The organism is Bradyrhizobium australiense (assembly GCF_013114825.1).
In the GTDB taxonomy this organism is placed as follows: Bacteria; Pseudomonadota; Alphaproteobacteria; order Rhizobiales; family Xanthobacteraceae; genus Bradyrhizobium; species Bradyrhizobium australiense.
The window spans coordinates 113,290-168,536 of sequence record NZ_JAAVLX010000007.1; the positions used below are offsets into that span (position 1 = coordinate 113,290).

The 55,247-nt window shown below is 62.3% G+C and carries 54 protein-coding genes, 2 pseudogenes and 1 riboswitch (1 of these 57 running past the window's edge); of the genes and pseudogenes, 21 read left to right on the forward strand and 35 right to left on the reverse strand.

The features are described from left to right. Positions 1-660, forward strand: partial view of an aminotransferase class III-fold pyridoxal phosphate-dependent enzyme gene (locus HCN58_RS21025; protein WP_171581310.1) — the final stretch only. The gene continues 1,005 nt to the left of window position 1, outside the view; only the last 660 of its 1,665 coding nucleotides appear in the window; its start codon lies off the left edge, out of view; it ends in the stop codon at positions 658-660. A 255-nt stretch (positions 661-915) separates the two neighbouring features. Here the strand turns inward: HCN58_RS21025 and HCN58_RS21030 are convergent, their stop codons facing one another. From HCN58_RS21030 to HCN58_RS21040, 3 genes are all read right to left on the reverse strand, one after another. Continuing rightward, on the reverse strand, positions 916-1,533 hold the full coding sequence (locus tag HCN58_RS21030; protein ID WP_171581311.1) for a hypothetical protein: 618 nt from the start codon (positions 1,531-1,533) through the stop codon (positions 916-918). Between the two features lie 120 nt (positions 1,534-1,653). Beyond that, on the reverse strand, positions 1,654-2,343 hold the full coding sequence (locus HCN58_RS21035) for a class I SAM-dependent methyltransferase (RefSeq protein ID WP_171581312.1): 690 nt from the start codon (positions 2,341-2,343) through the stop codon (positions 1,654-1,656). Between the two features lie 56 nt (positions 2,344-2,399). Beyond that, positions 2,400-3,455 (reverse strand): glycosyltransferase family 4 protein, encoded by a 1,056-nt coding sequence (locus HCN58_RS21040; RefSeq protein ID WP_171581313.1) that lies wholly within the window; start codon positions 3,453-3,455, stop codon positions 2,400-2,402. 129 nt (positions 3,456-3,584) lie between these two features. Between HCN58_RS21040 and HCN58_RS21045 the strand changes: the two genes are divergently transcribed. The 3 genes from HCN58_RS21045 (at position 3,585) to HCN58_RS21055 (ending at position 7,646) form a co-directional block, all read left to right on the forward strand. After that, a complete protein-coding gene (locus HCN58_RS21045) occupies positions 3,585-4,982 on the forward strand; it encodes a TAXI family TRAP transporter solute-binding subunit (RefSeq protein ID WP_171581314.1) in 1,398 nt (465 codons plus the stop codon). 278 nt (positions 4,983-5,260) lie between these two features. Beyond that, positions 5,261-5,935, forward strand: a complete 675-nt coding sequence (locus tag HCN58_RS21050; RefSeq protein ID WP_171581315.1) for a L,D-transpeptidase — start codon at positions 5,261-5,263, stop codon at positions 5,933-5,935. 148 nt (positions 5,936-6,083) lie between these two features. Continuing rightward, positions 6,084-7,646 (forward strand): DUF4403 family protein, encoded by a 1,563-nt coding sequence (locus tag HCN58_RS21055; protein WP_171581316.1) that lies wholly within the window; start codon positions 6,084-6,086, stop codon positions 7,644-7,646. A gap of 173 nt (positions 7,647-7,819) precedes the next feature. Here HCN58_RS21055 and HCN58_RS21060 read toward each other — a convergent pair whose 3' ends face one another. From HCN58_RS21060 to HCN58_RS35985, 4 genes are all read right to left on the reverse strand, one after another. After that, positions 7,820-8,035 (reverse strand): dodecin family protein, encoded by a 216-nt coding sequence (locus HCN58_RS21060; protein ID WP_065731203.1) that lies wholly within the window; start codon positions 8,033-8,035, stop codon positions 7,820-7,822. A gap of 197 nt (positions 8,036-8,232) precedes the next feature. After that, the gene (locus HCN58_RS21065; RefSeq protein ID WP_171581317.1) at positions 8,233-8,766 is read right to left on the reverse strand and encodes a PRC-barrel domain-containing protein; all 534 of its coding nucleotides are present in this window, start codon (positions 8,764-8,766) and stop codon (positions 8,233-8,235) included. Between the two features lie 96 nt (positions 8,767-8,862). Then, positions 8,863-9,240 carry a PRC-barrel domain-containing protein gene (locus HCN58_RS21070; protein ID WP_171581318.1) on the reverse strand — a complete coding sequence of 126 codons (378 nt, stop codon included), beginning with the start codon at positions 9,238-9,240 and terminating at the stop codon, positions 8,863-8,865. Between the two features lie 135 nt (positions 9,241-9,375). Continuing rightward, positions 9,376-9,651, reverse strand: coding sequence for a hypothetical protein (locus HCN58_RS35985; RefSeq protein WP_311966846.1), 276 nt, complete (start codon positions 9,649-9,651; stop codon positions 9,376-9,378). Here HCN58_RS35985 and HCN58_RS21075 point away from each other — a divergent pair. Next, positions 9,650-10,291 (forward strand): annotated as a pseudogene (locus HCN58_RS21075) (ATP-binding protein); the annotation flags it as partial. The gene HCN58_RS35985 and the pseudogene HCN58_RS21075 overlap by 2 nt on opposite strands. Positions 10,292-10,313: 22 nt before the next feature. Here the strand turns inward: HCN58_RS21075 and HCN58_RS21080 are convergent. Then, the gene (locus HCN58_RS21080) at positions 10,314-10,508 is read right to left on the reverse strand and encodes a hypothetical protein (RefSeq protein WP_171581319.1); all 195 of its coding nucleotides are present in this window, start codon (positions 10,506-10,508) and stop codon (positions 10,314-10,316) included. A 415-nt stretch (positions 10,509-10,923) separates the two neighbouring features. On the opposite strand from HCN58_RS21080, the gene HCN58_RS21085 reads away from it, so the two are divergent. From HCN58_RS21085 to HCN58_RS21115, 7 genes are all read left to right on the forward strand, one after another. Beyond that, positions 10,924-11,403 carry a transglycosylase SLT domain-containing protein gene (locus HCN58_RS21085; RefSeq protein WP_235983806.1) on the forward strand — a complete coding sequence of 160 codons (480 nt, stop codon included), beginning with the start codon at positions 10,924-10,926 and terminating at the stop codon, positions 11,401-11,403. A gap of 181 nt (positions 11,404-11,584) precedes the next feature. Continuing rightward, positions 11,585-11,726: riboswitch (TPP riboswitch) on the forward strand. Then, positions 11,714-12,727, forward strand: a complete 1,014-nt coding sequence (locus tag HCN58_RS21090; protein WP_171581321.1) for an FAD-dependent oxidoreductase — start codon at positions 11,714-11,716, stop codon at positions 12,725-12,727. Its footprint overlaps the riboswitch before it by 13 nt. Beyond that, positions 12,718-12,915, forward strand: a complete 198-nt coding sequence (thiS, locus tag HCN58_RS21095; RefSeq protein ID WP_171581322.1) for a sulfur carrier protein ThiS — start codon at positions 12,718-12,720, stop codon at positions 12,913-12,915. The genes HCN58_RS21090 and thiS overlap by 10 nt, the downstream gene beginning before the upstream one ends. A gap of 174 nt (positions 12,916-13,089) precedes the next feature. Continuing rightward, the gene (locus HCN58_RS21100) at positions 13,090-13,872 is read left to right on the forward strand and encodes a thiazole synthase (protein WP_171581323.1); all 783 of its coding nucleotides are present in this window, start codon (positions 13,090-13,092) and stop codon (positions 13,870-13,872) included. After that, the gene (locus HCN58_RS21105; protein ID WP_171581324.1) at positions 13,859-14,467 is read left to right on the forward strand and encodes a thiamine phosphate synthase; all 609 of its coding nucleotides are present in this window, start codon (positions 13,859-13,861) and stop codon (positions 14,465-14,467) included. The genes HCN58_RS21100 and HCN58_RS21105 overlap by 14 nt, the downstream gene beginning before the upstream one ends. A 233-nt stretch (positions 14,468-14,700) precedes the next feature. Then, a complete protein-coding gene (gene thiC / locus HCN58_RS21110) occupies positions 14,701-16,599 on the forward strand; it encodes a phosphomethylpyrimidine synthase ThiC (protein WP_171581325.1) in 1,899 nt (632 codons plus the stop codon). Positions 16,600-16,624: 25 nt separating this feature from the next. Next, positions 16,625-17,023, forward strand: a complete 399-nt coding sequence (locus HCN58_RS21115) for a hypothetical protein (RefSeq protein ID WP_171581326.1) — start codon at positions 16,625-16,627, stop codon at positions 17,021-17,023. Positions 17,024-17,783: 760 nt separating this feature from the next. Here the strand turns inward: HCN58_RS21115 and HCN58_RS21120 are convergent. Further along, complete coding sequence (locus HCN58_RS21120) at positions 17,784-17,969, reverse strand: hypothetical protein (protein WP_171581327.1); 186 nt, start codon at positions 17,967-17,969, stop codon at positions 17,784-17,786. Here HCN58_RS21120 and HCN58_RS21125 point away from each other — a divergent pair. Further along, positions 17,968-18,471 carry an SPFH domain-containing protein gene (locus tag HCN58_RS21125; protein ID WP_171581328.1) on the forward strand — a complete coding sequence of 168 codons (504 nt, stop codon included), beginning with the start codon at positions 17,968-17,970 and terminating at the stop codon, positions 18,469-18,471. The two genes, HCN58_RS21120 and HCN58_RS21125, sit on opposite strands and share 2 nt — an antisense overlap. 251 nt (positions 18,472-18,722) lie before the next feature. Further along, positions 18,723-19,823, forward strand: a complete 1,101-nt coding sequence (locus HCN58_RS21130) for an alkene reductase (RefSeq protein WP_171581329.1) — start codon at positions 18,723-18,725, stop codon at positions 19,821-19,823. A gap of 275 nt (positions 19,824-20,098) precedes the next feature. Here HCN58_RS21130 and HCN58_RS21135 read toward each other — a convergent pair whose 3' ends face one another. The 8 genes from HCN58_RS21135 to HCN58_RS21170 all read right to left on the reverse strand — a co-directional run bounded on the left by HCN58_RS21135 (position 20,099) and on the right by HCN58_RS21170 (position 28,347). Then, positions 20,099-21,841, reverse strand: a complete 1,743-nt coding sequence (locus HCN58_RS21135; protein WP_171581827.1) for an ABC transporter substrate-binding protein — start codon at positions 21,839-21,841, stop codon at positions 20,099-20,101. Positions 21,842-21,969: 128 nt separating this feature from the next. Then, positions 21,970-22,296 carry a DUF2160 domain-containing protein gene (locus HCN58_RS21140; protein WP_171581330.1) on the reverse strand — a complete coding sequence of 109 codons (327 nt, stop codon included), beginning with the start codon at positions 22,294-22,296 and terminating at the stop codon, positions 21,970-21,972. A 2-nt stretch (positions 22,297-22,298) separates the two neighbouring features. Then, positions 22,299-23,105 (reverse strand): carbohydrate ABC transporter permease, encoded by an 807-nt coding sequence (locus HCN58_RS21145; protein WP_171581331.1) that lies wholly within the window; start codon positions 23,103-23,105, stop codon positions 22,299-22,301. Then, a complete protein-coding gene (locus HCN58_RS21150; RefSeq protein ID WP_171581332.1) occupies positions 23,105-24,007 on the reverse strand; it encodes a carbohydrate ABC transporter permease in 903 nt (300 codons plus the stop codon). Before HCN58_RS21150 ends, HCN58_RS21145 begins: the two co-directional genes overlap by 1 nt. Then, positions 24,007-25,092 (reverse strand): ABC transporter ATP-binding protein, encoded by a 1,086-nt coding sequence (locus tag HCN58_RS21155; RefSeq protein ID WP_171581333.1) that lies wholly within the window; start codon positions 25,090-25,092, stop codon positions 24,007-24,009. The genes HCN58_RS21150 and HCN58_RS21155 overlap by 1 nt, the downstream gene beginning before the upstream one ends. A gap of 12 nt (positions 25,093-25,104) precedes the next feature. Beyond that, positions 25,105-26,244 carry an ABC transporter ATP-binding protein gene (locus HCN58_RS21160; RefSeq protein WP_171581334.1) on the reverse strand — a complete coding sequence of 380 codons (1,140 nt, stop codon included), beginning with the start codon at positions 26,242-26,244 and terminating at the stop codon, positions 25,105-25,107. Next, positions 26,241-27,785 (reverse strand): glycerol-3-phosphate dehydrogenase, encoded by a 1,545-nt coding sequence (glpD, locus tag HCN58_RS21165; RefSeq protein WP_171581335.1) that lies wholly within the window; start codon positions 27,783-27,785, stop codon positions 26,241-26,243. The genes HCN58_RS21160 and glpD overlap by 4 nt, the downstream gene beginning before the upstream one ends. Before the next feature lie 178 nt (positions 27,786-27,963). After that, positions 27,964-28,347, reverse strand: coding sequence for a RidA family protein (locus HCN58_RS21170; RefSeq protein WP_171581336.1), 384 nt, complete (start codon positions 28,345-28,347; stop codon positions 27,964-27,966). A gap of 126 nt (positions 28,348-28,473) precedes the next feature. Here HCN58_RS21170 and HCN58_RS36785 point away from each other — a divergent pair, with 126 nt between their 5' ends. After that, entirely contained in the window at positions 28,474-29,067 is a 594-nt protein-coding gene (locus HCN58_RS36785) for a LysR family transcriptional regulator (protein ID WP_171581337.1), read from the forward strand. Between the two features lie 8 nt (positions 29,068-29,075). Here HCN58_RS36785 and HCN58_RS21180 read toward each other — a convergent pair whose 3' ends face one another. Continuing rightward, a complete protein-coding gene (locus HCN58_RS21180; protein WP_171581338.1) occupies positions 29,076-29,906 on the reverse strand; it encodes a DeoR/GlpR family DNA-binding transcription regulator in 831 nt (276 codons plus the stop codon). Positions 29,907-30,136: 230 nt separating this feature from the next. Here HCN58_RS21180 and HCN58_RS21185 point away from each other — a divergent pair, with 230 nt between their 5' ends. Further along, on the forward strand, positions 30,137-30,580 hold the full coding sequence (locus tag HCN58_RS21185) for a nuclear transport factor 2 family protein (RefSeq protein ID WP_171581339.1): 444 nt from the start codon (positions 30,137-30,139) through the stop codon (positions 30,578-30,580). A 24-nt stretch (positions 30,581-30,604) separates the two neighbouring features. Here the strand turns inward: HCN58_RS21185 and HCN58_RS21190 are convergent, their stop codons facing one another. Beyond that, a complete protein-coding gene (locus HCN58_RS21190; protein ID WP_171581340.1) occupies positions 30,605-30,793 on the reverse strand; it encodes a hypothetical protein in 189 nt (62 codons plus the stop codon). A 141-nt stretch (positions 30,794-30,934) separates the two neighbouring features. On the opposite strand from HCN58_RS21190, the pseudogene HCN58_RS21195 reads away from it, so the two are divergent. Then, positions 30,935-31,234: pseudogene (locus HCN58_RS21195) on the forward strand (YMGG-like glycine zipper-containing protein); the annotation flags it as partial. Between the two features lie 138 nt (positions 31,235-31,372). Here HCN58_RS21195 and HCN58_RS21200 read toward each other — a convergent pair. From HCN58_RS21200 to HCN58_RS21225, 6 genes are all read right to left on the reverse strand, one after another. After that, on the reverse strand, positions 31,373-31,801 hold the full coding sequence (locus HCN58_RS21200) for an acyl-CoA thioesterase (RefSeq protein ID WP_171581342.1): 429 nt from the start codon (positions 31,799-31,801) through the stop codon (positions 31,373-31,375). Further along, positions 31,798-33,894 (reverse strand): 3-hydroxyacyl-CoA dehydrogenase NAD-binding domain-containing protein, encoded by a 2,097-nt coding sequence (locus HCN58_RS21205; protein WP_171581343.1) that lies wholly within the window; start codon positions 33,892-33,894, stop codon positions 31,798-31,800. Before HCN58_RS21205 ends, HCN58_RS21200 begins: the two co-directional genes overlap by 4 nt. A 2-nt stretch (positions 33,895-33,896) precedes the next feature. Further along, positions 33,897-35,180, reverse strand: coding sequence for an acetyl-CoA C-acetyltransferase (locus tag HCN58_RS21210; RefSeq protein WP_171581344.1), 1,284 nt, complete (start codon positions 35,178-35,180; stop codon positions 33,897-33,899). Continuing rightward, on the reverse strand, positions 35,180-37,447 hold the full coding sequence (locus HCN58_RS21215; protein ID WP_171581345.1) for an acyl-CoA dehydrogenase: 2,268 nt from the start codon (positions 37,445-37,447) through the stop codon (positions 35,180-35,182). The genes HCN58_RS21210 and HCN58_RS21215 overlap by 1 nt, the downstream gene beginning before the upstream one ends. 254 nt (positions 37,448-37,701) lie before the next feature. Next, positions 37,702-37,968 (reverse strand): hypothetical protein, encoded by a 267-nt coding sequence (locus HCN58_RS21220; protein ID WP_171581346.1) that lies wholly within the window; start codon positions 37,966-37,968, stop codon positions 37,702-37,704. Between the two features lie 194 nt (positions 37,969-38,162). Beyond that, a complete protein-coding gene (locus HCN58_RS21225) occupies positions 38,163-39,401 on the reverse strand; it encodes an SMP-30/gluconolactonase/LRE family protein (protein WP_171581347.1) in 1,239 nt (412 codons plus the stop codon). Positions 39,402-39,774: 373 nt separating this feature from the next. Here HCN58_RS21225 and HCN58_RS21230 point away from each other — a divergent pair, with 373 nt between their 5' ends. Next, a complete protein-coding gene (locus HCN58_RS21230; RefSeq protein ID WP_235983807.1) occupies positions 39,775-40,989 on the forward strand; it encodes a serine hydrolase domain-containing protein in 1,215 nt (404 codons plus the stop codon). Between the two features lie 26 nt (positions 40,990-41,015). On the opposite strand, the gene HCN58_RS21235 is transcribed toward HCN58_RS21230, so the two are convergent. Both HCN58_RS21235 and HCN58_RS21240 read right to left on the reverse strand, forming a co-directional pair. Then, positions 41,016-42,008: a L,D-transpeptidase family protein gene (locus HCN58_RS21235; RefSeq protein ID WP_171581348.1), complete on the reverse strand. Its 993-nt coding sequence runs from the start codon at positions 42,006-42,008 to the stop codon at positions 41,016-41,018. A gap of 135 nt (positions 42,009-42,143) precedes the next feature. Further along, positions 42,144-42,659 (reverse strand): SRPBCC family protein, encoded by a 516-nt coding sequence (locus tag HCN58_RS21240; protein ID WP_171581349.1) that lies wholly within the window; start codon positions 42,657-42,659, stop codon positions 42,144-42,146. A gap of 198 nt (positions 42,660-42,857) precedes the next feature. Here HCN58_RS21240 and HCN58_RS21245 point away from each other — a divergent pair, with 198 nt between their 5' ends. Beyond that, positions 42,858-43,556 (forward strand): winged helix-turn-helix transcriptional regulator, encoded by a 699-nt coding sequence (locus HCN58_RS21245; RefSeq protein ID WP_171581350.1) that lies wholly within the window; start codon positions 42,858-42,860, stop codon positions 43,554-43,556. Between the two features lie 85 nt (positions 43,557-43,641). Beyond that, on the forward strand, positions 43,642-44,064 hold the full coding sequence (locus tag HCN58_RS21250; RefSeq protein ID WP_171581351.1) for a GFA family protein: 423 nt from the start codon (positions 43,642-43,644) through the stop codon (positions 44,062-44,064). 157 nt (positions 44,065-44,221) lie between these two features. Here HCN58_RS21250 and HCN58_RS21255 read toward each other — a convergent pair whose 3' ends face one another. From HCN58_RS21255 to HCN58_RS21285, 7 genes are all read right to left on the reverse strand, one after another. Beyond that, entirely contained in the window at positions 44,222-44,845 is a 624-nt protein-coding gene (locus HCN58_RS21255; protein WP_171581352.1) for a flavin reductase family protein, read from the reverse strand. Between the two features lie 127 nt (positions 44,846-44,972). Then, the gene (locus tag HCN58_RS21260) at positions 44,973-45,581 is read right to left on the reverse strand and encodes a TetR/AcrR family transcriptional regulator (protein ID WP_171581353.1); all 609 of its coding nucleotides are present in this window, start codon (positions 45,579-45,581) and stop codon (positions 44,973-44,975) included. A 19-nt stretch (positions 45,582-45,600) separates the two neighbouring features. Continuing rightward, the gene (locus HCN58_RS21265) at positions 45,601-48,753 is read right to left on the reverse strand and encodes an efflux RND transporter permease subunit (protein WP_171581354.1); all 3,153 of its coding nucleotides are present in this window, start codon (positions 48,751-48,753) and stop codon (positions 45,601-45,603) included. A gap of 141 nt (positions 48,754-48,894) precedes the next feature. Continuing rightward, positions 48,895-49,998, reverse strand: coding sequence for an efflux RND transporter periplasmic adaptor subunit (locus HCN58_RS21270; protein WP_171581355.1), 1,104 nt, complete (start codon positions 49,996-49,998; stop codon positions 48,895-48,897). A gap of 265 nt (positions 49,999-50,263) precedes the next feature. Beyond that, positions 50,264-50,788, reverse strand: a complete 525-nt coding sequence (locus HCN58_RS21275; RefSeq protein ID WP_171581356.1) for a hypothetical protein — start codon at positions 50,786-50,788, stop codon at positions 50,264-50,266. A 68-nt stretch (positions 50,789-50,856) separates the two neighbouring features. Beyond that, positions 50,857-52,029 (reverse strand): winged helix-turn-helix domain-containing protein, encoded by a 1,173-nt coding sequence (locus HCN58_RS21280; RefSeq protein ID WP_171581357.1) that lies wholly within the window; start codon positions 52,027-52,029, stop codon positions 50,857-50,859. Between the two features lie 78 nt (positions 52,030-52,107). Then, positions 52,108-52,338, reverse strand: coding sequence for a hypothetical protein (locus tag HCN58_RS21285; RefSeq protein WP_171581358.1), 231 nt, complete (start codon positions 52,336-52,338; stop codon positions 52,108-52,110). A 708-nt stretch (positions 52,339-53,046) separates the two neighbouring features. On the opposite strand from HCN58_RS21285, the gene HCN58_RS21290 reads away from it, so the two are divergent. Further along, entirely contained in the window at positions 53,047-53,679 is a 633-nt protein-coding gene (locus HCN58_RS21290) for an OmpA family protein (RefSeq protein ID WP_171581359.1), read from the forward strand. A gap of 115 nt (positions 53,680-53,794) precedes the next feature. Here the strand turns inward: HCN58_RS21290 and HCN58_RS21295 are convergent, their stop codons facing one another. Next, positions 53,795-55,054, reverse strand: coding sequence for a phospholipid carrier-dependent glycosyltransferase (locus HCN58_RS21295; protein ID WP_376701200.1), 1,260 nt, complete (start codon positions 55,052-55,054; stop codon positions 53,795-53,797). Between the last annotated feature and the right edge of the window lie 193 nt (positions 55,055-55,247).

Genomic DNA, 55,247 nt, shown 5'->3' on the forward strand with positions numbered 1-55,247 from the left:
GTTCTGATCTTCGACGAAGTCTTCGTCGGTTTCCGCCTCGCCGCCGGCGGCGCGCAGGAATATTTCGGCGTGCGCGCCGACATGGTCACCTACGGCAAGAGCATTGCCGGCGGCTTGCCGGTCGGCGTGGTCTGCGGCCGCAAGGATCTGATGCGGCGCTTCCGCGACGATCGCCCCGCCGACGTGTGCTTTGCCCGCGGCACTTTCAATTCGCATCCCTACGTGATGACGGCGATGGATGAGTTTTTGAGCCGCCTCGCCAGCCCGAACTTCAATGCGGTCTATCAGGGACTCGACGAGACCTGGAACGGGCGCGCCAAGGCATTGAACGAGCGGCTGGCCGCGAACGACCTGCCCGTCCGCGTCCGCAATCTCTCCTCGATCTGGATGGTTCAATATACCGAGCCGTCCCGTTACAACTGGATGCTGCAATATTATCTGCGCGCCGAGGGGCTGGCGCTGAGCTGGGTCGGCACCGGCCGGCTGATCTTCTGCCTCAACTACACGGATGCCGATTTCGCTGGGGTGGCCGACCGCTTTGTCACGGCGGCCGACAAGATGAAGCGCGACGGCTGGTGGTGGCACGATGCTTCGCTGACCAACAAGAACATCAAGCGGCGGATCCTGAAAGAGATGCTCGCCAAGAGGTTCGGGAACTAAGGCTATATCGCCTGTCGCAATAGCCGGGCAAAAGCGCGAAGCGCGTCTTGGCGCAGATGTCCCGGCCATCCACGTCTTTCCTGTTTCTGCCATCGCTGTCTCTGTTCCCTCGTCATTCCGGGGCGATGCGAAGCATCGAGCCCGGAATCTCGAAATTCCGGGTCCGGTCCTTCGGACCATTCCGGAATGACCATGCAAAAAACGTGGATGCCCGGCACAAGGCCGGGCACGACGGCTTCTTCGCTTGCGCAACCCTCACGCGTGCCTGACGTGCTTCTCCAGACCCGGGTCGATCAGCTCGCCCTTCATCAGAGCCAGCGGCGCCTTGTAGTACAGCTTGAGGTCACTGAAGGGGTCGGTGAGAATCTTGGTCATCCAGACCAGGCCGGTCTCGACGTCGCGGATGAAGAACAGGTGGACGGTGCGAAACAGCAGCCCGCCGATACCGACCGCAAGCCAGATTTTCGCGACCTGCCGCATGAAGTCCGCCGACGACGTCCATGGCGTGAACAAGCCGAACAGTGTCGGGTCGAGATACAGCACCATCGGTGACAGCGCCCAGATCGTCATCAGCACGATCTTGCGCTGCAGATTGTAGCCGACCTTGATCTCTTCCTTGTGCTCGTGGGTCGCCTGGTTGACGTGGTCGTAGCCGCGCGGCTCGAAGAAGAAGTGACCGGCCTGCCGCGTCGTCATCGAGACCAGCCAGCCGACCAGCGCCGATACCATCGGATCGAAGAACAGCATGGCGTAAGCAAACAGAAAGCTCGCCGCGCTGACGAAGTGAAGCGACTGGTTGATGCGGCTGTGGTGATAGTAGCGATGGTCGTCCCAGCGCTGGGTTCGCAGTTCCTCCAGAAAGTTCTTGATCATGTTCTCCCCCAAATTCCGATGGGATCGGTCTACTGAGATTCGATGTCCGGCATGTGACATCATGATAATGACATGTGACTGTTCGCAGTGGCGCGATGACGCAACGGCGATCAGGACTTGTCAGGCAGCCGCGGCGACGTCGATTTTCCGAAAACGCACCAGCGAGAAATGGCCGAGCGGCGGCACCAGGCGGCGCTCCGCCAGCTCCATGCCGCGTGCGCCCGCCAGCCATTGCGCGTAGCGCGACCAGGCGAACTCGGCGGTGCGGAAGCCGAGCGGGCGCACCACCGGCTGCAGCCGCCGCTCGATGAAGCGGCGCATGCCGGCATCGGCGCTGACGCGGGTGAGAATGATGAGTTCGCCGCCCGGCCGCAGCACCCGGGCGAATTCATCGAGCGCCTTTTCGGGGTTCGGCACCGCGGTGACAACATATTGCGCCATCACCACGTCGAAGCAATCGTCGGAGAATTCAAGGTTTTCGGCATCCATCACCGCAAGGCCTTCGACGTTCTTCAGGCCGAGCGCGTCGACGCGCTTCCTCGCCTTCTGCAGCATCGCTTCCGAAATATCGGTGCCGAAGATGCGCAGATGCGGCGCATATAGGGGCAGCGAAATGCCGGTGCCGACGCCGACCTCGAGCACCCGGCCGCCGATCCTGTTGGTGGCGGCAATCGCCGCCTTGCGGCCTTTGCTGAACACGCCGCCGAATACGAGATCGTAAACCGGCGCCCAGCGGTCATAGGCCTGCTCGACCATCTCGCGGTCGAAATCGAGCGGCCTCGTGCCGTCAAGCTTGATGATGTCTGCCATGGTTGGTTTGCCTTTTCGTCTCACGCATATGGCTGGTTTGTCGTTGAACTTCGCGCTCAGCCCTGCACGGCGCTCGCGGCTGGCGCCCGGCGCACCGGCCTAAGCGCGCGGCTCGGCTGCAGCGCGGTCAGATTGCCGATGAACTGCCGCGCGCTGTTTTCCCAGGAACGCGCCAGCGCGAAATTACGGCAGGCCTCGCGCGACATCGTCAGCGCGCGCAGGCAGGCACTACGCAGATCGGTGTCGATTGCGCCGATCGGATGATCGGCGATGACATCCTTCGGGCCGGTGACCGGAAATGCCGCGACCGGCGTGCCGCACGCCAATGCCTCGAGCTGCACGACGCCGAACGTATCGGTAAGGCTCGGAAACACGAAGACGTCGGCAGCAGCGAGGTGCGCGGTCAACTCCGCGCCTTTCTTCTCGCCTAGAAAGATCACGTCAGGATATTGTTTCGCGAGCTGCGCCTTTTGCGGTCCATTGCCGACCACGATTTTCGATCCCGGCAAATCAAGCGACAGGAACGCATCGAGATTCTTTTCCACCGCGACGCGGCCCATCGTCATGAAGATCGGCCGCGGCAGGTCGAGCGTCGCAGGCGTATGCGGGTGGAACAATTCGGTGTCGACGCCGCGCGTCCAGAAGCCGAGTTTCCGGAAACCCCGCGCGCCGAGTTCCTGCCGCAGGGAATCCGTTGCGACCATGACCGTGGAAGACGCGGCATGAAAGTGCCGCAGCACCGCATAGCCGACGGCGGCCGGGAGCCCGGTGCGGACGGCGATATATTCGGGAAACCGCGTCGTATAGGATGTGGTGAACGAAAGCTTGCGGCGACGGCAGTAGGCGCGCACCATCCAGCCGATCGGCCCCTCGGTTGCGATATGGATGGCGTCGGGCGCCGCCTCTTCGATCCGCCGCCCGATCTCGCGCCGGTTTGGCAGCGCGACGCGCAAGCCGGGATAGGTCGGCACGCCGAGGGACGGAAACCCGTCCGGGGTCAGGAAGCTGATATCGGCGTCGAGCACAGAGGCGCAGCGCGCCAGCGACGTCAGCGTGCGGACGACGCCGTTCACCTGCGGATGCCACGCATCGGTCGCAATCAATATCTTCATGTCCGGACCCGAGATTAATGATTCTCAAATCCGACGTTCAGCCATGGATATTTCAGGCGTATGACGTCATCGATATGTAAGGATGTTTTTAAGCCCCCTCCACGCATTTTCGTGTAACGTGACAGCGAGATGACAGACCATAACGACAATACTGCGCGATCCCGCCGGCGACGGAAGCGGAAGAGTTATGCGCTTTTGATCCTTGCGGCCGGCATGCTCGCGTTCGGCGTGGCTGCGGGCACGCTGTATTACGTGCTGCGGCCGACGACGCTGCGGATTGCGGTTGGCCCGGCCGGCAGCGATGACCAGAAGCTGGTCCAGTTGATGGCGCAGACCTTTGCGCGCGAGGGCGGCTCAGTGCGGCTATCGCTGGTCACGACGGAAGGAACGGCGGAGAGCATTGCGCTGTTCACGGCCGGCAAGGCCGATCTGGCTGTCGCCCGCGGCGACCTGAACCTTCCGGCGAACGCAGAGTCGGTTGCAATCCTGCGCAAGAATGTCGTCGTGCTGTGGGCGCCTTCCGGTCTCTCCGCCAAAGGTTCGAAGAAGCACCCCACGGCCAAGATCAAGAGTCTCGATGAACTGGCCGGCCATCGCGTCGGCGTGATCGGGCGGACGCAGGCCAATGTCACGCTGCTGCGCGTGATCCTGAAAGAGTCGGGCATCAATCCCGACAAGGTCACCATCAGCCAGTTCGCCACCAATCAGATCGGCGAAATGGCGAAAGATCAGTCGGTCGACGCCTTCATGGCGGTCGGCCCGCTCAAGAGCAAGATCACGGTGGACGCGATCGCTGCAACCGCGACCGCCCGCGGCGAGCCGAAATTCCTGCCGATCGATGTTGCAGATGCCATTGCGAAGAAAAACCCGATCTACGAATCCGAGGAGATTCCTGCCAGCATCTTCGGCTCTTCGCCGCAGCGGCCGGAAGACAAGGTCGACACCGTTGCCATCAACCACCTGATCATCGCGCCGAAGTCACTGTCTGATACGGCGGTCGCCGCCTTCGCCCGCCAACTCTTCACCAACCGCCAGCAATTGGCGCGTGAATTGCCGACCGCCTCGCAGATCGAGAAGCCCGACACCGACAAGGATGCTGCGCTGCCGGCACATGCGGGAGCGGCGGCCTATATCGACGGCAACGAGCGAACGTTCCTCGAAAAATACACCGATTACATCTGGTTCGCAGTGCTGATTTTGTCGGGCCTGGGCTCGGCCGGCGCCTGGTTCAGGCACTACTGGAACAAGGACGAGCGCGAGCAATACATCGCCCATCGCGATCAACTCCTTGAGTTGGTTTCCAGGGCGAGGAAGGCCGAAACGCCGGAAGAGCTGGTGGAAATGCAAGCTGCGGCGGATGGCATGTTGCGCGAGGCGTTCGATTGCTATGACGACGGCACCGTCGAGGAAGGCGACCTCTCTGTGATCGCCCTCGCGCTCGAACAATTCCATCACGCCGTCGCAGACCGCCGCGCGGTGCTCGCCGGCGCCGGCGCTGCCGACACGCCTCGGATGCGCGCGGGTTAGGCCTGATTGGCTAGGCTGGTTTTCCCTCTTCGGTTAGATTTGCCTGCGCCAACGCAATTCGGCGCGCTTACTTCTTCCCTTCTTGTGGGACAAGGTGGCGCGAAGCGCCGGATGAGGGTTGCCTCCCAGGGCGAGCGGAAGGCAGCGAAACCTTAACGAAACAATTCCTTAACGCCACGAAACCATTTTGGCGATTTCTTGCAAATGTCCTGAAACGGTTCATCTGTAGAGGTTTCCCCAACGACGCGCCGACTGGTGCGACAAACAGGGGGACCACCATGTCCAATTCATCGACACTGAGCCGATTCGCGGCCGCCGCTTTTGGCGCCCTGGCGATCGGCGCAACGGCATTTTCCGCACCCGCCACTGCGGCCCCGCTGCCGCTGTTTCCGTTTTTCCTGCCGCAGATCGAAGCGGCCCCGCCGCCGGCTGCGGCTGTGCCCCAGGAAGAAGAGCGCTTCGAACTGCCGGCCCGTCTGCGCCGCCAGGTCGTGAACTACTATACCCGCGAGGCGCCGGGCACGATCATCATCGATACCCCGAACACCTATCTCTATCTGGTGCTCGGCAATGGTCAGGCGCTGCGCTACGGCATCGGCATCGGCCGCGACGGCTTCACCTGGTCCGGCACCCAGACGATCACCCGCAAGGCCGAATGGCCGGCCTGGACCCCGCCCCCGGAAATGATCGCCCGCCAGCCCTATTTGCCGCGCCACATGACCGGCGGTCCGGGTAACCCGCTCGGCGCCCGCGCGATGTATCTCGGCGGCACCATCTATCGCATCCACGGCACCAACGCGCCGGAGACGATCGGCACCCGGGTTTCCTCGGGCTGCCTGCGCCTCACCAACGAAGACGTCATTGATCTGTATTCCCGGGTCAGCGTCGGAACTAAGGTCATCGTGCTGCCGATGGCGGATCGCCGCGCCGATCTCGGCCGGACCATCCGCTGAGGCATTAAGCGTTCCTTAATGCGAGAAACGGCCCTGGCGTTCGCCGGGGCCGTTTGCGTTGACCTGAGGTCGCGGCAATGTGCAGTGGCGTCCCCCTTCCAGCCCCTGTAAAACACTGCGGGGCGATTCATTTGGGGTCCGGGGGACGATGCGTCTGCCGATGCGGGTCAAGACGATTGCGATCGCGCTTGCGGTCCTCGTCATCTCGTTTGCCGTCAGCCTGAGGGTGATGGACTTCGTCGCGCCGCGCGCCACGAACAGCCACCCCGCGCTCGCCGAATTACCGCCGCTGCCGCCGGCCACGCGCGCATCCACGGTGATGGCGCCGATTGCGGTTGCGCTCTCGGCGATCCGCGATGCCGCCGATCGCGGCGCGCCGCGCAATTTCTCCGGCAAGGCCGACAATCCGATTTCGCAGATCCTGCAGAACGCCGACATCGGCTGGACCGCCTCGCGCGGACCGATCAGCGCGACCGGCGCACAGGATGTGCTGTCGCTGGCAACGCCGTTGACGGGCACATTGAACGTAACCGGCTCGCTGTCGGCCAAGGCGACCGGGGCGGTTGGCGAAGCGCTCGGAGGCCTGCTCGGCGGCAACGTCGCCAAGCAGATCGGCAGCGTGAATATTAAGAACCTCAACGCCAGCGCCGAGATCAAGGGCAACGTCGTCATATCAGCGCGACCACAGATCGCCGCGAACTGGCGCATCGAGCCGAATCTGGCGGCCCAGGTCAATCTCGGCGACACCAGCCTCACGGTGGCCGGCGCGCGCGTCAACGTGCCTGCACAGCTGAAGCCATTGATTGACCAGAACGTCGCCGAGCAAATTGCGCTGGTGCAGGCGCGCATGCGCAACGATCCGACCTTCGAACGGAATGCGCGGGTGCAATGGGCCAAGGCCTGCCGCTCGATTCCGCTGCAGGGCACGACGGCCGGTTCTACGATGCCGGCGCTTTGGCTGGAATTGCGCCCGACACGGGCGATTGCCGCTCAGCCGCGCGTCGATGCTGCGAACCTGACGCTGACGCTCGGCATCGAGGCCGAGACGCGGATCACACCGAGCGAAACCAAGCCATCCTGCCCGTTCCCCGCTACGATCGCCATTGTGCCGGCGACGCCGGGGCGGGTCGCGATCGGCGTTCCCATCGACATGCCGTTTACCGAGATCAACAAGATCGTCGAGGCGCAGTTTGCCGGAAAGACCTTTCCGGAAGACGGTTCGGGCGCGGTCGACGTCACCGTAAAGCGCGCCACCGTGGCCGCTTCCGGCAACCGCCTGCTGATTTCACTTGTGGTCAGCGCCAGGGAAAAGAAGAGCTTCTTGAGCCTCGGCGGTGAGGCCGATGTGCACATCTGGGGCAAGCCGGTGCTCGATCAGGCCGAGCAGACGCTGCGGCTGAATGATATCGAGCTCGCCGTCGAGTCGGAGGCTGCCTTCGGGCTGTTGGGCACTGCTGCGCGCGCGGCCATCCCGCATTTGCAGAAGACACTGTCGGAAAAGACCGTCGTCGACCTCAAGCCGTTCGCGAGCAACGCGCGGAAAAAGATTGCGGCCGTGATCGCCGATTTCCAGAAGAACGAGGACGGCCTGCGGGTCTCGGCCGAGATCAGCAAGCTGCGGCTCGCCGGCATCGCCTTCGATTCCAAAACGCTGCGCGTGATCGCAGAAGCCGAAGGCGCGATCAATGTTTACGTGAGCGCCCTGCGGTGATGTCCTATTGAACCCTCATGGCGAGGAGGCGCGTAAGCGCCGTCTCGAACCATGTGGGCCCCGCTGGTGTCATTCATCCTTCGAAACGCGCGATGCGCGCTCCTCAGGATGAGGTCTGACACAGGTAGAGCGGGCACGGCGCGTGCGCGCCTTTGCCCACCCTACGCAGCCCGCTATGACCCCTCAAACTTGAACGAGACCTTCAGCTTGGCGCGGTAAGCTTCGACCTTGCCTTGGGCGTCAAGCTGCAGGTCAAGCTGGACCACTTCGGCAACACGAAGATCCCGCAGGGTTTCTCCGGCGCGGCTGACCGCGCCAGCGGCGGCCTTTTCCCAGGATTCGCTGCTGGTGCCGATCAGCTCGATGACCTTGTAGACGCTCTCCGCCATGTCGTCCTCCCGTTGATGCAGGATCTATGCAAGGCAGGAGGCAGGTGCTCCTGCCGCAACACAACCTATCATCGGAAAATGCGCCCAGATAGGATGCGCTGCACCATTGCGCGAATGGACATCTCCAAAATCAAATGGCCGGGCGGCACACGCCGCCCGGCCATTTTGAGGAAGCCTGGCCGCTAATGACCGCGGCCTCAATCGGTCGAGTATTTGAACTCCGGCATCGCCTTCAGCTGATCCTTCGTCGCGCTGAACACGGCGTGGTCCGGATACCACGGATTCTTCTTCGGCGCGGCGGCAGGCGCCGTCGCAGCACCGGTCGTCGTTGTATTCGTCGAAGGCCTTGCGCCGCCGGTCGCGGGCGCGCTTGCGGTGCCGCTGTAGGCAACCGGCTCATCGACGAACTTCACCTTATCGAGGGGTACCGCAACCAGGTGCTCACCGACGCCGAGGAAGCCGCCGACACCGATCACGGCTGCTTTGATGTTGCCACTCTTGTCGGTCAAGAGATCGTTGATCGATCCGAGGCTTTCGTTGCTATCGTTGTACACGTTCAGGCCGACCAGCTTCGAGGCCCGCCAGTTACCCTTGAACGACGAGGTGTCGGATGCCGCCGCAGGCGCGGCGGTGGTGGCGCGGTCAGTCGTTGCCGAAGGACTTTGCGCAAACGCGACACTCGCCAGCAACGCGGAGGCCGCGAGGCCGGCAACGGCAGTTTTGGTTAACATATCGGTTCTCCTCAGTTCAGAAACGCTCTGAGAAAACCCGGCACTTCAACAAGTGTTCCACCCGTTTCGCATGGAACACGTCGGTGCGACACTGCATCAGAAGCCGCCCCAGTAAGGCGGCATGCCGTAATAGCGATGCAGCTCGGCTTCCTTTGCGCGATCGCCCCAGTCGAAATCCTTGTCCGCACGGAATGACGGCGCGCGCTTCAGCTCTTCATCGTCGACATCGAGTTCGTAGGCTTCGAATTTCGTGTTGTAGCGAAGCCGTCCCCAAGGCAACGGGATCAGGTTGGCTCCGATGCCCAGAAATCCGCCGAAGCTTAGGATTGCATAAGATACTTTACCGGTGACCTTGTCGATCATCAGCCGTTCGACGTGGCCGATCATGTCCCCGTTCGGCCGGCGTACCGCGGTCCCCTCGACGCGGTCGCTCGCGATCAACTGATGCGGCTTGGCCATGACATCGCTTGCCATCGGACCCTCCACACATCTGTGTGGGAACCAACGCTGCACTGCGTGACCGGTTCCGCCCCGAAATGAGACAACCATCCTTTCCTATCCGGGAAAGATGGTTGCAACCCGCGGCCCGAGAAACGTCAGCTCTGGTAGTCAATCAACAGCGCCGAGAAGGAGGCGGTGGTCGATGCCGAGCCGGTCGCGCCGTACCGCCGCGACCGGAGGCGGGCCGCCTGCTCCGCCGGGAGCGCCGGCGCCGCCGGGACCGTTGGCGAGGGCGGCCTTGAAGAGGCCTTGCAATTCGGTGCCCTGGTCGCTGGTCAGCTTGCCGCTCGCGACTTCGCCGCTGATCAGATCGTCAATCTTCGCCTTGAGATCGGCGGGCGAAGGGCGCGTGCCGCCGACCTGGTCGCTGGCGCGGCTGGCCACCAAAATGCACGCGGCCATCAGCCGCGATTTGCGCACGCCGATCATGCGGACGCGGCTGCGCGCGGAATTCATCGAGGACGAGACGCATCGCCAGCGCATGCTCGGCGATCTCGACCAGATGCGCGCGATGCTGGAGCCGGTGCTGTCGTTCCTGCGCAACGACCGCGGGCTGGAAATGATGACGCTGGTCGATCTCGCCAGCACGCTGCAGCTCGTCACCGGCCAGTTCGCCGACATCGGACACAAGGTTGCCTATGACGGCCCCGCGCATGCGATGGCGGCGTGCGGCCCGACGGCCTGCACCGCAGCGTCACCAATCTGGTCGAGAATGCCGTCCGCTTCGGCACCGAGGCGACCGTTCGCCTTCGCATGTCGGCGGACGTATCACCAGATTTGGCGATCATCGAAATCGAGGACGACGGCCCCGGCATTTCCGATGCGCGCAAAAAGGATGTGCAGGAGCCGTTCGTGCGCGACGACGCCCGCAACGTGGACGGCCGCAGGTTTCGGATTGGGAGTTTCGATCGCCAACGCCATCGTGCTGGCGCATGGCGGCGCGCTGTCGCTGCACGACCGGCAGCCGCACGGACTGCTGGTCCGGATTCAATTGCCGGTCCAACAGCGCAGCCGGCGGCCCGCCGCGCAACGATTACATGAGCCGATCAGGCCGCGAGCGCGTCGGGGTCCGCTTCCTCGTAGATCGCGATCGCCTCGAAGCGATAGTCGCAGGCGCGGCAGAACCAGAGGAAGGACGTGCGGCCCGGGCTGCTTTCGACCCAATCGGGTCTCGGAATCGGCTTGCCGCATTGGGCACAGGGATTTCCGCGGGGCAAATTGCCGGAATCGAGTCGAGCCATGGCGCATCTCCCTTTGACCTCGGACGTCGTGCGACGTCTCGCTTTTTTGCAATGTCGTTGAATTGGACAGGTTTGCTGTCAAATGAATTGGCTTTTGCCGCAAAATTCTTTTTACACCTTGACTGCGTCATTTGCACGACATTCGTGCGCGTCCGCGTGACGCAGGTTCGCCTCGCTCGACGCGATGCATTGCAAGCACAACGTTAGCGTCACGCTGGCCGCATTCGTAAACACTGCACGAGCCGCAAACATCTCGCCGCGATGTCGTCCGTTTTCCGCCACATCTTGGCCCGGCCGCCACAATATTCGAGAAGACGAAAATCGTTAACGCGCCCGTCCCGCCGAGATTGTTTTTATGAAAAATTTATCGAAGTTCGCGCCGAAGTTTGCCTGGCTCGCCGCCATAGCCGCGCTCATGGTTTCGCCCTCCGCAATGGCGCAGAGCCGCGCGCATTATGAAAGCATGGTCGCCGCCCATGCCTCCGCCAACAACGTACCGGAAGCGCTGGTGCACCGGGTGATCGTGCGCGAGAGCAAGTATCACCCGAACCTGGTTGGGCGCGGCGGCACCATCGGGTTGATGCAGATCAAGCTGCCGACCGCGCGCGGCCTCGGCTACACCGGCGACGCCGCGGGCCTGCGCGATCCCGACACCAATCTCGCCTGGGGCATCAAATACCTCGCCGGCGCATATCGCGCCGCGGGCGGCGATCACGGCCGCGCTATGCGTTATTATGCGAGCGGCTATTATTACGCCGCAAAGCGCCAGCGGCCGGAAAGGCCGCTGCAAATCGCGCCCGTGCTGGCGAGTGGTGCGACGCCGAAAATCGTCGCCGCGCCGGTTGACGCGGCAAGAATGCCCGCCGACGCTAACGCGCTGCAAACCGCCAAATAATTCGCCGTGTCCTAGACGCGGTGCAGCGCGCTTGCGCTGCTCCGCAGAGCCGGGACCTATACCAGCCGTCTGGGCCCCGGCTCTGCAGCGCACCGCCGTGCGGTGCGCTGCGTCCGGGGCAGGAGAGCGGTGCAAGTTCCCGCAAAGCGCGTTGACACCTCCGCCCAACTGCCTACATTAGACCTGTTCCGAGGGGTGCTCCGATGAGGAGCTGAGATACCGCAAGCTTGGGCAGTCACCTCAAAGGTGGAGTCCGGGACCGCGGTGACCCTTTGAACCTGATCCGGGTCATGCCGGCGAAGGGACAGGGATGTACCAGAAGTCAGATCTGCGGGGGGATTCTCCCGTTTCCATCATCGGCGCGGGCATTGCCGGCGCCTGGCAGGCCTTGCTGTTCGCACAGGCCGGTCACGCCGTCACTTTGTATGAGCGCAGTGACGCCGAGATGACGCTCTCGACCGGCCACTGGGCCGGCGGCATGCTCGCCCCTTATTGCGAGGCCGAGACGTCCGAGCCCGTGATCGGCCGGCTCGGCGCCCGCTCGCTCGATTTGTGGCGCGAACTTTTTCCCAACACCCCGTTCAACGGATCTCTGGTGGTGGCGCATCCGCGCGACCGCGCCGATTTCGAGCGTTTTGCCAAACTCACCACCGGCCATGTCAGGCTCGATGCAAGTGGTGTCGGCCAGCTCGAACCCTCGCTGGACGGCCGTTTCCGCGACGGCCTGTTCTATGCCGATGAGGGCCATGTCGAGCCGCGCAAGTTGCTGCCGGAGCTGCATGCGCGCATCGAAGCCGCCGGCGGCACGATCAAGTTCCGTTGCGATGTCACTGCGGACGATCTCGACGGCATCGTGATCGATTGCCGTGGGCTGTCCGCACGCGACGAGCAGAAGGAGTTGCGCGGCGTCAAGGGCGAGATGATTATTATCGAAACGAATGAGGTCGAGCTGTCGCGCCCGGTGCGGCTGATTCATCCGCGCTGGCCGCTCTACGTAATCCCGCGCGGCGACAGCAAATTCATGCTGGGCGCGACCTCAATCGAGGCCGAGGACACCGGCGTCAGCGTCCGCTCGGCGCTGGAGCTGCTCGGCGCGGCCTATGCCGTGCATCCGGCCTTCGCCGAAGCGCGCATCGTCGAGTTCGGCTCGGCGCTGCGTCCCGCCTTCCCCGACAATCTGCCGCGGATCACGGTTCGCAAGGACAAAATCGCGGTCAACGGCCTTTACCGCCACGGTTTTCTGCTGGCGCCCGCGCTGGCCGAGTTGACGCTCGCCTACATGCAGCGCGGCGCGATCGACAATGAGGTGATGCGATGCGTGTGACCGTTAACGGCGAAGAGCGCGAGATCGCCGCAAAGCGCGTCGACGCGCTGCTCGCCGAACTCGACTACGAAGGCACGCACTTCGCGATCGCGCTGAATTACGACGTGCTGCCGAAAAGCCGCTGGGCGCAGACGCAGCTCAAGGCCGGCGATGAGATCGAAATCATCACCCCGCGGCAGGGAGGGTGATGGGATGAACGCGCGCACTCTCCACCCGTCGTCCCTGCGAACGCAGGGACCCATAGCGCGCGCGCACCACCGGCCTTCGCGTGGAAGGACGGCGTCTGCCAGGGTGCCAACAAGAGAGATCACGCGGTATGGGTCCCTGCGTTCGCAGGGACGACGAATGAAAGTTGCGACACCATGCTGAACTTCTACGGCAAAACCTTTTCCTCCCGCCTCCTGATCGGCACGGCGCTCTATCCCTCGCCGGCGATCATGCAGGAGGCGATCCGCGCCTCCGGCGCCAACATCGTCACGGTGTCGCTGCGGCGCGAGGCCGCCGGCGGCAAGACCGGCGACGCGTTCTGGTCGCTGATCCGCGAGCTCGACGTGACCGTGCTGCCGAACACCGCCGGCTGCCGCAGCGTGCGCGAGGCAGTGACGACCGCACAGCTCGCGCGCGAGCTGTTCGGTACGCCCTGGATCAAGCTGGAGGTGATCGCCGACAATGACACGCTGCAGCCCGACCTGGTCGGCCTGGTCGAGGCGGCCGCCATCCTGATCAAGGACGGCTTTGAGGTGTTCCCCTATTGCACCGAGGATCTGTCGGTCGCGATGCGGCTGGTCGAAACGGGATGCAAGGTCGTGATGCCCTGGGCCGCGCCGATAGGAAGTGCAAAAGGCATCACCAACCGCGATGCGCTAAAGCTGATGCGCGAGCGCCTGCCCGACGTGACGCTGGTGGTCGACGCCGGCTTGGGTGCGCCCTCGCATGCGGCCCACGCCCTCGAACTCGGTTACGACGCGGTGCTGCTCAACACCGCCGTGGCAAAAGCCGCCGACCCCGTCGCGATGGCCACGGCCTTCCGCCTCGGCGTCGAAGCCGGCCGCACGGCCTTTGAGGCTGGCCTGATGGAAGCCCGCGACTTTGCCTCTCCCTCGACCCCTGTGATCGGGACCCCGTTCTGGCATGCCGTATCCTGATCGATTCTATCCCGTGGTCGACAGCGTCGCCTGGGTGGCGCGGCTGGCGCTGCTCGGCGCCGGCACCATCCAGTTGCGCGCCAAAAATCTCGACGATGCCGAGGCGCTGCAGATGGTGACCGACGCGCTGGAGGTCATCAAGGGCACGGATGCAAAACTCGTGGTCAACGACTACTGGCGCGCGGCAATCGTCGCCGGCGCAAAGCACCTGCATCTGGGCCAGGAAGATCTCGTCGGCGCGGACGTCGCCGAAATCCGCAAAGCCGGATTGACGCTCGGCATCTCCACGCACGACGACGAGGAGCTGGCGACCGCGCTTGCGGCCAAACCGGATTACGTCGCGCTCGGCCCGATCTTCCCGACCACCTTGAAATCCATGCGTTTTGCTCCGCAGGGCATTCCGAAGATCACCGAATGGAAGAAGCGCATCGGCAACATCCCACTGGTTGCGATCGGCGGCATCAAATTCGAACAGGCAGCCGAAATCTATGACGCCGGCGCCGACTCGATCGCCGTCGTCAGCGACATCACCCAGAATGCCGACCCCGACGCCCGGGTACGGCAATGGCTGGGCCAAAGCGCGGAGGCCGCGTGATGCCAGTCTCACCCCGTCATTGTGAGCGAAACGAAGCAATCCATTGCCACCGCGAATCCGATGCAATGGATTGCTTCGTCGCTTCGCTCCTCGCAATGACGGAAGAAATTTCCACCGGCGTCATTCCGGGGCGCGCGCAAGCGCGAACCCGGAATCTCGCTCAACAACCTCGAGGTTCCGGATCGGTCCGCTTCGCGGCCCGTCCGGAACGACGCCCATAAACGGAGGATTCCATGAACATTCGCTCCAACCCCGACACCACGCTTCCCGCCGTCACCACCGGCCCCCTGCCCTCGTCGCGCAAAATTTTTGCCACGCCCGATGCCGCGCCCGACCTGCGCGTGCCCCTGCGCGAGATCATCCTCTCCGAAGGTGCGGGCGAGCCGAACCTGCCGGTCTACGACACCTCCGGCCCCTACACTGATCCGACCGTGACCATCGACGTCAACGCCGGTCTCCCCCGCAACCGTCTCGCCTGGGTCAAGGAGCGCGGCGGCGTCGAGGAATATCAGGGCCGCGAGATTAAGCCGGAAGACAACGGCAATGTCGGCGCTTCGCATGCGGCAAAAGCCTTCACCGCATATCACAAACCGATCCGCGGCCTTGATGGCCACAAGATCACGCAGCTCGAATTCGCCCGCGCCGGCATCATCACTAAAGAAATGATCTACGTCGCCGAGCGCGAAAACCTCGGCCGCAAGCAGCAGCTCGAGCGCGCCGAAGCCGCATTGGCGGACGGTGAAAGCTTTGGCGCGTCGGTGCCCGCCTTCATCACCCCGGAGTTCGTCCGCTCCGAGATCGCGCGCGGCCGCGCCATCATCCCCTCCAACATCAACCATGCCGAACTCGAGCCGATGATCATCGGCCGCAATTTCCTCACCAAGATCAACGCCAATATCGGCAACTCCGCAGTCACCTCGTCGGTGGAAGAGGAAGTCGACAAGATGGTGTGGGCGATCCGCTGGGGCGCCGACACCGTGATGGACCTCTCGACGGGCCGCAACATTCACACCACGCGGGAATGGATTTTGCGCAACTCGCCAGTGCCGATCGGCACCGTGCCGATCTACCAGGCGCTGGAGAAGTGCGAAGGCGATCCCGTCAAGCTGACCTGGGAGCTATACAAGGATACGCTGATCGAGCAGTGCGAACAGGGCGTCGACTATTTTACGATCCACGCCGGCGTGCGCCTGCCCTACATCCACTTAACCGCCAACCGCGTCACCGGCATCGTGTCGCGCGGCGGCTCGATCATGGCGAAGTGGTGCCTGGCGCATCACAAGGAGAGCTTCCTCTATACGCACTTCGACGAGATCTGCGACCTCATGCGCAAGTATGACGTCTCGTTCTCGCTCGGCGACGGCCTGCGCCCCGGCTCGATTGCCGACGCCAACGACCGCGCCCAGTTCGCCGAACTCGAAACCCTCGGCGAACTGACGAAGATCGCATGGGACAAGGGCTGCCAGGTGATGATCGAAGGCCCCGGCCATGTGCCGATGCACAAGATCAAGATCAACATGGACAAGCAACTCAAGGAGTGCGGCGAAGCCCCGTTCTACACGCTGGGGCCGCTGACTACCGACATCGCGCCGGGCTATGACCACATCACCTCAGGCATTGGCGCGGCCATGATCGGCTGGTTCGGCTGCGCCATGCTCTGCTATGTGACGCCGAAGGAGCATCTGGGGCTGCCCAACCGCGACGACGTAAAGGTGGGCGTCATCACCTACAAGATCGCGGCCCACGCCGCCGATCTCGGCAAGGGCCACCCGGCAGCCCAACTCCGCGATGATGCGCTTAGCCGCGCCCGCTTCGACTTCCGCTGGCAAGACCAGTTCAACCTCGGCCTCGATCCCGAGACCGCCCGGCTGTTCCACGACGAGACGCTGCCGAAGGAAGCCCACAAGGTCGCCCACTTCTGCTCGATGTGCGGGCCGAAGTTCTGTTCGATGAAGATCACGCAGGACGTAAGGGACTACGCGGCGACGCTGAACGATCCGGCGAGCGTCGGGATGTCGGTGAGTGGGACGATCGAGGATGGCATGAAGCAGATGTCGGAGAAGTTCAAGGAGATGGGGTCGAGCGTGTATCTCGATGCGGAGAAGGTGAAGGAGAGTAATGGGGTGTTGTGAGGATTGCGCACGCATCCGTGCCGCAATGACCGACAGCCTGACCGGTGTCTGGGACGGCACCTTTGTTCAAGCGCGGGTTGGAATGGTCACATTTCTGGCGACGCTCATCGAGTCCGGTGGCGCGCTCACAGGAAATGTGACCGAACCCTGCACGGTGCCCGGTTGCCCGATCAGCACCCACAACGCTTCGATTGCGGGTCATCGATCCGGCAGCGCGGTCTCGTTCGTCAAGCGTTACGAGCCATCGGGCTACGGGTATGACACGGCCTATTACGAAGGCTTGGTCAATGCTGAGGCGACGGAAATCGATGGGCGCTGGAGGCTGCCTGGCACTACGCTCTCCGGAACATTTCTGATGGTCCGGTCGAGCAAGACTGCACAATCGATCGCAACCGAAGAGCGGACCAAGGCGCCGGCACGTTAGCATGTGGCCCGGACGAGCGCAGCGACATCCGGGACTCTAGTTGGTGGGCACGGCGCTTTGCACCCTTGCCCACCCTACGGTCCCCTCGCCCTGCAGAGTGATTTGCCTGCCGCGCGAGCGCGATTTCGCGCCGGCCCCTACGACAAATCAACACGACGGGCAAATCGATTCTGATTTTCCGAAATCCTGTCAAGCCCACGAATCAAAAATATTCCGCTTAACACGTCGGGCAAATCAGTGGTTTGACTCCGGGCGTCTCACCCGTTGAGGGGCGCTCGCGATCGTCACGAACGTGTGGTGAGATGCGGTGGACGCTGAAGGCGCGCTAGACGTACGCGCCGGACGCGTACGGCGAAGTCGTGTGGTCCTGGCGCCGCGGTGCTGGCGTTAAGTCGGCGGAAATTATCCCGCCGGCGACGGTGGCAAAAGAGCCGTTCACCGGGGAGAGCTCGAAGTAAGCCGTAAAGCCATTGCGCAGGGAAGGCCGGGATGCTCCCGCTGTACCTGTATGCTCGTGTGCGCGTTCCTTGTGCGCAATTGCACACGAGACCGCGGGTGCAGCAAGCACCCGGTCTTCCCTGCGCCCTCTGCCTTTCGGGAGGGACAAAAGAAGATGCAGACCTCGGACGATGGACGTCGCGAGCAGGTGAAAGTATGCCCAGCCGTCATTGCGAGGAGCGAAAGCGACGAAGCAATCCATCTATCCTCGCGCGGCACTATGGATTTCTTGTTTACTCGCCCTGATTGAAATGGGGATGACTTATTTTCGACGCACGGAAAGCCAAGAGAAGAACCGAAGCGCGGCGTCGGCAACAACGATAAAAACACGGCGGGGAAGGACAAACGTGGGTGAACTTCTGGGCTCAATCGCATTTTCTCTGATCGTCATTGCCGTCATCGCCAGCGCATGGGCTTGGATTTCGACGCTGTTCAGGAAAGGGGTCATGGCGCTGCTCGGCTTCGACCGGGTCTGCGTGCAGCAGTTCGAAACCGTTCTGCTCTACCGGAACGGGCGTTTTGAAAAAGCCCTTACCCCGGGCCGGCACCGGATGCGCGCCGGCAGCCGCCAACTGGCGAGAATCGACCGGCGCCCCGAGGTGTTCCGGTTCACGCAAGGCGCGATATCCGCAGACCGGTTTGCCGTCAATCTCGTCTATGTCGCGCGGACGCAAATTGTCGATCCAAGGGCCGCTTTCGAAAGCACGCAGAATTACCGGGACGAGATCTTCGTCCGCCTGCAATCGGTCGTGAAAGCGGTGTGCAGCCGAAAGCCTCGCCTGGAAATTCAGATGGACCACCAGAGCTTTGGCAATAGCGCCCAGAAGGCTGCCAGCCAGGTGCTCCGCGCCATCGGTTGCGAATGCCTGACGTTCGAGCTGCTGCAGGTCGACTCCGCGGGGCCGGTCGCGGAATTGGAGAACAAGCGAATGGGATTTGCGGCGCACTAGCCTGTGGCAGCTCGATCGCGCGCGGCAGTGCCGTTCGCCACCGGCGCAGCGTCCGGCAGATCGCCTATACTGCGCTGCTGCCGATTTCGAATGAATCATCCTACGCCGCCGCGCCTACGCGGTTGCGTGGCACCGGCCACGTCGCCGGGATCGTGCGCAGCTCGTCTGCGCGAGCCGAATGGCTCGGGGATTGCGCAATTGGCCGCAATGCCCAACTCTTCCCTATCATCATCCATCCGGACATATCAGACATGAGCCAGACCAAACTGTTCGAGCCGTTCAAGCTTGGCCCGATTACGCTGCCCAACCGCCTCGTGATGGCGCCGCTGACCCGCAACCGCGCGGTACCGCCCGGCATGGTGCCGAGCCCGCTCGCGATCGACTATTACGGCCAGCGCGCCTCCGCCGGATTGCTGATCACCGAAGCCAGCCAGGTTTCGCAGCAGGGCCAGGGCTATCAGGATACGCCCGGCATCTATTCCAAGGAGCAGGTCGAAGGCTGGCGCAAGGTCACCGACCGCGTGCACGAAAAGGGCGGGCGCGTCTTCATCCAGATCTGGCATGTCGGCCGCATCTCGCACACGACGCTGCAGCCCGGCGGCGGCAAGCCGGTGGGGCCGTCGGCGATCCGCGCCAAGGGCAAGACGTTTGTGAACGGCACCTTCACCGACATCTCCGAGCCGCGCGCGCTGGAGCTATCGGAAATTCCAGGCATCATCGACGACTTCAAGCGCGGCACCGAGAACGCGCTGGCCGCCGGATTTGACGGCGTCGAGATCCACGGCGCCAACGGCTATTTGCTCGATCAGTTCGCCAAGGATGGCACCAACAAGCGCACCGACGCTTACGGCGGATCGATCGAGAACCGCGCCAAGCTGATGCTGGAAGTGTCGAAGGCGGTGGCCGCGATCGCCGGGCCCGAGCGCACCAGCATCCGCATTTCGCCGGTGACGCCGGCCAACGATGTGTCCGATTCCAATCCGCAGCCGCTGTTCGATCATATCGTGGACGGGCTCAACGCGCTGAAGCTGACCTATATCCACGTCATCGAAGGCGCAACCGGCGGCCCGCGCGACAACGCGCCGTTCGACTACGCGTCGTTGCGCAAGCGCTTCAGCGGCGCCTATGTCGCCAATAACGGCTACGATTTCGATCTCGCGACAAAGGTGCTCGAGGCCGGCGGCGCCGACCTGATCGCCTTCGGCAAGCCGTTCATCTCGAACCCTGATTTGGTCGAGCGATTGAAGAAAGGCGCGCCGCTGAACGAATGGGACAAGGCGACGTTCTACGGCGGCGGCGCCAAGGGATACACGGACTACCCGACGCTCGCGGCGGCGCAAGCGGCGGAGTGAGGGCGCGACGCACTCTCCCCGTCATTGCGAGGAGCAAAGCGACGAAGCGAATCCATGTCTGAGCAAGCGGCGCGACGGATTGCTTCGCTCCGCTCGCAATGAGGGCAGAAAGAAGAAAAAGGCCGGGATCGCTCCCGGCCTCGTCGTTTGCGTTCCCCGGATGCGGCGCAGCGCGCAAGCAGTGCGCTGCTGTTCCGGGGTCCATCAGTGGCGTGGGTCCCGGCTCTGCGAAGCGGCGCCAAGCGCCGCATCGCGTCCGGGACACGGCAGTCTGCTTACTTCGCCTCCGCCCGCTTCGGGGGGGTGGCAGGCCACGACTTGATCAGCGCGTCATAGTCGACGGTCTCGCCCTTCGGCTTCTCGTTCGCCAGCTTGCGCTGCGGCGCGATGGTCTTGTCTTTCTCGGCCTTGGCGAACCAGAACTCGGCCGTCTCCTTCTTGTTCAGCTTCGGCCCGCAGGCGCCCTGCACGCCAGACTTCTCGAGACGCTCGAGCACCGAGTCCTGGGCTGCGGCCAGCGCATCCATCGCGGCTTGCGGCGTCTTTGCACCGGACGACGCATCGCCGATGTTCTGCCACCACAATTGCGCGAGCTTCGGATAATCAGGCACGTTGTTGCCGGTCGGGGTCCACTGCACGCGCGCGGGCGAGCGGTAGAACTCGATCAGCCCGCCGAGCTTCGGCGCGCGCTCGGTGAACGACTTGTCCCAGATGTCGGATTCACGCACGAAGGTGAGACCGACATGGCTCTTCTTCAAGCTCACCGTCTTGGAGTTGATGAACTGCAGATAGAGCCAGGCCGCCTTGCGGCGATCGGGCGGGGTCGACTTCAGAAGCGTGGCGGAGCCGGCGTCCTGGTAGCCGAGCTTCATGCCCTCTTTCCAGTACGAGCCGTGCGGCGACGGCGCCATGCGCCACTTGGGCGTGCCGTCCGCGTTCACGACCGGGATGCCGGGCTTCACCATGTCGGCGGTGAAGGCGGTGTACCAGAATATCTGCTGGGCGATGTTGCCCTGCGCCGGCACCGGACCTGCTTCGGAGAAGGTCATGCCTTGCGCCTGCGGCGGGGCATACTTCTTCATCCATTCAAGATACTTGGCGATCGAGTAGACCGCCGCCGGGCCGTTGGTGTCGCCGCCGCGCTCGACCGAGGAGCCGACCGGACGGCAGCCTTCCATGCGGATGCCCCATTCGTCGACCGGCAGGCCGTTCGGGATGCCCTTGTCGCCGTTGCCGGCCATCGACAGCCAGGCATCGGTGAACCGCCAGCCGAGCGAGGGATCCTTCTTGCCATAGTCCATGTGGCCATAGACCTTGACGCCGTTGATCTCCTTGATGTCGTTGGTGAAGAACTCGGCAATGTCCTCATAGGCCGACCAGTTCACGGGAACGCCGAGGTCGTAGCCATACTTGGCCTTGAACTTGGCCTTGTATTCCGGATTGGAGAACCAGTCGTAGCGGAACCAATAGAGGTTCGCGAACTGCTGGTCGGGAAGCTGATAGAGCTTGCCGTCCGGTCCCGTGGTGAAGGATTTGCCGATGAAATCGTTGACGTCGAGCTGCGGGTTGGTGACGTCCTTGCCCTCGCCGGTCATGTAGTCCGACAGGATCACGGTCTGGCCGTAGCGGAAGTGGGTGCCGATCAGGTCAGAGTCGTTGATCCAGCCGTCATAGACGTTCTTGCCGGACTGCATCTGGGTCTGCAGCTTTTCAACGACGTCGCCCTCCTGGATCAGGTCATGCTTGACCTTGATACCGGTGATCTCGGTGAAGGCTTTCGCCAGCGTCCGCGACTCATATTCGTGCGTCGTGATCGTTTCCGACACGACGTTGATTTCCATGCCCTTGAACGGCTCGGCCGCCTTGGCGAACCATTGCAGCTCCTTCATCTGCTCGTCCTTCGACAGTGTCGAGGGCTGGAATTCGCTGTCGATCCACCTTTGATTGACGGCGTCGTCCGCACGCGCAGGTGCGGCAATGGTCAGCGATGCGGCGATCAGCGCAGCCGCGCTGGTCATCGTCAGAAAACTCTGCTTGGTCAAGGGACCGTTTCTTCCTCTCAAGCGTCGCATGTTGGATCCTCCGGTTGCAGCGACAAACACATATTCAGGCCCGGGTTGATCCCGGATCTGCTCTTCTTCGCTCTTCAGACGGTGCGGAAAATCGCAACGGCCGAGACGAGCGAAATCAGGGTTGCGAGCCACAGGCTCGAAATCTCAACGCCCTCCCCGATCGGCAAAGTCGCGATCGGATCAGTGCCGACAGACGCGATCCACAGCAAATGGATGACGGCTGATAGCACCAGCGAAATGAACAGCCGGTCGCCGCGCGTGGTCGGAATGCGCAGGATGCCGACGCGCTCGGCTTCGGGATAGGCGACCCCCAGCCATGTCATCACCCCCAAAGTCAACGCCAGCATCACGAAGAAGATCGCGGTCGGCAGCGTCCAGGCCATCCATGCGATGTTTTCCATGGCTACACCCTGCCCAGCGCAAAACCGCGCGCGATGTAGTTGCGGACGAACCAGATCACGAGCGCACCGGGGATGATGGTGAGCACGCCGGCAGCCGCCAAGAGGCCCCAGTCCATGCCGGCGGCGGAGACCGTGCGCGTCATGATGGCGGAGATCGGTTTGGCGTTGACCGACGTCAGCGTCCGCGCCAGCAGCAATTCGACCCAGGAGAACATGAAGCAGAAGAACGCAGCGACGCCAATGCCGCTGGCGATCAGGGGCACCAGGATCTTGGCGAAGAAGCGCGGAAACGAATAGCCGTCGAGGAACGCGGTCTCGTCGATCTCGCGCGGCACGCCCGAGACGAAGCCCTCGAGGATCCAGACCGCCAGGGGTACGTTGAAGATGCAATGCGCCAGCGCGACCGCCCACGGCGTATCGAACAGGTTGATCGCCGAATAGAGGTTGAAAAACGGCAGCGCATAGACGGCGGCCGGCGCCATGCGGTTCGACAGCAGCCAGAAGAACAGATGCTTGTCACCGAGGAAGCGGTAGCGCGAGAAGCCGTAGGCGGCCGGCAACGCCACGCCAATCGAGATCACGGTATTGATCAGCACATAGGTCAGCGAATTGATGTAGCCGGAATACCAGCTCTCGTCGGTGAAGATGCGCTTGTAGTTTTCCAGCGTCGGCTGATGCGGCCACAACGTCATTGACGTAACGATTTCGCTGTTGGTTTTGAAGCTCATGTTGACGAGCCAGTAGATCGGCAACAGCAGGAAGATCAAAAACAGCGAGATGATGAGGCGGCGGCCGGGAATCGAATGCATCAGGCGCCTCCCTGCTTGGCGGGACGCTCGGTCCCTACGTTGGTCATCACGGTGTAGAACACCCAGCAGACGATCAGGATGATCAAATTGTAGACCAGCGAAAGTGCTGCGGCCTTGCCGAGGTCGAACTGTCCGAGCGCGATCTTGACCAGTTCGATCGAAACGAAGGTTGTTGAGTTGCCGGGTCCGCCGCCGGTCACCACAAACGGCTCGGTGTAGATCATGAAGCTGTCCATGAAGCGCAGCAGCACCGCGATCAAGAGCACGCGGTTCATCTTCGGCAATTGGATCGCCTTGAACACCGCCCAGCGCGAGGCGCCGTCGATCTGCGCCGCCTGGTAATAAGCGTCCGGAATCGACTTCAATCCGGCATAGCAAAGCAGCGCCACGAGGCTGGTCCAGTGCCAGACGTCCATCACGATGACGGTGGCCCAGGCATCGAACTCGTTGGAGACGTAGTTGTAATCGAAGCCGAGGCTGTTCAGCGTATACCCGAGCAGGCCGATATCGGGACGGCCGAATATCTGCCAGATGGTGCCGACCACGTTCCATGGAATGAGCAGCGGCAGTGCCAGAATGACGAGGCATACGGCAACCGTCCAGCCTTCACGCGGCATCGACAGCGCCACCACGATGCCGAGCGGCACCTCGATCGCCAGGATGATGGCGGAGAACAGCAGGTTGCGGCCGAGCGAGGCGAGGAAGCGTCCGCCGAGATCGGTCGAGGGATCGAGCAGCTCCTTGAACCAGCCGACGCCGTTCCAGAAGAACTGGTTGTTGCCGAACGTGTCCTGCATCGAATAGTTCACAACCGTCATCAACGGCAGGATCGCGGAGAACGCGACCACCGCGAATACCGGCAGCACCAGGAACCAGGCTTTTTGGTTGACGGTCTTGTCCATCAAGCAACCCCCTCGACCAGACGGCTGTCGGCATAGACGTGAACATGCGCGGGATCGAACACGAGCCCGACCCTGTTGTCGGGCACGGAGAATCCCGGCGGCACGCGCGCGGCAAACTTGGCGTCGCCGATGCGAACCCGAGCGAAGCGGGCGCGACCGAGATCGTCGATCCGCTCGATCGCGGCCGATAGCAGGCCTGAGGCGGGAGCCGCGATGTTGACGAATTCGGGACGCACGCCGATCTCGATCTTCGCGCCTGCCGGCAGCACGCCGTAATTGCGGTGAAGGCCGATGATATGGCCGTCGATCCGCGCCTCATGCCCGCTGACCACGGCCGGCACGATATTCATGCCCGGCGAGCCGATGAAATAGCCGACGAACGTATGCGCGGGCTTGTCGAACAGTTCGGCCGGCGTGCCGCTCTGCACCACGCGGCCATCATGCATGACGACGACGGTATCGGCAAATGTCAGCGCCTCGGTCTGGTCATGGGTGACGTAGATCATCGTGAGATCGAGCTCGCGGTGCAGCGCCTTGAGCTTCGAGCGTAGCTGCCATTTCAATTCGGGATCGATCACCGTCAACGGCTCGTCGAACAGAACAGCGGCAACGTCGGAGCGGACGAGGCCGCGGCCCAGCGAAATCTTCTGCTTGGCGTCCGCGGTCAAGCGCGTCGCCTTGCGGTCGAGATAGAACGTGAGATCGAGGAGATCGGCGATCTGCCTCACCCGCGCCTCGACCTCGGCCTTCGGCACGCCACGATTCCTGAGCGGGAATGCGAGGTTCTGCCCGACCGTCATCGTGTCGTAGATCACCGGAAACTGGAACACCTGCGCGATATTGCGCTTCTGGGTTGACAACAGCGTGATATCGGTGCCGTCGAACAGGATTTTTCCGCGCGACGGCGTGACGATGCCGGAGATCAGGTTGAGCAGCGTGGTCTTGCCGCAGCCGGACGGGCCGAGCAGCGCGTAGGCCCCGCCCTGCCGCCAGGTCATGGTCACCGGCTTCAACGCAAAGGACTCGGGCGCAGCGTCATTGCCGCTGTAGGAGTGCGCGAGATCGACGAGGTCAATGCGGGCCATGTCGCATCTCCCTCACATGCTCTTAGCTTTTGACGCGCTTTGTTCAAGCGAAACGCTACGCATTTCGCTTGAAAACGCGATGGCAGGCGCTGCGACCAGGCGATCGGCGGCGTCGAACACGAAGACATTGTCGGGATCGAGCACGGCATTGAGCGTCTGGCCGGGCTCATATTCATGCACGCCCGGCAGCACCGCAACCCAGTTGGAAGCGTCGCGGTTGAGATGCACGAAACTTTCCGAGCCGGTGATCTCGGTCACGGTGACCGTGGCGTGGAACGCGTGGCGACCGGCGACGCCGTTCGCCACTTCGAGCTGATGGGCGCGGAAGCCGACGCGATACGGGCCATCGGGCAATTCTGTATAGAGCCCGCTGGCCGGCGCCTGGATGCCACCGGCATATTGCACCGAACCATTCTTCTTCTCGATGCCGACGATGTTGAGTGGCGGATCGGAAAACACCTGCGCCACCCGCAGCGTATCGGGGCGGCGATAGACTTGCGATGTATTGCCGGCCTGCAGCACCTCGCCTTCCCACATGCACACCGTGTTGCCGCCGAGCAGCAGGGCTTCCGAGGGTTCGGTCGTCGCATAGACGAAAATCGCGCCCGACGCCTCGAAGATGCGCGGCAATTCGGCGCGCAACTCCTCGCGCAGCTTGTAATCGAGGTTGGCGAGCGGTTCGTCGAGCAGCACCAGATCGGCACCCTTGACCAGCGCGCGCGCGATCGCGGTGCGCTGCTGCTGGCCGCCGGACAACTGCAGCGGCGTTCGCTTCAGATAAGGCTCGAGCCGAAGAAGTTTCGCGGCTTCCTGCACACGCCGATCAATCTCCTCGCGCGGCCTGCCCTGCACCCGCAGGGGCGAAGCGATATTTTCATAGACCGTCAACGAGGGATAATTGATGAACTGCTGATAGACCATCGCGACCGAGCGCTGCCGCACGTCGGCGCCGGTGACGTCCTTGCCCTCGACCAGCACGCGGCCAGTCGCAGGTTTGTCGAGACCGGCGAGCAACCGCATGATCGAGGTCTTGCCGGACAGCGTCGGTCCGAGCAGCACGCTCAGCGTGCCGCGCTCGAGCGTCAGCGAGACATCGCGAATGGTCGCCATGCCGTCGACGGTTCGCGTGACATGTTCGAGCGTAACACTCATGGCCGCCCTCCCGCTTCACGCAAAGGACGTTCGCCGGGGGCGCTGTTGGCTTTGATCCACTGGTCGAGTGCGGCAATTTCGTCTGCCAACAGCCGCAATCCGAGCTTGGACCTGCGCCACACTACGTCCTCGGCGGTCAAGGCCCATTCATTCGACATCAGGTACCGGACTTCGCTTTCGGTCAAGGTGGCGCCGAATGGCTGGCCGAGATCGGCAAGGGATTTGGCGTTGCCGAGCAATTTTGCAGCACGCGTGCCATAGGCATGCGCCAGCCGGTTGGCATGCGCTGGGCTGAGGAACGGATATTTCCGCGCCAGCTCCGCCGTCAGCGCAGCGACCGCCGAGACATCCATGTCGCCGCCCGGGAGCGGCGCCTTGCCGGTCCAGCCTTCTTTAGCTTTGTCGCTGCGCAAGTAGGGCGCGAGCCGTTCCAGCGCTTCTTCCGCCAGGCGCCGATAAGTCGTGATCTTGCCGCCATAGATCGACAGCAGCGGCGCGCCGCCGGGCGTATCGAGCTCGAACACGTAATCGCGGGTCGCAGCCTTGGCTTCGCTGGCGCCGTCGTCATAGAGCGGCCGCACACCGGAATAGGTCCATACGACGTCGGTGGGTAGCACCGGCTTCTTCAGGTATTCGCTGGCGGAGGCGCAGAGATACTGGATCTCTTCGGGGCTGGCCTTCACCTTGGCCGGGTCACCATCATAGTCGCGATCGGTGGTGCCGATCAGCGTAAAGTCGTCCTGGTAGGGAATGACGAAGATGATGCGGCCGTCGGCATTCTGGAACATATAGGCGCGGTCGTGCTCATAGAGCTTGCGCACCACGATGTGGGAGCCCTGCACCAGCCGCACCTTTGCGCGCGCGTTAACGCCTGAGCCCGACGACAGCACCTGTTCGACCCAGGGGCCGCCGGCATTGACCAGCGCACGCGCCTGGATGGTGGTGCGCTCGCCGCTGATGGCGTTCTCGACGGTGACCTGCCAGATGCCGTCCACCTGCCTGATCTCGACAGCGCGCGAACGGGTGCGGATTTCAGCGCCGCGATCGGCGGCGTCGCGCGCCGTGAGCACGACGAGACGCGCGTCATCGACGAAGCAGTCGGAATACTCGAAGCCTTCTCTGTAGCGGTTGGCGATCAAGGGTTTGCCCACCTCGTCATGGACGAGATCGACCGAGCGCGTCGGCGGCAGGAGATGACGGCCGCCGATGTGGTCGTACAGGAACAACCCTAACCTGAGCAGCCAGGCCGGCCGCAAACCGGAGTGGTGCGGCAAAACGAACCGCAGCGGTCTGATGATGTGGGGCGCGATCTGCCAAAGGATTTCGCGCTCGATCAGCGCCTCGCGGACCAGGCGGAACTCGTAATATTCGAGATATCGCAGCCCGCCGTGCACGAGCTTGGTCGACCACGACGACGTTCCACTCGCCAAATCATTCATTTCACAAAGGAAAACGGAATTACCTCGGCCCGCCGCATCGCGCGCGATGCCGCAGCCATTGATGCCGCCTCCGATAATGGCGAGGTCGAAAACCCGATCCAACAAACGCTTCCCCGGCGATCGCCTCTTCACTTCGGCGATTTTGCTTTCGGATGAGAGTTAATCACAAAGAAAAACGAAAGCAAGTTGAAAGCGGGGAACCCGGTCTCCTACTTTGAGGGTAAATTCAGACTTGGCAGCGGGGTCCGCGCTACGGGCGCAGACCGCGCTGCATTCGGTATCAATCCGCGGCCACGGCCTCGATTTCGAGAAGCCACTCCTCGTCGAAGATTCCAGCGATAACCACCGTCAGCGCGGTTTCCCGTCCGCCAAGTACCTCGTTTCGCACGGAGCGATTGAGAAGAGCGTACTGCCGGTCGGCAAGGTAGGTCCGGTGCATGACCAGATTGTCGAGGGTCATGCCGGCTGCCTTAAGCTGAGCCTCGACGTTTCGCCAGGCGAGCCTGCACTGCGCTTCAAAGCCATCAGGCACCGTGCCATCGACGCCGAGCGGGATCTGGCCACTTACAAAAAGCAGACGCGTGTGACCGCTGACTTCAAGCGCCTGGCTGTAGCCCGTCGTCGGCACGGTTACTGTTTCGGCATTGATGCGTCGGATGTGCATTAGGTTTCTCCTCTCCTCGAACGTCACCTCGTGCACCGCTGCACTCGTCGCGCACAAACCATTTTTCCTAGACAGTTGAATTAGATTTTCTAATCTGCGCGCCTAACGCCCATGGATGGAATCCTAGTGAGTTACAGATTGCCTCCCCTCAACGGGCTGCGCGCCTTCGAGGCTGCCGGTCGCCATCTCAGCTTCAAACTGGCTGCGCAGGAGCTTTCGGTAACGCCGGGCGCCGTCAGCCAACAGATCAAGCATCTGGAGCAGGTCTTGGGAGTTCCGCTGTTTCAGCGCATGCCCCGCGGCCTCACCCTCACCGGCCACGGCGAGGCAATGCTGCCCACCATCAGCGATGCCTTCGAGCGCATGTCGACCGCTGCGGATGCTGTTGCGCGCAAATTGCCGACAAAGGCGTTGAGGCTTGGTGTTTCTCCGAACTTGACTGTCGACCCGCATGGCCTGTTGGCGAAACTTGCGAACACAGAACAAGCACCGGACTATGTTCTGATAACCTCGACTGACGACGTTGCGAGTCTATTAAGTGGCGCGCTGGATGCGATTCTGCGTCCGGGACCGGGCCCTTACCCGGGAATGCATGCGGAGGCGCTAAATCTGCACCACGCATTCTCACCCCATGCGCAGGCTTTTCTTGTCGTTTGGCCTGGCCTCGCCAAGTGTCGGGAGTTTCTGAAAACGAGATCGCTGCTCGGGTCACTCGGATGAATCGCGAGCTACTTCAGCCGCACCACGGTCGAAGCCGGTTCGCCACCGGGATCGTCGATATCCGCCGCCGGCTTCTCCATCGCCTCGACGACCTCGATGCCGCGGTGGTGGCAGATGTTCGCTAATCCCGCCGGCAGCGGCGCATCGGTCACAAAGGTTTGGATCTGACTCAGATGGGCGATGCGCACCGGCGCGCTGCGGCGGAGTTTTGTCGAGTCCGCGACCAGCATGACGCTGCGCGCATTGGCAATGATCGCCTGCGCGGCCTGCACCTCGCGATAATCGAAGTCCAGGAGCGCGCCCTCCTCGTCGATCGCGGAGGCGCCGATGATGGCGTAGTCGACCTTGAACTGGCCGATCAGGCTGATCGCGGTCGAGCCGATCACGGCCCCGTCGGCACGGCGCACCGCGCCGCCCGCCACGATCACCTCGATGCGCGGATGCCGGTACAAGAGCATCGCGACGTTGAGGTTGTTGGTGATGACCAACAAATCCTCGTGCGAGGTCAGCGCGCTCGCGACTTCTTCTGTCGTGGTGCCGATGTTGATGAATAGCGAGCAGCCGTTCGGAATCCGCGACGCCGCGGCGACACCGATCGCCCGCTTCTCTTCCGCCGCCACGAAGCGCCGCGCCTCGTAGGCAAGGTTCTCGACGCCGGAAGCGATGATGGCGCCGCCATGGATGCGCGTCAGCGAGCGCTGATCGCAGAGGTCGTTGAGGTCCTTTCGGATGGTCTGCGCCGAAACTTCGAAACGCTTGGCGAGATCTTCCACCATCACCCGGCCAAAGGCGCGGGCGATGTTGAGGATTTCGGTCTGGCGATGGGACAATCCGGCCATGGCTGGCACCCTTCATATAGACCTGGGGCACAAAGTTGCCGTTATGGTGCGGCTGATTGGGGCCGCGGTCAACGAGGGAGATTTGCCGCAAAGGCGCTCGGCTGGGCGAAACAACGAATCCTGGTTAAGGCGACCGGGCCCGAAGCCATGCGAGCCGCACCATGCGCGCTCGACAAAGCAATTTGTGGCTGCAACACTGTGATCACAACCAGAAACGAATGGAGGAAACCATGAAGATCGATCGTCGGCCGCTCGCCTTGTCCGTACTTGCACTGGGGCTCATGAGCGTCGTCCCCGCCTTTGCCGGTGCCGATGAAGATGCCATCGCGAAGAACGTCGAGGCCTTCCGTGCGGCGCAGGCGGCTGGCAATGCCGAGGGGATCGCCCCACTCTGCGCGGAAGAGCTGAGCTACAGCCACTCGAATGCCAAAATCGACACCAAGGCGTCGCTTCTCGACGGCATCGCCAAGGCCAACTACAAATGGTCGTCGCTTGAATACAAGGATCCCACGATCCGTGTCGTCGGCCCGACGGCCATCGTGCGCTTCAACTTCGTCGGCGAGCAGGAGTTCACTGACGGCAAGAAGACGCCGCAGAATCTGCACATCCTGATGAACTGGCAGAAACAGGGCAACGACTGGAAGCTGCTGTCGCGGTCGGCCACCAAGCTCTGACCGCCGGACGACTGGCGCTGGCGGTTATGCCGCCAGCGCCATCCCGCTGGCGAGGCGGCGCGCGGCACGCTCGGCCTCGCGCGCATTACGAAATATCTGCCCTTCCAGCCGGTTGAAACGGTGCGAGGCGGCGAAGAACCGATAGCCGCCGGGAGCGCGCACGATAATCCCCGCCGGCTGCGAGCCGACTTCGATGATGTAGGTGTCCGACATGGCCCAGCCTCAGATTTATTCCGGGCCTACAACGGGTTACATCTGTATTTGTTCCTGCTTCCACCATTGCGCCGCGGGGCTGAGCTGTGCCAAAGCTGGTCCCGGAACAAAGCGAATCGCCCAAATGGCCGGAGAACCGACATGATGCCGAAATTCGCGCTCTCGATGCTCGTTGCCCTTGCGGCTTGTGTACCGCTCCAGGAGGCGGCGGCGCAGGAAAGCACGCTCGGCGGCGCGCTGTTCGGCGGCGCTGCGGGCGCTATTGTCGGCGGCGCGCTCGGCGGCGGCCGGGGCGCGGCGGTCGGTGCGATCGTGGGCGCCACGACGGGAGCCGCGATCGGCGCCCAGGGCGAGCCGCGGCCCGGCGGCTATCGCTGGTATCAGGGCGGTTGCTACATGGAGCAGCCCGACGGCTGGGTCGCGGTTTCGCCGCGCTATTGCGGCGTTCAGGCGCAATATGCTCCTCCGCCGCCTCGGTATTACGACGACACGCCACGGTGCATGCGCTCGCCGACCTACGACCCGCGCCGCGGCACCTTCATCGGCCGCGACGGCTACGAGCGTCCCTGCCCGTAACAGTCAGGTCTTGATTACGCCGTCCGGGCTGACCGGCTGCGGACGGCCATTTTCGTCGATCGCGACATAAGTGAAGTTGCCGTCCGTCACCAGGATCTGTTGCAACTCCTTGCGGCGCACGACCCAGGCTTCGAGATGCACCGTGATCGAGGTGCGCCCGACCCGCACCAGATTGGCGTAGACCGAAACGAGGTCGCCGACATAGACCGCCTTGCGGAAATTCATCGCCTCGATCGCGACCGTCACGGTGCGTGACTTCGCGATCTTGGAGGCGAACACGCCGCCGCCGATATCCATCTGGCTCAAGAGCCAGCCGCCGAAGATGTCGCCATTGGCGTTGGTGTCGGCCGGCATTGCCAACGTGCGAATGCAGAGATCGCCGTGCGTCTCGGTCTCGGTCGAGATCGGCGCGTGCACATGGGGTTCGTTCACTTGAAGCTCTCCCAGCCGGCGTCGGGCGTGAATCTGCCGCCGAATTTTTCCGTGAGCGCCCGCAGCGTCGAGACGATGTTTTCCACACCGCGGGTTCGCGCATAATGCAACGGACCGCCGCGGAATGGCGCATAGCCCGTGCCGAAGATGACGGCACCGTCGACCACGTCGGCATTGTCGACGATACCTTCGCGCAAGCAGGCGACGCAGACATTCGACATCGGCAGGATTAGCCTGTCGATCATTTCCGCCGACGGTTCCGAGGTTGCGGGCAGGCCGGATGAGGTGTCGGCCTTGCCGCCCTTCCAGGTGTACAAGCCCTTGCCGGTCTTGCGGCCGAGCTCGCCCCTGGCGACCTTGTCGCGCAACCAGGCCGGCGTCGGCGGAAGCGCGTCGCCGAATTTCGAGCGCAGCATGTCGCCGACATCGAGACAGATATCGAGGCCGACCTGGTCGGCAAGTTCGATCGGACCCATCGGCATGCCGAATTTTTTCGCGGCGGCGTCGATCACCGTCTTGTCGATCTTCTCGTCCAGCATCAGCATCGCTTCCAGCATGTAGGGCGTCAGCGCACGATTGACGAGGAAGCCGGGCGAGGATTTCACAGGCAGCGGCAGGCGGTCGATGGCGCCGACGAAGGCGAGCGCTTCTTTCAGAAGTTGCGCATCCGTGCCGTCATGGCTGACGACCTCGACCAGTTGCAGCCGCGAGACCGGATTGAAGAAGTGCAGCCCCAATAGCCGCTCGGGTTTTTGCAGCGTGGTACGCAGGTCCTGCAGCGGAATGCTCGACGTGTTGGTGGCGAGGATCGCGCCCGGCTTCATTTTCGGTTCGATCCCGGCATAGACCTTCTGCTTCAGCTCCAGCTTTTCCGGCACCGCCTCGATGATGAGATCGGCGTTACGGACGCCCTCGGCCTGCATGTCCGGCATCAGCCGGTCCAGGGCATCGCGCACGGCAGTCCGCTTGCGCAGGATCTTGCCATAGAGTTCGGCGGCGCGCTTGATCGCGCTTGCGATCGGCTCCGGCTTCATATCGGCGAGCGTCACCCGCAAATCCTGGCCGGCACACCAGGCGGCGATGTCGCCCCCCATGGCACCGGCACCGATGACGTGAACGTGCTCGATCTTGTTGCCGGATCCCGCGAGCTTCTTCATCTGCTCGCGCAGGAAGAACACGCGGATCAGGTTCTGCGCGGTCGACGTCACCATCAATCTGGCGAAAGACGCTTTCTCCGCGTTCAGCATCGCCCGCCGGTCGCCGCCATGCTTTTCCCAGAGATCGATCAGCGCATAGGGCGCGGGATAGTGCTCCTCTCGCGCGGCCTTCGCGGCCTCACTGCGCATCCGCCCGGCGAGGAAGCCCCGCGCAAAGCCGAGGCTGAGCAGATTATTCAGCAGCCCGGGCCGCGCGCGCTTCAAGCGGCCGGACACCGCATCCTTCACCGCATTGCGCACATGCCGCTCCTGCGTCACAACGTCGACCAGCCCAAGCGATTTTGCCCTGCGCGCATCGATGGTCTTGCCCGTCAGCATCAGCGGCATCGCCTGCATCGGATTGACGAGCTGCGTGAAACGTACGGTACCGCCGAGGCCGGGGTGCAGTCCGAGCATCCCCTCGGGGAAGCCGAACCGCGCGTCCTCGATCGCGATCCGCATCAGGCAGGCCAACGCCACTTCGAGACCGCCGCCGAGGCAGAAGCCGTGGACCACGGCCACGCTCGGAATCCGTAACGCTTCGAGCCGGTCGATCACCGCATGCGCACGGCCGATCTCGGCCTCGACGGCGGCTACATCGGTGGCGGCGCGAAAGGCATTGACATCGGCACCGGCGATGAAGCCGGTTTTTTTAGCGGAACGGATGACGAGGCCTGTGGGTCGTTGAGCTTCCAGTTCCGCCAGCACCTTATCGAGCTCCTCGATCAGATCGGCGGATAGCGTATTAGCGCTGGTGCCTTCGCGATCGAACAACAGCCAGGCGACGCCGTCGCCATCGCGGGTCAACCTCAAATCCTTGTACGGGCCATCGGCATCCGGCTTCGGCCCGAGTTCGAGCACGCGATCGCCGAGAACGTTCATGATCTGGCTATCCATGCTCACACCGTCTCTATCAGCATCGCACCGCCCTGCCCGCCGCCGATACATTCGGTGGCGATACCGCGCCTGGTACCCAATCGCTTCATGGCATTGACCAAATGCAGCACGATACGGTTACCGCTGCAGCCCACGGGATGACCAAGGCTGATCGCGCCACCATCGACGTTCAACCTGGTCTGGTCGAGTTCACCGGCCGCGCCATCGAGGCCGAGAATCTCCTTGCAGAACTTTTCGTCATTCCAGGCGGCGAGACAGCCCAGCACCTGCGTCGCGAAGGCTTCGTTCAATTCCCAGGTCTCGATGTCACCGAGCGTCAGCTCGTTGCGCTTCAACAATTCGGTCGCCGACAGCACCGGACCCAGGCCCATAATGCCGGGATCGAGCGCCGACCACTGGCTGTCGAGAATGGCCGCCTTCGGCGTCAACCCGTGCTTGGCGACGGCCTCTTCGGACGCGAGGATTACCCAGGACGCGCCATCGGTGATCTGTGAGGAATTGCCGGCGGTGACCTTGCCCCAGGGACGCTCGAATACCGGCTTCAGCTTCGCCAAGCTCTCCGGCGTCGAGTCCGGCCGCACGCCATCGTCATGATCGTAGAATTTGCCGTCGCGCGCGAATGCGGTCTCAACTTCGTCTTTGAGCCAACCCTGCGATTGCGCCTTGGCGAGCCGCTTGTGGCTTTCGGCAGCATAAGCGTCGGACTGCGCGCGGGTGATGCCGAAGAGATGCCCGACCACCTCGGCGGTCTGGCCCATATTGAGTTCGGTGATGGGATCGGTGAGGCCGCGCTCCAGCCCGATGATGGGCTTGAAATAGCTCGGCTTGACCTTGAGCGCCGCCATGACTCTTGCGCCGATGCCCTTGGCGCCGGCAAGCCCTGCAAACCAGCGCACGCCCTGTTGCGGCCATACCAGGGGCGCATGGCTCAGTGCTTCTGCGCCGCCGGCGAGGATCAGGTCGGAGAGGCCCTCGCGGATGTACCGGTAACCCGTGTCGATCGACTGCATGCCGGAGCCGCAATTGATCTGCACGGTGAAGGCGACCATCTTCTCGCCCATGCCGAGCCGAAGCGCCGCGACGCGGGCCGGATTCATCTCGTCGGCGATCACGTTGACGCAGCCGAGGATGACCTGATCGAACGCCGATGGCGCAAAGGGTTGTCGCGCCAGCAGCGGCCGGCCGCATTGAACGGCAAGATCGACCGGCGTAAACGGGCCCGGACCGGAGCGCGCTTTCAGGAACGGCGTCCGGCTGCCGTCGACGATAAAGACCGGTCGTGCCATCAGCTTGCCGCCCTCTCCTTACCCAGTTCCTGGAAGAACTGATGCACGTCGGCGTCCTTCCTGTAAATTGGCGACAACGTCTCAGGGGCGAAATCATCGACCTCAATCACCTTGGCAACGGCTTCATGTGCAGCGTGCAGCTTCTCGCCCTGGGCCTGGGTGATGACCCCCTTCTTCACCGCTTCCTTCCAGTCATGCAGGCGCGCGGCGCGCATCTGCTTTGCAACGTCGTCCGCAGCAGTCACCAGCCGGAACGCCTTCTCCAGCCGCGCAATGCCGCCATCATCATCGACTGCTGACAGATCAGGGGTGAGTCGATCGCGCGCCGCCGACGGCTCCAGCACGAGCTGCGCGCATTGATGCACTACACGGTCGGACGGGCCAATTACCTTGGCGCCAAACGGCTGGATCAGGAATTTCAGAATCACCGCGACAAACCGGTTCGGCAGGTTGGCCAGGATTTCGGCAAAGCGGCTTTTGATAGTGCGGAAGCCCGTAGCCATGCACCACTCGAGCGCGGCGAAATCCTCTCTTTGCCGCCCCTCGTCCTGCCAGCGTTTCAGCACAGCCGACAACAGATAGAGCTCGGAGAGAATATCGCCGAACCGGGCCGAGAGCATTTCCTTGCGCTTGAGCGCGCCGCCCAGCGTCAGCAGCGCCATGTCGGCGCACAGCGCAAACGCCGACGAGTAGCGCGAGAGCTGGCGATAGAATCGCGTCGCCTCGCCGGCATCGGGCGCGGGCGCAAACAGACCGCCGCTCCAGCTCCGGCCCCAGGCGCGGAACATGGTCTTGAAGCTGTGGCCCACATGATTCCAGAACGCCTTGTCGAAGGCTTCCAAGCCCTTGGCGCGGTCGACCTCACCCAGCGCGTTCATTTCATCGAGCAAGAATGGATGCGCGCGTATCGCGCCTTGGCCAAACACGATGAGATTTCGCGTGAGGATGTTGGCGCCCTCGACGGTGATGCCGACCGGCACCGCGCGATAGAGGCTGCCCATGTAATTCTTCGGTCCGTCGATCACGGCCTTGCCGCCATGGATGTCCATGGCATCGTCGATCACGGTCCGCATCCGCTCGGTGGCGTGCAGCTTCATGATGCCGGAGATGACGGCGGGATGGTGCCCCTGATTGAGCGCCGCACAGGTCAGCCGCCGCGCGGCATCGAGCAGATAGGCAGTGCCTGCGATACGGGCGAGCGGCTCCTCGATGCCTTCGAACTTGCCGATGGAGATACCGAACTGCTCGCGGATTCGGGCATAGGCGCCGGTGGTGCGCGCCGCATAAGCAGCCCCCGCGGCCGACAATGACGGCAGCGAAATGCCGCGGCCGGCGGCCAGCGCCGTCATCAGCATCTTCCAACCCTGGCCCAACCGCTCCTGCCCGCCGATGATGTAGTCCATCGGAATGAACACATCGCGACCCCAGTTCGGACCGTTTTGGAACACCTGCATCGCCGGCAGATGGCGACGGCCGATCTCGACACCGGGCAAATGAGTCGGGATCAGGGCGACGGTAATGCCGAGTTCTTCCTGCTGACCCACGAGATGGTTGGGATCATAGGCCTTGAAGGCCAGGCCGAGTAGGGTCGCAACGGGACCGAGCGTGATGTAACGCTTGTGCCAGTTCAGCCTCAAGCCCAGCACTTCACGCCCCTCGAAATTGCTCCTGCAGATGACGCCAGTGTCAACCATCGAGGCCGCGTCCGAGCCGGCTTCGGGGCTGGTCAGGCCAAAGCAGGGAATGTCGGCGCCTTCGGCGAGCCGCGGCAGCCATCTATCCTGCTGCTCCTTGGTACCGAAGCGCATCAGGAGTTCGCCGGGCCCGAGCGAGTTCGGCACCATCACGGTGACGGCGGCGGTGAGCGAGCGCGAGGAAATCTTTCGCACCACTTCCGAATGGGCATAGGGCGAGAAACCAAGCCCGCCAAACTCCTTCGGAATGATCATACCGAAGAATTTGTAGCGCTTGATGAAGGACCACGCTTCCGGCGGCAGGTCGCGCCATTCCCAATTGATCTTCCACTCGTCGAGCATGGCGCAAAGCTCGTCGACGGGGCCGTTGAGAAAGGCCTTTTCTTCTTCAGTCAGCGTCGCCGGGGCTACCGCCAGCAATTTCGACCAGTCGGGATTGCCGGTGAAGAGGTCGGCGTCCCACCAGACGTCGCCCGCTTCTAGCGCTTCGCGCTCGGTATCGGACATCGCTGGCATTGCGCTACGCGCGAAAGCGAAGATCGGCTTGCTGATCAAATCGCGGCGGAAGCTCATGGCGACCTCCTCATGATCGGAGCGCGACGTCTCGCCTCACCTGTACCAAACATGGGTTCATCCTAGCTGAAAAGCACGGGTTTCGGCGACGCTTCGCATCGGGAATGAAGCGAAATTGATAAACTTGGAGATAACGGCGGAGGCCCGGGCCCGTTCCAAAATGCGTGCATTGTCCGACGTTTAGAGACCGGCAATGTTACCGGATGGATGCCGCTCGGGAATGCCCGCATGTCTCAACCGCGGACACACCGGTGTTATGAATCACGCTTATTGCGTCGTCGCTCGTTGGGGACGAACACGGCAAATACTTCCTTGACACGAACGGCAGGCGTGACATCGCGGGTAAAGCGAAGCTCCGCGGTCGACCGGGTTTCCTCCACGCGAGGCGCGTAAAGCGCGCTGGTATACAGCGATCCGTCAAACCGCAAATTGCTTTCGTCGTCGGTGAGATAAGCGTGCGAAATAAACAAGAAAACGAGCAGCGTCGATCCTACGACGGTAAAATATTTGAATACGGGCATTGGTGCAAAAGCCTCTCCTTTTTCTTGAAAAGGAGGGTGCAGCACGCGCCATAAAAGCAGGGTTTAGACGTGCCCAGCTTTTGCCCGAACGGTTGACTGCCGGTTGTCAATTTGTGGAGAATTTTAATGAATCGCTGCCCGTCATTCCGGGCTCCTGAGCGAGAGCCCGGAATGACGTGGTGAGGCTGAACGAGCTAGCCCGGCCCTGCGCCCTGCGTTGCCGTGTACACGGCGTAGAGCGACTGGCTCGCGGCCATGAACAGGCGGTTGCGCTTGGGGCCGCCGAAGCAGATGTTGCCGCACACTTCGGGGAGACGGATGCGGCCGAGGAGCTTGCCCTCGGGCGACCACACAGTTACGCCGCTATAGCCGACAGCACGGCCGGCATTGCTCGAGCACCAGACGTTGCCATTGACGTCGCAGCGCACACCGTCCGGCCCGCACTTCACGCCGTCGACCACGAAATCGCTGAACCGCTTGTGGTTGGTCAGCTTGTTGTCGGTGCCGACGTCGAACACGAACATGTCGCCTTTGCCGCCTGCGCCTGTATCGCCCGGTCCCTTGCCGGTAGAGGCGACATACAGCTTCTTGTAGTCGGGCGAGAAGCAGAGGCCGTTGGGATCGGGCACCTGTTCCTCAGTCACGACAAGATCGATACGGCCGGAGGGATCGATGCGATAGCAGTTGGTCGGCAGTTCGCGCTTGCCCGGCACGAAGCCTGCCGGCTGGCCGATCCGCGGATTGAGCTTGCCGCCGGAATTGCTCGGGCCTCCCGCAACATCAGGTTCACCCTCATAGAGCTGCCCGCCATACGGCGGATCGGTGAACCAGTAGCTGCCGTCGGGATGAGCGACGACGTCGTTCGGCGAGTTCAGCCTTTTGCCGTTGTACAAGTCGGCCAGCACGGTCGCGGTGCCGTCATGCTCATAGCGCACGACGCGCCGGGTGAGATGCTCGCAGGAAAGCTGTCGTCCCTGGAAATCGAACGAGTTGCCGTTAGAATTGTTGGACGGCGTACGAAAGACGCTGACGTGACCGTCATCCTCCGACCATCGCATCTGCCTGTTGTTGGGAATGTCGCTCCACAGAAGATACCGCCCCTGCGCGCTCCAGGCGGGGCCTTCGGCCCACAACAGGCCGGTGTAGAGGCGCTTGATCGCCGTATTGGGCTGGGCGAGATCGTTGAATGATGGATCCACCGCGATGATATCTGGGTCCCAGAAATAGGTGGTGGGGGCACCGCGCGGACTGAAATCACGTGGCGGGCTGGTGACTGTTGACGGAGGCGCCACCGGGCCGGTCTGGGCCAATGCGCTGCCGGCTCCTGTGACGGTAGCACCGGCGCATACCGCCAAACCCTGGACAAGCGTTCGTCGCGAAATCGCGACTTCTGGATCATGCTGTCGTGAATCGCGCCGCTCCTGGCGTGTCATCGAATCCTCCCAATCTGTTCGCCGGCCGTTGATCCGGCCTGGCAACTTGAGGTTAGTCCGGTCCGTGCCCGGTTGCGAGAGCCGCTTTTGATTTCAGCCCCGGTTCAAGCTTGCAGCCGAAGATGGCATTAACTCGTCCAACGCATGTTTGTCGGGAGGCTCCGTCATCGTCGCGCTTGGGGCAATGGCCCGCGTGGCGGCAAGGTGCGCGACATGCTAATCACTCGACAATTGGTCGAATTCTCCGGCAATCAGTCGGTCCGCGGGGCAAATCAAAATGAAGACGCTGACGCGACAGATGTTGCATTGCACCGCGGGATCTCGCGCAAAACGACTTTTAGCTGCGGTCTTGTTATTGGCAATCTGGACTGACATGGCAGCAGCCAACCAGGCCGCCAAAGTCCCCGCGCCGTCACCGAGCAAGCTCGAACGTATCACTGAATTTTTTAGCAATGAGGTTGCAACGGGGAGGTTGCCGGGCGCCGTCGTGTTGATCCAGCAACACGGCAAGCCGGTTTATCTGAAATGTTTCGGCGTTCAGGATGTCGAGACCAAGGCTCCGATGACACCTGACACGATCTTTGCACTTCATTCGATGACGAAGCCGATTACCAGTGTCGCGGCGATGATGTTGATCGACACAGGCAAGCTCTCGCTCGCCGATCCCGTGTCCAAATTCATTCCCGGGTTTGCCGACTCGAAGGTGGCCGTCGGTTCTGATAATGTTGACGGCAAGAACGTTCTAAAGCTTGTCCCGGCAGATCGGCCAGTGACCATTATGGACCTGCTGCGCCATACGTCGGGCATCACGTACGATTATATCGGTGGCAAGTTGATCATGAAGGCCTATTCGGAATCAGGCCTTTTCGATGGACGTTACGACAACAAGGTGTTTGCCGAGCGCATCGCCAGATTGCCTTTGGCGCGGCAACCCGGGACGCTGTGGCGTTACGGACATTCAACCGACGTCCTCGGGCGCATCATCGAGATCGTATCGGGACAGACGCTCTATCAATTTGAAAAGCAGCACATCTTCGATCCGCTCGGCATGGCCAGTACAAAATTCGTGCTGGAAAGTGCCGACGAGCGCGCGCGGATGGCGGAGCCGCTGCCAAGCGATACCATCCTGAAACTCGCGGAGGCTGAACGTCGCGCTCATCCCGAATGGGAGTCCGGCGGCGGCGGGTTGGTCTCGACGCTGAACGACTATGTCCGTTTTGCCCAGATGATTCTCAATGGCGGGCAGCTCGACGGCAAACGCTATCTTAGCCCGGCAGCATTCAGGTCGATGACGTCGGACCATATCGGGCCCGGCTCCGGCGTTGCGCGGGATTATTACTACTTTCCCGGAGATGGCTTCGGCTACGGTTATGGTTTTGCCGTGCGCACCGATCCGGGAAATGCGAAACCGCCGCCGCCGGGTTCGATCGGCGAACTTAAATGGGATAGCGGCAGCGGCACCTATTTCGGTGTCGACCCAAAGCTGGACATGATTTACATCCTGCTTGAGCAGACCCAGAACGAACGTGGACGCATTACGCCCGCGTTCAAGAAGCTGGTTTACGACGCGTTTGCCACGGACGAATGATCTGGTGGCATTGCCTCCGGAAAAAATTACTTCCGGCTCGCCGCCTGCTGCTCGACGAACGCCACCTCGGTGCCCTTCTTGAGGAGCTTTGCCAACTTATCGGCGTCCCAATTGGTGAGACGCACGCAGCCATGAGATTCCGCCTTGCTAACTTTCGACGGATTGGCCGTGCCGTGAATGCCATAGCCTTCCGCGGAAAGTCCGATCCACTGCGATCCGACGGGGTTGTTCGGCCCGGGCTTGATCGTGAAGGCGCGTTTGGATCTGACTTCCTTGAATTTATAATCCGGGTTGTAGCGATAATGCGGGCGGGCATCGATTGAGATCACCTTGAGCACGCCGCTCGGGGTCGGCTTTTCCTCGCTTCCGACGGTTGCAGGAAAGAAGGCGATCAGTTCGGAATCCGCGAACGCCTTGACGGTCTGGGAGCTCTTGTCGACCTCGACACGGGTTGCAATTGGTTTGGTCTCTTTCGCGATCACATTGATTACCGATATCGTCTGGTCGGCTTGGTCGAATTTCTTGCCGGGGTTGAGGGCTGCGAGCAGTGTTTCGCTCATATGAAATTTTTCAGCGATGGCCTCGCGCGGGCTGGTGTAATTGAGCGCCTTCAATCCCTTCATGTCTTCCATCCGGGCGGGAAGCTTCTTGAGGAACGGCCCCTTCACGTCTGCCGCTGCGATCGTGTAGTCGACCACGATGGCATCCGCGCTGGTCGCAATCAAAGCGCTCCAGATCTCCGGGGTCAGCGGCTGCTGATTGACGACCAGGCCCTTGGCTTCGGCGAACGCCCGCAAGGCTTTCTGGGCATTCTCGCCGAGCTTGCCGTCGATCTCTCCGGGCGAGAAATTAGCACGGTCGAGCAGCACCTGAGCCTTGACCACGACAGGATCGATCTTGTCGTCGGCGGGCGGCTTGCCCTTGAACTCCGCATTGTTGACCGCCGCCGCGTCGAGGCCCGCAAGGGCCGGCTGGACAAGACAGGCGAGCAGGATCAGCCCGGCCAACAAGCGGATCATAGGCAATCTCCGAAATACCGACGATAAAGATTTCGACGGGTCGGAGTTCCCTCCCGAAGTGTCTCGGAAGGCGGCCGGCGACCAGCGGAGAGTTCATGGCCGGCCGGGCGGGCTTCAGCCGAACTGGCTGCCGCGTTACTTGGCGAGCCTGGCCTTGATCTCAGCCAGGCCGGCTTCGTAGACGCCGATCAACGCGTCACTGGCAGTCTTTTCGTTTCCCTCGTCGGGAGTATAGGAGCCAATCCACGTGATGGTCGAAGACCCATCATTCTTGGCTGTCACCTTGATCGTCGCCTTGTAGTTGGAGACTGGAAGCGGGCTGGACAGGAACGAATAGGAGTAACTGTGCTCATTCTCGTTCCTCGAGGTTTGCATTTCCACAAACGCGGCCTTGCGGTCCTTGGTCACGAGAACGCGGGTCGGTGGCGCTTTGCCATCCTCGATGCATTCGCCGACCGGCGGCAGCCAGTTCTTGATCGCGCAGAACGGTCCGATTAAAGACCATACGGTCGAGGCGGATGCTTTCACGTCGGCGCTGCGTGTGATTGTCGCGGCAACAACGGGGGTAATGGCGGCGCCCAGAAGCACCGCTCCACCGAGCGCGGCAAAGCACGTCAGCACGACCGTTCGATCGCTAGGAAATTTTGTCATGGAAGGTCCTCATCATCTAGATTTTCATTTGCGGCCTGAGAGCCCGGTTCAGGCAAGCCCAAGCCCGCATTCCCGCGAGTTACCAAGCGGAGTATCCAGCGGCCATTTCACGGAATGAATCGGACCCGGTACAGAAACTGAACTGGAAGCGTCTGCCTTTGATGACTAGGATTGCTCGTCAGCCAGATGGAGAGAAGCATGGCCGAAGGTAGCTACAGGCAGTTCTGCCCGGTTGCGATGGCTGCGGAAGTGCTGTGCACGCGCTGGACCGTTGTCCTGCTCCGGGAAATGGTCGCCGGATCGACGCGCTTTAACGAATTGCGCCGCGGCGTGCCGCGGATGTCGCCGGCCTTGCTCTCACGGCGGCTCAAGGATCTTGAAGCCGCAGGAATTGTCGCCCGTGAAGCGTCGCAAGCGGATTCCGGCGCAGTCGAATATCGCCTGACCGCTTCCGGGCGAGAACTTGGGCCGATCGTCGAGGCATTTGGCATCTGGGGCCAGCGCCGGATCGAAGCGGACTTGTCGCTCCAGCATCTCGACGTTCAACTTCTAATGTGGGATATGCGCCGGAATCTGAATCCGACGCCGATGCCGCGCGGCCGAAACGTCGTTCAGTTCGTTTACCCCGAGCTTTCGGCCGCGCAGCGCGCCTGGTGGCTAATTGTCGACCCGAAGGATGGCGTCGATCTCTGCTCAGTCGACCCCGGATTCGACGTTGACCTCTACGTGTCAGTCGACCTGCGAAGCATGACCGCGATCTGGATGGGGCTCGATACCGTTCGCGCGGCGGTCGCCAGCAAGCGCATGCTGCTGACCGGAGACCGGCATATCGCGTCGGCGATGCAGACGTGGCTCGGTCTCAGCCCGTTTGCCAAAGAGAAGAAGCTTGCAAGCTGATCCCCCAGTACAGTCCTGGAACTGGAGACAGCCAAAGCTTTCCTGACAATCAAGATGACTTGTTCAACTGCGGGAGGAAAAACAAATGGATCACGCCGGAAGCTGTTTTTGCGGAGCCGTAAAACTGGTGGTCAAGGGCGACCCCGAGGCGATGGGTTATTGTCACTGCCGTTCCTGTCGCTCGTGGTCTGGCGGGCCGGTCAATGCTTTCAGCCTATGGAAGCCGGAGGCGGTCGAGATCGAAACGGGAGCCGAGAATATCGCGACTTTCCAGAAGACGCCGCTCAGCGAGCGCAAGTACTGCCGGAAGTGCGGCGGTCACTTGATGACCAATCATCCGCCGCTCGGACTGGTCGACGTGTTCGCGGCGACTATTCCGACCCTGGATTTCAAGCCGGGCGTTCACGTCAACTACGCCGAAGCGGTTCTGCGCATGCGGGACGGTCTGCCAAAGCTCAAGGATTTTCCGGCCGAGTTTGGTGGCTCGGGAGAGGCTGTCGCGGAATAGCGGGTTGCAAAAGTGCGGCTGCTAGCTTCACGCAAGTCTGCGTGGCTTTCTGAGCCACAAGCCAAAGGCCGCCCCTGCTAAAGGGCGGCCTTTGCAGCCGTTGTTTCTCGTAGCCTCACGGTCGCTCGCATAAGCGAGGCCGATACCCAACGAACAATCAATCCGGCCGGATCATCTCGAACATGTTTTCCGGCTTGATCTCGAAATAATCGCCGCGGCGGCCGGCGCGGACGATCGGGTGGGCCAGACCGGTCTGGTAGACGCCGTCCTTGATGAAGGCCCTGTCGATGTGCACGGCGACGACTTCGCCCAGTGTCAGCCAGGCCTGCGCCTTTTCGCCGTTCTTGCCCTGTAACTGGATGATCTGCGTCAGCCTGCATTCGAACGCGACCGGGCTTTCGGCGACGCGCGGCACGTTGACCAGCTTGCAGGGCGCCGCCGTAAGCCCCGCAACCTTGAATTCATCGACATCACGGGCAACGTGCGCGGCGGTCGCGTTCATCTGCTTCGCCAGATCCATGGTGGCAAGATTCCAGACGAACTCCCCGGTTTCCTGGATGTTGCCGGCGCTGTCCTTCCAGTTCGTCGACGAGAAGCCGATGATCGGCGGCACGTAGCAGAAGGCATTGAAGAAGCTGTAGGGCGCCAGATTGATGTTGCCGTTGCCGTCGCGCGAGGAAATCCACCCGATCGGGCGCGGTGCGATGATGGCGTTGAAGGGATCGTGCTTGAGGCCGTGGCCGTTCTTCGGCTCGTAGAAATGCAGGTCTTGGGTAGTCACGCCGGGACTGTTCCTTTTTGCGTCATTGCGAGGAGCAAAGCGACGAAGCAATCCATGCCAGGTCGTGCGAAGCCAATGAATTGCTTCGCTTCGCTCGCAATGACGGAAGAGTCAACTGACGAATGCGTCAATTCGCCTTGGCGCGCGGCGAGAGGCCGGCGATGACAAAGTCGATCATCTGGTCGATCGAGGGGCCCGGCTTGGTGGCGCATTGGGCGATCATCTGGGGGTGGAAGAAGCGCATCATTGCGGTGCAAGCGCACAGCGAGGCGAGTTGCAAATCGGCAACCTCGAACTCGCCGGAAGCGGCGCCCTGCCCGATCACCTGGCCAATGGTCCGGGCAATCATCTCCATATGGGCAACGCAGACGCCCCAGTCCTCCTGCATCGCGATCTCGACCATCTCATGAAGTTTGGAATCGCCGACATAACGCTCGGTGTTCATGCGGTTGATGGTCTTGATCATCTGGCGCAGGCGGACCGACGCTGGCCCAGCCGCCTGCGCGATCCGTTGCGCCTCGACCTCGACCTCGCCCATCAAGGTCCGCGCCACGCCCTCGTGGATCGCCTTCTTCGAATCGAAGAAGCGATAGACGTTAGCGGGGCTCATCCGCAGTTCCTTGGCGATGTCGGCGACCGTCGTCTTCTGGTAGCCGATCTGCCTGAACAGACGCTCCGCCACCACGAGAATCTTCTCGCGGGTGTCGGTCTCGATGTGTTCCGAAATCAGCGTCATGTCAGCTCTCAATGTTCAATTATTCTGCGGCGTCGGCAAGCGGAATTGCGTGCGGTCCCTTCGGATGCTCCTTGGCCTGATGCTGCGCCGCAAGATCAGGCTGCTCGGCCTGGCCGCTTTCTTCCAGGCTCTTCCTGAACCACAGGGCGTAAAGGCCTGGCAGGTACAGCAAGGTCAGGAAGGTTGCAACAAACAAACCGCCCATGATGGTGATCGCCATCGGCCCCCAGAAGGCGGAGCGCGACAGGGGGATCATGGCCAGGATCGCCGCCAGCGCCGTCAGGATCACTGGGCGAGCCCGCCGGACCGTGGCTTCGACGATGGCTTCCTTTCGCGTCATGCCCTGGGAAACGTCGGCCTCGATCTGGTCAACCAAAATCACCGCGTTGCGCATTATCATGCCGGCAAGCGCGATCAGGCCGAGGAGCGCCACGAAACCAAACGGCTGGTTGGCAATGTTGAGACCAAGCGAGGCGCCGACGATGCCGAGCGGCGCGGTTAAGAATACCAGGATCAGACGCGAGAAGCTCTGCAACTGGATCATCAAGAGCGTCAGCATCACCAGCGCCATCAACGGAAACAGCATGGCGATCGAGGCATTGCCCTTGGCAGATTCCTCGAACGCTCCGCCCGGCTCGATCCGGTAGGCCGGCTCGAGATGGTCGCTGATTTCCTTCAGCTTCGGTGAGATCTGGTTGGTAACGTCGGGCGCCTGCACGCCGTCGACGACGTCGCTCCGCACCGTGATCGCCATGTCGCGATTGCGCCGCCACATGATCGGCTCCTCATGCGAATATTCGATCCGCGCGATCTGCTGCAGCGGCACGGCGACGCCGTTGCGCGAGGTCACAGTGAGGTCGCCGACACGGCCGAGATCGAGCCGTTCTGACGGAACCGCGCGCGCGACCACGCCGACCTTCTCGATGCCGTCGCGGATCGTCGTCACCGGCGCGCCCGAGATCAGCATGGCGAGCGCCTGGGAGACGTCTTGCGGGGTCAGGCCAAGCGCGCGGGCGCGGTCCTGATCGACCACGAGCTTGAGGTAAGGCGACTGCTCGTTCCAGTCAAGCTGCGGCTCGGTGACGTTGGGGTTCTGCCGCATCACGTCGCGTACCTTGTAGGCGATGTCGCGCACGGTATTGGGATCGGGGCCGATCACGCGGAACTGGACCGGGAAGCCGACCGGCGGACCGAAGTTAAAGCGATCGACGCGCACGCGCGCTTCGCTCAGTTCGCCTTCGGCTACCGCCTTCTCCAGCCGCGCCTTGATGCGCTCGCGGGCCTCGACGTCCTTCGACACGATCACGATCTCGGCAAAGGCCTCGTTAGGCAGTTGCGGGTTGAGGCCGAGCCAGAAGCGTGGCGAACCCTGGCCGACATAGGCGGTGTAGGTCGCGACATCCTTGTCGTCCTTGAGCAGCGCCTCGGCCTTCTTGACCGACTTTTCCGTGACGTTGAAGGCGGTGCCTTCCGGCAGGCGCAGCTGCAGGAACAGCTCGGGTCGTTCGGACAGCGGGAAGAACTGCTGCTGTACATGGCCGAAGCCCACGATCGACAGCGCGAACACGCCGACGGTCGCTGCCACGACCTTGATGCGATGGTCGACGCACCACTGCACCACAGCGCGCAGGCCCCGATACATCCGCGTCTCGTAAATCGCGTGCGGATCGTGGTTGTGGTGCACGGCAATGTTGGGCAAGAGCTTGACGCCGATATAGGGCGTGAAGATCACTGCCACGAACCAGGAGGCGACCAGCGAAATCGCAACGATCCAGAAGATGCCGCCGGCATATTCGCCGACCGCCGAATTGGCAAAGCCGATGGGGAGGAAGCCAGCGGCCGTGACCAGCGTCCCCGTGAGCATCGGAAACGCAGTTGATTCCCAGGCAAAGGATGCCGCGCGGACGCGGTCCCAGCCCTGTTCCATTTTCACCACCATCATTTCCACGGCGATGATGGCGTCGTCGACCAGGAGGCCGAGCGCGATGATCAGTGCGCCAAGCGTGATGCGATGCAGGTCGATCGACATCGCGTTCATGACGATGAAAACAATCGCGAGCACCAGCGGCACCGACATCGCGACAACGATGCCGGTGCGCCAGCCGAGCGCGACAAACGACACGAACAGCACGATCGCCAGCGCCTCGATGAAGGAATGCACGAACTCGCCGACGGCACGCTCGACCACCTTCGGCTGGTCGGCGATCTGCTCGACCTCGATGCCCTGCGGCACCGCCTTCATGAAATCGTTCGTTGCCTTCTCGACGTCCTTGCCGAGCTCGAGGATGTTGGCACCCTTGGTGGTGACGACGCCGATGCCGATCGCAGGCTTGCCTTCCTGGCGGGCGACGAAGGTCGGGGGATCGACGAAGCCGTGGGTGACGGTCGCGATATCGCCGAGCCGGAACACGCGGCCGTTGCTTTCGACCGGGGTTTCCGCGACCGCCTTGGCGCCGTCGAGCGCACCGGTGACGCGCAGCGGCACGCGCTGCGCGGAGGTTTCCACCGTGCCCGCCGGAGTGACGTTGTTCTGCTTGGCGAGCGAATCGAACAATGCCTGCGGCGTGATGCCGAGCGTTGCGAGCTTGGCGTGGGAGAATTCGACGAAGATGCGCTCGTCCTGGGTGCCGTAGAGATTGACCTTGGTGACGCCGGAAACCTTCAACAGGCGCTGGCGCATGCCTTCGGCGGCCTTCTTCAACTGCGCGTAATCGGCGCCATCGCCCGTCATCATGTAGAGAATGGAATCGACGTCGGAGAATTCGTCGTTGACATTCGGTCCGAGCAGGCCGGCGGGCAACTGGCCCTGCACGTCGGCGAGCTTCTTGCGCAACAGATAAAACAGATAGGGCACGTCCTTTGGCGGGGTCGAGTCCTTGAACGTGACCTGCATCGCCGTGAACGACGGCTTCGAATAGGTCTGTACCTTCTCGAAGAACGGCAATTCCTGCAGCTTCTTCTCGATGGGATCGGCGACCTGTGTCTGCATTTCCTGTGCGGTCGCGCCGGGCCAGATCGCGGAAACGTTCACCACCTTCACCGTGAAGAATGGGTCTTCGGCGCGGCCGAGCCGCTCATAGGAGAAAAAGCCGGCAACGCCGAGCGCGATCATCAGGAACAGGATCAGGGTCGGATGGCTCACCGCCCAGCCCGAGAGATTGAAGCGCTTCATGTCACTCTCCAACTTCGAAATTCGCTTCCGTTTCCACCGTCATTGCGAGCGAAGCGAAGCAATCCATTCATCCACTCGTGGCGCTATGGATTGCTTCGTCGTGTTCGCTCCTCGCAATGACGGCGCCGATTAATTGACGGGCTAGAACGACAGCGACGACACCACCCGGACCTTCTGGGCCGGATCGAGCTTCTGTACGCCGAGCGCAACCACCTTGGCGCCTTCGTTGACGCCGCCGGCGATCACCACGGAATTGCTTTCATAGGATTTCACCACGACCGGCTTCAGTGCGATCGCGCCGGAATCGTCGACGATATAGAGCGATGGGTTGCTGCCCTGGCTGAACAGCGCCGATAGCGGCAGTTTTGCGACGCGCTCGGTGGCGGCATCGGCCAGCGTCAGCGTCGCGGTCATGCCAAGCGAGACCTTGTCGTCGGCTTCCGGCAGCGAGAATTTGGCGAGATAGGTCCGCGTCGCCGGATCTGCGGACGGCGCGATCTCACGCAGCTTCGCGGCATATTTCTTTTCCGAATCCGACCACAGCGTCACGGAGGCCGTGCCGGACTTGGCGCGGCCTACCAGCGTCTCGGGAATCGCGACCACGGCCTCCTTTTCGGCAAAGCGCGCGACGCGCACCGCGGTCTGGCCGGCGGCCACAACCTGGCCGGGCTCGATCAAGGTCGCGGTCACCACGCCGCGGGTATCGGCGACCAGCGTTGCATACGACAGGGAGTTCTTGGTGAGTTCGACCTGCCTCTCGGCGCGATTGAAGCGCGCGCGGGCTTCGTCAGCAGCGGCACGGCTCTGATCCATCTGCGCATCCGTGGTCCAGCCCTTGGCGCGCAGATCCTTGGCGCGCTGCTCGGAAGCGCTGGCCTGCGCCAGCACACCGGTGGCGGCGCGGAATTCGGCCTCGGCCTGCTCGGCCTGCAGCTTCAGATCGACCTCGTCGAGGGTGGCGAGCGGCTGGCCGACATCCACGGTCTGGCCGACCTCGACCAGACGCCGGGCAACTTTGCCAGGGACGCGGAACCCCATGTCGGTCTCGATCCGGGGCCGGATGGTACCGACGAAGCTGCGCTCGGGGGTCTCGGCAGCATAATGCACGGTGGCGACCAGAACCGGGCGTCCGGGAGCAGCCGTTTCGGCCACCTCGTTGCAACCGGCCAAGACGAAGACCGCAAATGCTAATAATGCTCCTGTCAAGAGCCTGTAATAGCTAGAGAAAACGGACCGGGCGAACATCGAACTCTCCATCGCAGGATCTGATGAAGAGTATTGAATGGCGACTGATGAATGTCAATATTCGTCAGTGATCATGAATTCGTGAAGCGAGATGGGGTTTAAGAGGTAATTGCTTCTCAAGGGAAATTGCTCTCCGGACCGGCCGAGTCTTAGCCCGGACGGGCGCAACGAAGCTTGGGAGGCCTTCACGCCGAGCGAATCTCCCCCGACTAGAGCACTCCCTCCATCCGGCCGAGCGGCTGTCGCCTCGCCTGCCATCCGCGCATCAGGCACGTCGAGCTTTCTTGCGAGACTTCTTTGCGGTGGTCTTCTTCGCGCTTCTGGCAGGCCTACTCGCCGGTCTTGATTTCTGGCTGCTCGATTTTGTTGCGGCCGACCTCTTTGCCGTCTTTTTGGCGGTCCGCGCCTGTGCGGTTCGAGTCTTGGCGCTCTGGGCCTTCGCAGTCGGAGCCTTGGCGGCTCGAGTCTTGGCAGCTCGAGTCTTGGCAGCTCGTGTTTTGGCAGCTCGAGTTTTGGCAGCTCCGGCTTTACTCGCCTTGGCTGGCGGCGCGCCGCGACGTTTCTTCGCCGCGCGCTTCCGTCGTTCAGGCGCGGCTGCAACCGGTGGCACCATCAAGGGATCGGAGACGAGGCCGTCGGCGGCGAGCGGCACATAGGCCGCCGCGCGTTCATCGGCCTTCAGGCCCGGCTCGTCCGCTTTCAGCGCCTGGCTCGCAGCTTCTGTCGCGGTGTTTGCAATGTCCTTCACCGTGTCGGTGAACTTTTCCAGAATCGATTTGTCCTTGCCCATGTCGCCTCCCCGCGTTGTGCAGCATGGAACTAACAAACCCGGTGGCGGCGGGTTCCCCGACGGAAACTCTAATCGGCCAACTGAAACCGCTCGAAGCGATCCAGCTCTTCCTCGATGCGCTGTTTGTAGTCTTTGCGCGCCGCCCTCGCCGCGCCCTTGCCGACCCAGCTCCACTTCTGCATCAGCAGCTTTTTGTTCTGTCGGTCGGTCTTGAGATCGATGGCGGCGACTATGTCTTCGCCGACCAGCACCGGCAGCGCGAAATAGCCGAACAGGCGCTTCTCCTTCGGCACATAGGCCTCGAAGCGGTGGCCGTAGTCGAAGAACAGTTCGGTGCGCTTGCGTTGGATGATCAGGGGATCGAACGGCGACAGGATGTGCACCGCGCCATCGCCCACGTCTGCCGACGGATTTAGCTCCAGCACTTCCGGCCGGGCCCAATGCTCCTGCTTGCCGGCGCCTTCGAGCGCGACCCGCACCAATTCCTTGCGCCGCACCCGCGCCTCAATCAGGCGCCGCACGGCGGGCTTGCTCGGCGCGTCGAGATGGCAGACGGAATCCAGGCTGACGACGCCTTGGGATCGAAGCGCGCGGTCGAGCAGGTAGGCGGTGATTTCCACCGAAGTCGCCGGTTTCGGCAGCTTGTCCCAGCCAAAATGCCGCGTCATCAGTTCATAGGTCTTGAGCATGCCGGTGCGTTCGGAGATTGTCACCTCGCCGGTGTAGAAGGCAAGCTGCAGCGCCCGTTTCGAGGGTTTGCGGCTCTGCCACAGATGCTCTTTCTCGGCCAGAACGTCGTCGTCGATGTCGCGGATGGTCAGTGCGCCGTCGCGCCGCAACAGCCGCCTCACTTTGCGGGTGTCCTCCGGCTTGACGGAAGCAAACCACTGGTGGCCATTACGCCGGTGCTCTCGCATTGCCGGAACGAAGAAGCGAAAGTCCTTGGCCGGCACGTAGGACAGGGCGTGGGTCCAGTATTCGAAGACACTTTTGTCGACGCTCTGCGCCTGGTGCAGGTCGGCGCGGGCGTAAGCGGGGATGCGGCTATAGAGAATGTGATGATGACAGCGCTCGATGACATGAATGGTGTCGATCTGGACATAGCCGAGATGGTCGACCGCGGCCGCCACCGCCTGCGGTCCGGCGCCAAACGGCTCGCTGGTATCGAGCCGCTGGGCATGCAGCCAGATTCGCCGGGCCTCGGTTTTGGTCAACGGACGGGGTTCAGTCGCGCGGGGCATCGCACGGCAATGTAGCGGGATTCGCGGGCGTGAGGAGTCCCGGGTTCCCAGACCGCCGCCTCACCGCGCCAGCTCACCTCACCGCTTCTGCCGCTCTCCGACGCTGCCGGTTGCGATCTCGGCCTCGCAGGAGGCGCGGCCGGGCTGGGGCGCATGGCACTTGTAGACATGGCCGGTGAGACGATCGACCAGCCACGCGCTCTCCTCTGTCGGGCTTTCGAACCCGACATACCGGCTGCCGAGCGCGTTGATCAGCGTCGACAGCAAAATTGCGGCGGCGATCATCGCCGCGCCGATCAGTGTTGGCATAGAACTTCCGGAACCGGCAGGCTCCGATGCGCTGGTACGATAGCCCAGATACTCACGCTGACGTTTGACTGACTGTAACACCGCCCCGCCCGTTTGGTTGCCCCGAACGATTTCTTCTTCAGATTTTTTGTGAGTAGTTTTGCTAGAGACGCATCTGGCCGTTTTGTTGTCCACAGATCGGCGCTCGCGCGACGGACTCGCTTTTTTTTGTGAATGAAGAAAGTCGACAGCGTCGGAAGCGGCGCTTGAGATCAGTTGGCGGACATTGGTTTCCCAACGAGCTTGCGGCGTCTGCTGCACGGCGTTGAGATAACGAAGTTCGGATGGCTGGGCACCGCGACTGCCTCGGTGAAATCCCGGAGGTGATGCCGAAAATGATCAGGCGACGCTGGGGATCGCAGCACTGCTTCCGGTCGAGGCAGCTCCGGTGGCCCGACTACACCCTGCAAGATCGCGCGACCGATTTCCCGATCGAAATCGATCGCACCCGGCGATTCAGATCACGCAGGCAAGGCCGGGCGATCGTCCGCCGAATTTGCCGCCTCCGACCCGCTGGAGCGGCGGTTGAAAGTGTCTCTATGGAAAGCTCGACCTTCACTTCACTACTGTGATTTGAGTCACATTGCTCGTTTTGAACCCGTCCTATCGTCACAGCATCAAAACATCATGCACGCCGTTTTGCAGGCATTAACAGTGAGGATTAGGACAATGACCCGCTTTTTTTCCATCATGACTATCGCCGCCGCGCTGTCGATGACGGCGGGCTTGGCTGTCGCCGGAGATACCGTCTCGGCCGACAAAATTTTGGACGCCCTGAAGCCTAAGCCGGGCGCGACCCGTGGCCTCTCGACCGGCCCGCAGCAGCCGGTGGAGGCCGCCGCCAAGGCCAAGGAAATCGGCTTCGTCGAATCGCTCCGCAACCGCAAGACCCGATCGCTGTCGCTCGGCGAGCGCCAGGAAATTGCGGAACTTGCCGCGAGCAAGCCGAAGATCGATCTCGAAATCCAGTTCGACTACAATTCGGCCGACATCAGAAAGAACTCGGTTTCCGCGGTGCAGGAGCTCGGCAAGGCGCTTTCCGATTCGAGCCTAAAGGGTTCGACCTTCGTGATCGCCGGTCATACCGACGCGATCGGCGGCGAGGCCTATAACCAGGATCTTTCCGAACGCCGCGCCGATACGATCAAGAAGTACCTGACCGAGAAGTACGGCATCGCCGGTTCCAATCTCGTGACGGTCGGTTATGGCAAGACCAAGCCGAAGGATGCGAGTGCGCCGATGGACCCCATCAACCGCCGCGTTCAGGTCGTCAACATGGATACCAAGACTGCCTCGAAGTGAGGTCTTGAAAGCCGATCCGCCTGCCGCCAGTGGCAGGCGGATTTTTCATTGCCGCGATCAAAGCATTCGGCCGAAGCCGTCAGCGCCGCAACGGGCGTTCAGCGCAGATGATCCTTCAAATCCAGTTCTGGAAGATCATCAGACGGCTGAACGTCGCCATCGAAGTGCCTATGAACGCGGCCGATATCGGCAACATTGCGGCAAAGCCAGCAAAACCGATCGCCACATAGGCCCACAGCAGCCAAGGTGGCATGCTGCCGCGCCTCAAGGCATACACCAGCGCAAAACTCGCCGTAGTCGCCGCCGGCAGGTAGTAGTAGATGAAGCCGAGCGTTCGCGGCAGCAATGCCCATGCGAGGTATGGGCCGAAATAGAACGCCAGTATCAGGAAGGCGTCGTCCCGCCGCGCCACGATCCAGTCGCGCAGACAGATCGCAACCGCAATCAGCGCTGGCCACAGGATCAGCGGATTGCCGAGGAAGACCACGGCGGCGATACGGTCTTCATTGACCTTGTCAAAGAGATACCAGACCGGGCGCACCAGGAACGGCCAGGACGGCCATGAACTCATATAGGTGTGGCCTGCAATCGCACTCGTCGTGTTGTCGCTGAAAATGCGGCGTTGCGCCTGCAGAATATCCGGAACCGACAATCCGTAGAGCGGAATGAAGGTGGCAAGATAAACGGCAGCCGGAATAAATACGAGGCAGACGGCGAAATGCCAGGCTTTGAAACCGGACCAGAGATCGGGCCGGTACCAATCTCCCGGCTCGGCATCTGCGAATTGAGTGCGCCAGCTTTGCATCAAGCGGATCACGGCGACGATGACGATGCAGACCGCGAGCACGAACAGCCCGCTCCATTTGCAGGCGGCCGACAGGCCAAAGCCGATCCCGGCAAGCGCGAACCACAGATGCGGCCGCTCTCTTCGAAATCCATGCGCGAAGGCCGCGAGGGCGAATAGGCTGAAGGCGAGCGCAAAAATATCCAGCATCGCGATCCGCGATTGCACGAACAGCATCTGGTTGAAAAAGGCGAGCAGGCTCGCCGCGATGGCGGGCCCCTGTGCGGCGAACAGCGCCAGTCCACACAGATACACCGCAACAACGGCAAGCGATCCGAACAGGACGCCGGGATAGCGCCACCCCAACGGCCGGTCACCGAATGAATGGATCGACAGCGCGATGAGCTGCTTGGCGAGCGGTGGATGCATCGGGTTGAGCATCGGCTCTTGCATCACCGGCTCGAGCATCTGCCGCGCCGCCGGGACGTAATGCACCTCGTCGAAATAGAATTTCTCCGGCGTGGTGACACCGACCAGCATCGCAAAATGCGCGAGAACGAACAGGAGGCCCGCGGTGATGCCAGTGCGCATCATCGAATCGGACAAGTCGGAAGGTGATCGGGCTATTGGCTTCACGGACACACGGAATAGGGGGACCAACTGACATTGCGGCAAATTTGAGTGTGATGGCTCCAGATTTTTATGTCCATCGCATTGAACGCGTTTCGATTTCGCAATCACTAACCCGCGGGCCAGTAAGCCGTGCGAGTGATAATTCTGCCAC

What these genes read in the sequence shown, in the direction of transcription:
- HCN58_RS21030 (WP_171581311.1), bottom strand. Translation starts at nt 1,533, where the DNA reads ATGATCAAGAACTTTCTGGAGGAACTGCGAACCCAGCGCTGGGACGAC.
- HCN58_RS21035 (WP_171581312.1), bottom strand. Translation starts at nt 2,343, where the DNA reads ATGGCAGACATCATCAAGCTTGACGGCACGAGGCCGCTCGATTTCGAC.
- HCN58_RS21040 (WP_171581313.1), bottom strand. Translation starts at nt 3,455, where the DNA reads ATGAAGATATTGATTGCGACCGATGCGTGGCATCCGCAGGTGAACGGC.
- HCN58_RS21045 (WP_171581314.1), top strand. Translation starts at nt 3,585, where the DNA reads ATGACAGACCATAACGACAATACTGCGCGATCCCGCCGGCGACGGAAG.
- HCN58_RS21050 (WP_171581315.1), top strand. Translation starts at nt 5,261, where the DNA reads ATGTCCAATTCATCGACACTGAGCCGATTCGCGGCCGCCGCTTTTGGC.
- HCN58_RS21055 (WP_171581316.1), top strand. Translation starts at nt 6,084, where the DNA reads ATGCGTCTGCCGATGCGGGTCAAGACGATTGCGATCGCGCTTGCGGTC.
- HCN58_RS21060 (WP_065731203.1), bottom strand. Translation starts at nt 8,035, where the DNA reads ATGGCGGAGAGCGTCTACAAGGTCATCGAGCTGATCGGCACCAGCAGC.
- HCN58_RS21065 (WP_171581317.1), bottom strand. Translation starts at nt 8,766, where the DNA reads ATGTTAACCAAAACTGCCGTTGCCGGCCTCGCGGCCTCCGCGTTGCTG.
- HCN58_RS21070 (WP_171581318.1), bottom strand. Translation starts at nt 9,240, where the DNA reads ATGGCAAGCGATGTCATGGCCAAGCCGCATCAGTTGATCGCGAGCGAC.
- HCN58_RS21080 (WP_171581319.1), bottom strand. Translation starts at nt 10,508, where the DNA reads ATGGCTCGACTCGATTCCGGCAATTTGCCCCGCGGAAATCCCTGTGCC.
- HCN58_RS21085 (WP_235983806.1), top strand. Translation starts at nt 10,924, where the DNA reads ATGGTTTCGCCCTCCGCAATGGCGCAGAGCCGCGCGCATTATGAAAGC.
- HCN58_RS21090 (WP_171581321.1), top strand. Translation starts at nt 11,714, where the DNA reads ATGTACCAGAAGTCAGATCTGCGGGGGGATTCTCCCGTTTCCATCATC.
- thiS (WP_171581322.1), top strand. Translation starts at nt 12,718, where the DNA reads ATGCGTGTGACCGTTAACGGCGAAGAGCGCGAGATCGCCGCAAAGCGC.
- HCN58_RS21100 (WP_171581323.1), top strand. Translation starts at nt 13,090, where the DNA reads ATGCTGAACTTCTACGGCAAAACCTTTTCCTCCCGCCTCCTGATCGGC.
- HCN58_RS21105 (WP_171581324.1), top strand. Translation starts at nt 13,859, where the DNA reads ATGCCGTATCCTGATCGATTCTATCCCGTGGTCGACAGCGTCGCCTGG.
- thiC (WP_171581325.1), top strand. Translation starts at nt 14,701, where the DNA reads ATGAACATTCGCTCCAACCCCGACACCACGCTTCCCGCCGTCACCACC.
- HCN58_RS21115 (WP_171581326.1), top strand. Translation starts at nt 16,625, where the DNA reads ATGACCGACAGCCTGACCGGTGTCTGGGACGGCACCTTTGTTCAAGCG.
- HCN58_RS21125 (WP_171581328.1), top strand. Translation starts at nt 17,968, where the DNA reads ATGGCGCTGCTCGGCTTCGACCGGGTCTGCGTGCAGCAGTTCGAAACC.
- HCN58_RS21120 (WP_171581327.1), bottom strand. Translation starts at nt 17,969, where the DNA reads ATGACCCCTTTCCTGAACAGCGTCGAAATCCAAGCCCATGCGCTGGCG.
- HCN58_RS21130 (WP_171581329.1), top strand. Translation starts at nt 18,723, where the DNA reads ATGAGCCAGACCAAACTGTTCGAGCCGTTCAAGCTTGGCCCGATTACG.
- HCN58_RS21135 (WP_171581827.1), bottom strand. Translation starts at nt 21,841, where the DNA reads ATGACCAGCGCGGCTGCGCTGATCGCCGCATCGCTGACCATTGCCGCA.
- HCN58_RS21140 (WP_171581330.1), bottom strand. Translation starts at nt 22,296, where the DNA reads ATGGAAAACATCGCATGGATGGCCTGGACGCTGCCGACCGCGATCTTC.
- HCN58_RS21145 (WP_171581331.1), bottom strand. Translation starts at nt 23,105, where the DNA reads ATGCATTCGATTCCCGGCCGCCGCCTCATCATCTCGCTGTTTTTGATC.
- HCN58_RS21150 (WP_171581332.1), bottom strand. Translation starts at nt 24,007, where the DNA reads ATGGACAAGACCGTCAACCAAAAAGCCTGGTTCCTGGTGCTGCCGGTA.
- HCN58_RS21155 (WP_171581333.1), bottom strand. Translation starts at nt 25,092, where the DNA reads ATGGCCCGCATTGACCTCGTCGATCTCGCGCACTCCTACAGCGGCAAT.
- HCN58_RS21160 (WP_171581334.1), bottom strand. Translation starts at nt 26,244, where the DNA reads ATGAGTGTTACGCTCGAACATGTCACGCGAACCGTCGACGGCATGGCG.
- HCN58_RS21170 (WP_171581336.1), bottom strand. Translation starts at nt 28,347, where the DNA reads ATGCACATCCGACGCATCAATGCCGAAACAGTAACCGTGCCGACGACG.
- HCN58_RS21180 (WP_171581338.1), bottom strand. Translation starts at nt 29,906, where the DNA reads ATGGCCGGATTGTCCCATCGCCAGACCGAAATCCTCAACATCGCCCGC.
- HCN58_RS21185 (WP_171581339.1), top strand. Translation starts at nt 30,137, where the DNA reads ATGAAGATCGATCGTCGGCCGCTCGCCTTGTCCGTACTTGCACTGGGG.
- HCN58_RS21190 (WP_171581340.1), bottom strand. Translation starts at nt 30,793, where the DNA reads ATGTCGGACACCTACATCATCGAAGTCGGCTCGCAGCCGGCGGGGATT.
- HCN58_RS21205 (WP_171581343.1), bottom strand. Translation starts at nt 33,894, where the DNA reads ATGGATAGCCAGATCATGAACGTTCTCGGCGATCGCGTGCTCGAACTC.
- HCN58_RS21210 (WP_171581344.1), bottom strand. Translation starts at nt 35,180, where the DNA reads ATGGCACGACCGGTCTTTATCGTCGACGGCAGCCGGACGCCGTTCCTG.
- HCN58_RS21215 (WP_171581345.1), bottom strand. Translation starts at nt 37,447, where the DNA reads ATGAGCTTCCGCCGCGATTTGATCAGCAAGCCGATCTTCGCTTTCGCG.
- HCN58_RS21220 (WP_171581346.1), bottom strand. Translation starts at nt 37,968, where the DNA reads ATGCCCGTATTCAAATATTTTACCGTCGTAGGATCGACGCTGCTCGTT.
- HCN58_RS21225 (WP_171581347.1), bottom strand. Translation starts at nt 39,401, where the DNA reads ATGACACGCCAGGAGCGGCGCGATTCACGACAGCATGATCCAGAAGTC.
- HCN58_RS21230 (WP_235983807.1), top strand. Translation starts at nt 39,775, where the DNA reads ATGGCAGCAGCCAACCAGGCCGCCAAAGTCCCCGCGCCGTCACCGAGC.
- HCN58_RS21235 (WP_171581348.1), bottom strand. Translation starts at nt 42,008, where the DNA reads ATGATCCGCTTGTTGGCCGGGCTGATCCTGCTCGCCTGTCTTGTCCAG.
- HCN58_RS21240 (WP_171581349.1), bottom strand. Translation starts at nt 42,659, where the DNA reads ATGACAAAATTTCCTAGCGATCGAACGGTCGTGCTGACGTGCTTTGCC.
- HCN58_RS21245 (WP_171581350.1), top strand. Translation starts at nt 42,858, where the DNA reads ATGGCCGAAGGTAGCTACAGGCAGTTCTGCCCGGTTGCGATGGCTGCG.
- HCN58_RS21250 (WP_171581351.1), top strand. Translation starts at nt 43,642, where the DNA reads ATGGATCACGCCGGAAGCTGTTTTTGCGGAGCCGTAAAACTGGTGGTC.
- HCN58_RS21260 (WP_171581353.1), bottom strand. Translation starts at nt 45,581, where the DNA reads ATGACGCTGATTTCGGAACACATCGAGACCGACACCCGCGAGAAGATT.
- HCN58_RS21265 (WP_171581354.1), bottom strand. Translation starts at nt 48,753, where the DNA reads ATGAAGCGCTTCAATCTCTCGGGCTGGGCGGTGAGCCATCCGACCCTG.
- HCN58_RS21270 (WP_171581355.1), bottom strand. Translation starts at nt 49,998, where the DNA reads ATGTTCGCCCGGTCCGTTTTCTCTAGCTATTACAGGCTCTTGACAGGA.
- HCN58_RS21275 (WP_171581356.1), bottom strand. Translation starts at nt 50,788, where the DNA reads ATGGGCAAGGACAAATCGATTCTGGAAAAGTTCACCGACACGGTGAAG.
- HCN58_RS21280 (WP_171581357.1), bottom strand. Translation starts at nt 52,029, where the DNA reads ATGCCCCGCGCGACTGAACCCCGTCCGTTGACCAAAACCGAGGCCCGG.
- HCN58_RS21285 (WP_171581358.1), bottom strand. Translation starts at nt 52,338, where the DNA reads ATGCCAACACTGATCGGCGCGGCGATGATCGCCGCCGCAATTTTGCTG.
- HCN58_RS21290 (WP_171581359.1), top strand. Translation starts at nt 53,047, where the DNA reads ATGACCCGCTTTTTTTCCATCATGACTATCGCCGCCGCGCTGTCGATG.
- HCN58_RS21295 (WP_376701200.1), bottom strand. Translation starts at nt 55,054, where the DNA reads ATGCGCACTGGCATCACCGCGGGCCTCCTGTTCGTTCTCGCGCATTTT.